At 53.3% G+C, this 57671-nt stretch carries 52 protein-coding genes and 5 tRNA genes (2 of these 57 only partly in view); 42 read left to right on the top strand and 15 right to left on the bottom strand.

Annotation, left to right across the window (positions count from 1 at the left end; genetic code table 11):
- Positions 1-1820, bottom strand: partial view of a methionine--tRNA ligase gene (gene metG / locus ETEE_RS14220; protein ID WP_034165013.1) — the 5' portion only. The gene continues 229 nt to the left of window position 1, outside the view; only the first 1820 of its 2049 coding nucleotides appear in the window; its start codon is at positions 1818-1820; its stop codon lies off the left edge, out of view.
- A 353-nt stretch (positions 1821-2173) separates the two neighbouring features.
- Between metG and apbC the strand changes: the two genes are divergently transcribed.
- Complete coding sequence (gene apbC / locus ETEE_RS14225; RefSeq protein WP_034165014.1) at positions 2174-3286, top strand: iron-sulfur cluster carrier protein ApbC; 1113 nt, start codon at positions 2174-2176, stop codon at positions 3284-3286.
- 187 nt (positions 3287-3473) lie between these two features.
- Positions 3474-4115, top strand: a complete 642-nt coding sequence (gene udk, locus ETEE_RS14230; protein ID WP_034165015.1) for a uridine kinase — start codon at positions 3474-3476, stop codon at positions 4113-4115.
- Positions 4116-4151: 36 nt separating this feature from the next.
- On the opposite strand, the gene ETEE_RS14235 is transcribed toward udk, so the two are convergent.
- Complete coding sequence (locus tag ETEE_RS14235) at positions 4152-5084, bottom strand: EamA family transporter (RefSeq protein WP_034165016.1); 933 nt, start codon at positions 5082-5084, stop codon at positions 4152-4154.
- A gap of 208 nt (positions 5085-5292) precedes the next feature.
- Here ETEE_RS14235 and dcd point away from each other — a divergent pair, with 208 nt between their 5' ends.
- The 23 genes from dcd (at position 5293) to ETEE_RS14335 (ending at position 31487) form a co-directional block, all read left to right on the top strand.
- Positions 5293-5874 carry a dCTP deaminase gene (gene dcd / locus ETEE_RS14240; protein WP_012848051.1) on the top strand — a complete coding sequence of 194 codons (582 nt, stop codon included), beginning with the start codon at positions 5293-5295 and terminating at the stop codon, positions 5872-5874.
- 38 nt (positions 5875-5912) lie between these two features.
- Complete coding sequence (asmA, locus tag ETEE_RS14245; protein ID WP_034165017.1) at positions 5913-7721, top strand: outer membrane assembly protein AsmA; 1809 nt, start codon at positions 5913-5915, stop codon at positions 7719-7721.
- 259 nt (positions 7722-7980) lie between these two features.
- Positions 7981-9339, top strand: coding sequence for an anaerobic C4-dicarboxylate transporter DcuC (dcuC, locus tag ETEE_RS14250; RefSeq protein WP_034165018.1), 1359 nt, complete (start codon positions 7981-7983; stop codon positions 9337-9339).
- A 534-nt stretch (positions 9340-9873) separates the two neighbouring features.
- Positions 9874-11121: an oligosaccharide flippase family protein gene (locus tag ETEE_RS14255; RefSeq protein WP_034165019.1), complete on the top strand. Its 1248-nt coding sequence runs from the start codon at positions 9874-9876 to the stop codon at positions 11119-11121.
- A complete protein-coding gene (locus tag ETEE_RS20315; protein WP_071844188.1) occupies positions 11118-12089 on the top strand; it encodes a glycosyltransferase family 2 protein in 972 nt (323 codons plus the stop codon). The genes ETEE_RS14255 and ETEE_RS20315 overlap by 4 nt, the downstream gene beginning before the upstream one ends.
- A 15-nt stretch (positions 12090-12104) precedes the next feature.
- Positions 12105-13466, top strand: a complete 1362-nt coding sequence (gene wzy, locus ETEE_RS14260) for an O-antigen polysaccharide polymerase Wzy (protein WP_034165020.1) — start codon at positions 12105-12107, stop codon at positions 13464-13466.
- Positions 13450-14295, top strand: coding sequence for a glycosyltransferase family A protein (locus tag ETEE_RS14265; protein WP_225865154.1), 846 nt, complete (start codon positions 13450-13452; stop codon positions 14293-14295). The genes wzy and ETEE_RS14265 overlap by 17 nt, the downstream gene beginning before the upstream one ends.
- A complete protein-coding gene (locus ETEE_RS14270) occupies positions 14292-15374 on the top strand; it encodes a glycosyltransferase family 4 protein (protein ID WP_071881923.1) in 1083 nt (360 codons plus the stop codon). The genes ETEE_RS14265 and ETEE_RS14270 overlap by 4 nt, the downstream gene beginning before the upstream one ends.
- Entirely contained in the window at positions 15367-16488 is a 1122-nt protein-coding gene (locus ETEE_RS20320) for a glycosyltransferase (RefSeq protein ID WP_071881924.1), read from the top strand. Before ETEE_RS14270 ends, ETEE_RS20320 begins: the two co-directional genes overlap by 8 nt.
- Before the next feature lie 43 nt (positions 16489-16531).
- Positions 16532-17650, top strand: a complete 1119-nt coding sequence (locus tag ETEE_RS14275) for a glycosyltransferase family 4 protein (protein ID WP_034165022.1) — start codon at positions 16532-16534, stop codon at positions 17648-17650.
- 11 nt (positions 17651-17661) lie between these two features.
- Positions 17662-18564: a sugar phosphate nucleotidyltransferase gene (locus ETEE_RS14280; protein ID WP_034165023.1), complete on the top strand. Its 903-nt coding sequence runs from the start codon at positions 17662-17664 to the stop codon at positions 18562-18564.
- Between the two features lie 15 nt (positions 18565-18579).
- A complete protein-coding gene (galE, locus tag ETEE_RS14285; RefSeq protein WP_034165024.1) occupies positions 18580-19596 on the top strand; it encodes a UDP-glucose 4-epimerase GalE in 1017 nt (338 codons plus the stop codon).
- Between the two features lie 23 nt (positions 19597-19619).
- Positions 19620-20786: a UDP-glucose 6-dehydrogenase gene (ugd, locus tag ETEE_RS14290; RefSeq protein WP_034165025.1), complete on the top strand. Its 1167-nt coding sequence runs from the start codon at positions 19620-19622 to the stop codon at positions 20784-20786.
- A gap of 147 nt (positions 20787-20933) precedes the next feature.
- Entirely contained in the window at positions 20934-21941 is a 1008-nt protein-coding gene (locus tag ETEE_RS14295; protein WP_034165026.1) for an NAD-dependent epimerase, read from the top strand.
- A gap of 109 nt (positions 21942-22050) precedes the next feature.
- Entirely contained in the window at positions 22051-22986 is a 936-nt protein-coding gene (locus ETEE_RS14300) for a glycosyltransferase family 52 (RefSeq protein ID WP_034165027.1), read from the top strand.
- A 21-nt stretch (positions 22987-23007) separates the two neighbouring features.
- Positions 23008-23634, top strand: coding sequence for a NeuD/PglB/VioB family sugar acetyltransferase (locus ETEE_RS14305; RefSeq protein WP_034165028.1), 627 nt, complete (start codon positions 23008-23010; stop codon positions 23632-23634).
- Positions 23627-24667 carry an N-acetylneuraminate synthase gene (gene neuB, locus ETEE_RS14310; RefSeq protein ID WP_034165029.1) on the top strand — a complete coding sequence of 347 codons (1041 nt, stop codon included), beginning with the start codon at positions 23627-23629 and terminating at the stop codon, positions 24665-24667. Before ETEE_RS14305 ends, neuB begins: the two co-directional genes overlap by 8 nt.
- Positions 24668-24672: 5 nt before the next feature.
- Positions 24673-25923, top strand: a complete 1251-nt coding sequence (locus ETEE_RS14315; protein WP_034165030.1) for a cytidylyltransferase domain-containing protein — start codon at positions 24673-24675, stop codon at positions 25921-25923.
- On the top strand, positions 25920-27086 hold the full coding sequence (gene neuC, locus ETEE_RS14320) for a UDP-N-acetylglucosamine 2-epimerase (RefSeq protein WP_034165031.1): 1167 nt from the start codon (positions 25920-25922) through the stop codon (positions 27084-27086). The genes ETEE_RS14315 and neuC overlap by 4 nt, the downstream gene beginning before the upstream one ends.
- 32 nt (positions 27087-27118) lie before the next feature.
- On the top strand, positions 27119-28384 hold the full coding sequence (locus ETEE_RS14325) for a lipopolysaccharide biosynthesis protein (protein WP_034165032.1): 1266 nt from the start codon (positions 27119-27121) through the stop codon (positions 28382-28384).
- Positions 28368-29363: a hypothetical protein gene (locus ETEE_RS20325; protein ID WP_071844184.1), complete on the top strand. Its 996-nt coding sequence runs from the start codon at positions 28368-28370 to the stop codon at positions 29361-29363. The genes ETEE_RS14325 and ETEE_RS20325 overlap by 17 nt, the downstream gene beginning before the upstream one ends.
- Before the next feature lie 136 nt (positions 29364-29499).
- Complete coding sequence (gene gndA / locus ETEE_RS14330) at positions 29500-30915, top strand: NADP-dependent phosphogluconate dehydrogenase (RefSeq protein ID WP_034165033.1); 1416 nt, start codon at positions 29500-29502, stop codon at positions 30913-30915.
- Positions 30916-31154: 239 nt separating this feature from the next.
- On the top strand, positions 31155-31487 hold the full coding sequence (locus tag ETEE_RS14335) for a DUF496 family protein (RefSeq protein WP_034165034.1): 333 nt from the start codon (positions 31155-31157) through the stop codon (positions 31485-31487).
- 122 nt (positions 31488-31609) lie between these two features.
- On the opposite strand, the gene ETEE_RS14340 is transcribed toward ETEE_RS14335, so the two are convergent.
- From ETEE_RS14340 to ETEE_RS14365, 6 genes are all read right to left on the bottom strand, one after another.
- Positions 31610-31685 (bottom strand) — tRNA-Asn (locus ETEE_RS14340).
- Positions 31686-31916: 231 nt separating this feature from the next.
- Positions 31917-31992 (bottom strand) — tRNA-Asn (locus ETEE_RS14345).
- A gap of 233 nt (positions 31993-32225) precedes the next feature.
- A tRNA-Asn gene (locus ETEE_RS14350) sits at positions 32226-32301 on the bottom strand.
- A gap of 207 nt (positions 32302-32508) precedes the next feature.
- A tRNA-Asn gene (locus ETEE_RS14355) sits at positions 32509-32584 on the bottom strand.
- A 278-nt stretch (positions 32585-32862) separates the two neighbouring features.
- On the bottom strand, positions 32863-34044 hold the full coding sequence (gene metC / locus ETEE_RS14360; protein WP_034164417.1) for a cystathionine beta-lyase: 1182 nt from the start codon (positions 34042-34044) through the stop codon (positions 32863-32865).
- Positions 34045-34055: 11 nt separating this feature from the next.
- Positions 34056-35336, bottom strand: coding sequence for an amino acid permease (locus tag ETEE_RS14365; protein ID WP_034164416.1), 1281 nt, complete (start codon positions 35334-35336; stop codon positions 34056-34058).
- A gap of 257 nt (positions 35337-35593) precedes the next feature.
- Here ETEE_RS14365 and ETEE_RS14370 point away from each other — a divergent pair, with 257 nt between their 5' ends.
- Positions 35594-36508 (top strand): LysR family transcriptional regulator, encoded by a 915-nt coding sequence (locus ETEE_RS14370; protein WP_034164415.1) that lies wholly within the window; start codon positions 35594-35596, stop codon positions 36506-36508.
- Positions 36509-36626: 118 nt separating this feature from the next.
- Here ETEE_RS14370 and ETEE_RS14375 read toward each other — a convergent pair.
- The 3 genes from ETEE_RS14375 to ETEE_RS14385 form a co-directional block, all read right to left on the bottom strand.
- A tRNA-Asn gene (locus tag ETEE_RS14375) sits at positions 36627-36702 on the bottom strand.
- 102 nt (positions 36703-36804) lie between these two features.
- The gene (mtfA, locus tag ETEE_RS14380) at positions 36805-37590 is read right to left on the bottom strand and encodes a DgsA anti-repressor MtfA (protein WP_034164414.1); all 786 of its coding nucleotides are present in this window, start codon (positions 37588-37590) and stop codon (positions 36805-36807) included.
- A 226-nt stretch (positions 37591-37816) separates the two neighbouring features.
- Entirely contained in the window at positions 37817-39442 is a 1626-nt protein-coding gene (locus tag ETEE_RS14385; protein ID WP_034164413.1) for a phosphoethanolamine transferase, read from the bottom strand.
- A gap of 243 nt (positions 39443-39685) precedes the next feature.
- Between ETEE_RS14385 and flhB the strand changes: the two genes are divergently transcribed.
- From flhB to ETEE_RS14400, 3 genes are read left to right on the top strand one after another with little or no spacing between them, the layout of a single operon-like run.
- Positions 39686-40852 carry a flagellar biosynthesis protein FlhB gene (gene flhB, locus ETEE_RS14390; protein WP_034164441.1) on the top strand — a complete coding sequence of 389 codons (1167 nt, stop codon included), beginning with the start codon at positions 39686-39688 and terminating at the stop codon, positions 40850-40852.
- Positions 40845-42926 carry a flagellar biosynthesis protein FlhA gene (flhA, locus tag ETEE_RS14395; RefSeq protein ID WP_034164412.1) on the top strand — a complete coding sequence of 694 codons (2082 nt, stop codon included), beginning with the start codon at positions 40845-40847 and terminating at the stop codon, positions 42924-42926. The genes flhB and flhA overlap by 8 nt, the downstream gene beginning before the upstream one ends.
- 12 nt (positions 42927-42938) lie before the next feature.
- Entirely contained in the window at positions 42939-43343 is a 405-nt protein-coding gene (locus tag ETEE_RS14400; RefSeq protein WP_034164411.1) for a flagellar protein FlhE, read from the top strand.
- A gap of 80 nt (positions 43344-43423) precedes the next feature.
- Here the strand turns inward: ETEE_RS14400 and ETEE_RS14405 are convergent, their stop codons facing one another.
- From ETEE_RS14405 to flgA, 3 genes are all read right to left on the bottom strand, one after another.
- On the bottom strand, positions 43424-43846 hold the full coding sequence (locus ETEE_RS14405) for a flagella synthesis protein FlgN (RefSeq protein ID WP_034164410.1): 423 nt from the start codon (positions 43844-43846) through the stop codon (positions 43424-43426).
- A gap of 5 nt (positions 43847-43851) precedes the next feature.
- On the bottom strand, positions 43852-44148 hold the full coding sequence (gene flgM, locus ETEE_RS14410) for a flagellar biosynthesis anti-sigma factor FlgM (protein ID WP_034164409.1): 297 nt from the start codon (positions 44146-44148) through the stop codon (positions 43852-43854).
- 166 nt (positions 44149-44314) lie between these two features.
- Positions 44315-44989, bottom strand: coding sequence for a flagellar basal body P-ring formation chaperone FlgA (gene flgA, locus ETEE_RS14415; protein WP_034164440.1), 675 nt, complete (start codon positions 44987-44989; stop codon positions 44315-44317).
- 287 nt (positions 44990-45276) lie between these two features.
- On the opposite strand from flgA, the gene flgB reads away from it, so the two are divergent.
- The 13 genes from flgB to ETEE_RS14480 all read left to right on the top strand — a co-directional run bounded on the left by flgB (position 45277) and on the right by ETEE_RS14480 (position 57478).
- Complete coding sequence (gene flgB / locus ETEE_RS14420; RefSeq protein ID WP_012848084.1) at positions 45277-45690, top strand: flagellar basal body rod protein FlgB; 414 nt, start codon at positions 45277-45279, stop codon at positions 45688-45690.
- A 3-nt stretch (positions 45691-45693) separates the two neighbouring features.
- Positions 45694-46098, top strand: coding sequence for a flagellar basal body rod protein FlgC (flgC, locus tag ETEE_RS14425; protein WP_012848085.1), 405 nt, complete (start codon positions 45694-45696; stop codon positions 46096-46098).
- A 14-nt stretch (positions 46099-46112) separates the two neighbouring features.
- Positions 46113-46811: a flagellar hook assembly protein FlgD gene (gene flgD / locus ETEE_RS14430; RefSeq protein ID WP_034164408.1), complete on the top strand. Its 699-nt coding sequence runs from the start codon at positions 46113-46115 to the stop codon at positions 46809-46811.
- Positions 46812-46862: 51 nt separating this feature from the next.
- On the top strand, positions 46863-48095 hold the full coding sequence (gene flgE, locus ETEE_RS14435; protein WP_034164407.1) for a flagellar hook protein FlgE: 1233 nt from the start codon (positions 46863-46865) through the stop codon (positions 48093-48095).
- Between the two features lie 50 nt (positions 48096-48145).
- Complete coding sequence (locus ETEE_RS14440) at positions 48146-48901, top strand: flagellar basal body rod protein FlgF (RefSeq protein ID WP_034164406.1); 756 nt, start codon at positions 48146-48148, stop codon at positions 48899-48901.
- A gap of 16 nt (positions 48902-48917) precedes the next feature.
- Entirely contained in the window at positions 48918-49700 is a 783-nt protein-coding gene (gene flgG, locus ETEE_RS14445; RefSeq protein ID WP_034164405.1) for a flagellar basal-body rod protein FlgG, read from the top strand.
- Positions 49701-49800: 100 nt separating this feature from the next.
- Entirely contained in the window at positions 49801-50487 is a 687-nt protein-coding gene (gene flgH, locus ETEE_RS14450) for a flagellar basal body L-ring protein FlgH (RefSeq protein WP_012848090.1), read from the top strand.
- Positions 50488-50557: 70 nt separating this feature from the next.
- Positions 50558-51640, top strand: a complete 1083-nt coding sequence (locus tag ETEE_RS14455) for a flagellar basal body P-ring protein FlgI (protein WP_034164439.1) — start codon at positions 50558-50560, stop codon at positions 51638-51640.
- Positions 51640-52602 (top strand): flagellar assembly peptidoglycan hydrolase FlgJ, encoded by a 963-nt coding sequence (gene flgJ / locus ETEE_RS14460; RefSeq protein WP_034164404.1) that lies wholly within the window; start codon positions 51640-51642, stop codon positions 52600-52602. Before ETEE_RS14455 ends, flgJ begins: the two co-directional genes overlap by 1 nt.
- Before the next feature lie 127 nt (positions 52603-52729).
- Positions 52730-54370 (top strand): flagellar hook-associated protein FlgK, encoded by a 1641-nt coding sequence (flgK, locus tag ETEE_RS14465; RefSeq protein WP_034164403.1) that lies wholly within the window; start codon positions 52730-52732, stop codon positions 54368-54370.
- Positions 54371-54384: 14 nt separating this feature from the next.
- The gene (gene flgL / locus ETEE_RS14470; RefSeq protein WP_034164402.1) at positions 54385-55320 is read left to right on the top strand and encodes a flagellar hook-associated protein FlgL; all 936 of its coding nucleotides are present in this window, start codon (positions 54385-54387) and stop codon (positions 55318-55320) included.
- 672 nt (positions 55321-55992) lie between these two features.
- The gene (gene rclC, locus ETEE_RS14475) at positions 55993-56580 is read left to right on the top strand and encodes a reactive chlorine resistance membrane protein RclC (protein ID WP_012848095.1); all 588 of its coding nucleotides are present in this window, start codon (positions 55993-55995) and stop codon (positions 56578-56580) included.
- A 49-nt stretch (positions 56581-56629) separates the two neighbouring features.
- Positions 56630-57478 (top strand): cysteine hydrolase family protein, encoded by an 849-nt coding sequence (locus ETEE_RS14480; RefSeq protein ID WP_034164401.1) that lies wholly within the window; start codon positions 56630-56632, stop codon positions 57476-57478.
- An 89-nt stretch (positions 57479-57567) separates the two neighbouring features.
- Here ETEE_RS14480 and ETEE_RS14485 read toward each other — a convergent pair whose 3' ends face one another.
- Positions 57568-57671 carry the final stretch of an amino acid aminotransferase gene (locus ETEE_RS14485; protein WP_034164400.1) on the bottom strand. 1090 nt of this gene lie beyond the right edge of the window, so 104 of the gene's 1194 nt are visible here — the last part of the coding sequence; its start codon lies beyond the right edge, outside the window — the gene reads right to left on this strand; its stop codon occupies positions 57568-57570.

The raw sequence follows: 57671 nt of genomic DNA on the forward strand, positions 1-57671 counted from the left end.
TGGAGCTTCAGCAGTTTATCTGAGCCTTCTACCAGGTCGGCACTGACGATCTGGGCGATGCGCATATCCACTTTGGCGAAGTCGTCGAAGGTGATGGTCTCCTGGATCGGATCGTCAGCCAGCGGGCCGCTGACGGCGGGTTTCGCCGCGGCCGCGGCGGCAAGTTTGCCTTCTTCAATCATGGCGTCAACTTTACTCATTTCAATGCGGTTAAACAGGGCCTTGAACGGATTGACCCGGTGGCCCAGCAGCGGCTCGGCGATAGTATCCCAGCGCAGCTCAGCGTTGAGGAAGGCCTCGGTGCGCGCGCTCAGCGCCGGCAGCACCGGCTTGAGGTAGGTCATCAGCACGCGGAACAGATTGAGGCCCATGGAGCAGATGGCCTGCAGATCGGCATCGCGCCCCTCTTGCTTGGCCACCACCCACGGCGCCTGCTCATCGACATAGCGGTTGGCCAGATCGGCCAGGGCCATGATTTCGCGGATCGCCTTGCCCGACTCGCGCGCCTCATAGGCTTGGGCGATCTCCGCCGCCGCGTCGACAAAGGTCTGGTACAGCGCCGGATCGGCCAGGGTATCGGAGAGCTGGCCGGCGAAGCGCTTGGTAATAAAGCCGGCGTTGCGCGAGGCCAGGTTGACCACCTTGTTGACGATATCGGCGTTGACGCGCTGAACAAAGTCCTCCAGGTTCAGGTCGATGTCGTCGATACGATCGGAGAGCTTGGCGGTATAGTAGTAGCGCAGGCAGTCCGGATCCAGGTGGTTCAGGTAGGTGCGGGCCTGAATGAAGGTGCCACGCGACTTGGACATCTTGGCGCCGTTGACGGTGACGTAGCCGTGTACAAAGACGTTGCTCGGCTTACGGAAACCGCTGCCTTCCAGCATCGCCGGCCAGAACAGGCTGTGGAAGTAGACGATGTCCTTACCGATAAAGTGATACAGCTCGGCGTCGCTCTCCGGGCCCCAGTAGTCGTCAAAGTTCAGATCGCCGCGCTTGTCGCACAGATTTTTGAATGATCCCATATAGCCGATGGGCGCATCCAGCCAGACGTAAAAGTATTTGCCCGGCGCATCGGGGATCTCAAAGCCAAAGTAAGGGGCATCGCGGGTGATGTCCCACTGCTGCAGGCCGGACTCAAACCACTCCTGCATCTTGTTGGCAACCTGCTCCTGCAGGGCGCCGGAGCGGGTCCACGCCTGCAGCATGGCGCCGAAGGACGGCAGATCGAAGAAGAAGTGCTCCGATTCGCGCAGGATAGGCGTGGCGCCGGAGACCACGGACTTCGGGTTGATAAGCTCAGTGGGGCTATAGGTGGCGCCGCACACTTCGCAGTTATCGCCGTACTGATCGGCGGACTGACACTTGGGACAAGTGCCCTTAACGAAGCGGTCCGGCAGGAACATGCCCTTTTCCGGATCGTAGAGCTGAGAGATGGTGCGGTTCTTAATGAAGCCGTTCTCTTTCAGACGGGTATAGATCAGGCTCGCCAGCTGACGGTTCTCTTCACTGTGGGTCGAGTGATAGTTGTCATAGCTTATCTGGAAGTCGGCAAAATCCTGCTGATGCTCTTTGCTGACCTCGGCGATCATCTGCTCCGGCGCGATCCCCATCTGCTGGGCTTTCAGCATGATCGGCGTCCCGTGCGCATCATCGGCGCAGATAAAGTGCACCTGATTGCCGCGCATTCGCTGGTAACGTACCCACACGTCCGCCTGAATATGCTCAAGCATGTGGCCGAGGTGGATGGAGCCGTTAGCGTAAGGGAGCGCACAGGTCACCAGAATTTTGCGTGATCCTGTTGTATCAGTGACTGAAGCCATAGTGGATTTTGTATCTCTCGGTTAAATAATGGAAGGTAACCTCTGATGTTACCCGATTGCGCCGTCGGTCGCTAGGGCACGTCCCGTAGGGTCGGGGTCATTTTCGCCCGGTGCCGCGTGACTCACGGTGCATGTGGGCCCGCGCAACCTCGTCGCTCGCGCCTTGTCCTGGGCCAATGACCGTCCGCGCCGCTCACGACCCGTTACGGGATACGCCCCAGGCCGCGTCCCGCGATTCTGGCGCCGGCGTTGGCGGGCGGCGCCTAAAATTCGGCGGCGGATCCACTGCGCGCTCGGCCATCAGTTCTGGTAGACTGAGCGGGCGGTTTATAATAACGAATGAAGGAGTCGGGATGAGCGATAAATCCCATGAGCAGTCCATGCCTGAAACGCTGCGCGCGCAGGTCGGCGCAATCCTTGATGGTTTTACCCACCCTACGCTGAATCATCCGCTGAGCGCGCTGAAAGCGCTGCATCACTGTGCCCTGCTGGATGGCGTCCTGCATATTGAACTGATGATGCCGTTTGCCTGGCAGAGCGGCTTTGATGCCCTGCAGACCGGTGTGACGCCCGCGCTGCAGCAGCTGCCGGGCGTGCAGCGCGTCACCTGGCGCCTGGCGCACAATATTGCCACCCTGAAGCGGGCCAATGACCAGCCGGGGGTAAAGGGCGTACGTAATATCATCGCCGTCAGCTCGGGCAAGGGTGGGGTCGGCAAGTCCAGCACCGCGGTGAACCTGGCGCTGGCGCTGGCCGCCGAGGGTGCCCGGGTCGGTATTCTGGATGCCGATGTGTATGGTCCGTCGATTCCGACCATGCTGGGCACCGCCCATGAGCGCCCGACGTCGCCGGACGGGCAGCATATGGCGCCGATCATGGCCCATGGCCTGGCCAGTAACTCTATCGGCTATCTGGTCACGGATGACAACGCCATGGTGTGGCGCGGCCCGATGGCCAGCAAGGCGCTGCTGCAGCTGCTGCAGGATACCCTGTGGCCGGATCTGGACTACCTGGTGCTGGATATGCCGCCGGGGACCGGTGACATTCAGCTGACGCTGGCGCAGAGCATCCCGGTGACCGGGGCGGTGGTGGTGACAACCCCGCAGGATATCGCGCTGCTGGATGCGATGAAGGGCATCGTGATGTTTGAGAAGGTGCACGTGCCGGTGCTGGGCGTCGTGGAGAACATGAGCATGCACATCTGCAGCCAGTGCGGCTTCCATGAGCCGATCTTCGGCACCGGCGGAGCGCAGAAGCTGGCGGAGAAGTACCATACCCGCCTGCTGGGGCAGCTGCCGCTGCATATTTCGCTGCGTGAGGATTTGGATCGCGGCGAGCCGACGGTCAGCAGCCGTCCTGACAGCGAGTTCAGCGCCATCTACCGCCGATTGGCCGCCGACGTGGCCGCTCAGCTGTACTGGGGCGGTGAATCCATTCCGACCGAAATCGCCTTCCGCGCCGTATAAGCGTCGGGATCGAGCGTATCATAGCGGGCGTCGCGGTGGACGCCCGTTATTTTTTACCGCCGCCGCGGCGCCGATTGGACTGGCGTCCGCCGGGCAGACTCCCTATAATTGCCGCGTCTCAGGCACCGGTCATCCCGATCCTTCCGTGCCTTGCCCCGTCGAACACTTATATACCAGGTCTTAACACATGACTGACAACACCCACCAGTGCGTCATTATTGGCATCACAGGCGCATCCGCCTCAGGCAAAAGCCTGATTGCCAGTACCCTCTATCGCGAGCTGCGCGAGCAGGTCGGTGAGGCGCATATCGGTGTCATCCCGGAAGATAGCTACTATAAAGACCAGAGTCACCTGACCATGGAGGAGCGCGTCAAGACCAACTATGACCATCCGAGCGCCATGGATCACAACCTGCTGTTTCAGCACCTGCAGATGCTGAAACAGGGGAACGCTATCGAGCTGCCGCAGTACAGCTACGTTGAGCATACCCGTATTCAGCAGACTATTCACCTGGAGCCGAAGAAGGTGATCATCCTGGAAGGGATCCTGCTGCTGACCGACGCTCGCCTGCGCAACGAGCTGAACTTCTCCATCTTTGTCGATACGCCGCTGGACATCTGCCTGATGCGCCGCATGAAGCGTGACGTGAACGAGCGCGGGCGCTCCATGGAGTCGGTGATGGCCCAGTACCAGAAGACCGTACGCCCGATGTTCCTGCAGTTTATCGAGCCCTCCAAGCAGTATGCCGATATCATCGTGCCGCGCGGCGGTAAAAACCGCATCGCCATCGATATCCTCAAGGCGAAGATCAGCCAGTTCTTCGAATAAGTCCGCCGATGGCGCACCCGCCGCGGCTTTTGGCCGTCAGCGTGCGCCGTCCTGCGGCGTCAGCGACTCCAGCTTTCCCTCCCGAGCGCGCGCATCGCGCGAGATCAGCACCACCGAGGCGATGATCAGCAGCGTCCCCAGCCAGTCCAGCGTGCCAAAGGTGATCCCCAGCAGCAGCAGCGACAGCAGTGCGCTGCACAGCGGCTCGGCGCAGCTGAGAATACCGGCCTTGGCACCGCCGATGATTTGCGCCCCCTTCAGATACAGGCTAAAGGTCAGCGCCGTACCGATGATGATCAGGTAGAAGGCGGCCAGCAGGGTGGCGTTGTCCATCCGTACCTGCGCGGTTTCGTCGGCGAAGAAGGGCATCAGCATCAGGCCACCCAGCAGCATGCTCCAGCCGACGATCGGCAGGGTGCCAAAGCGGGCGATCAGGCCGGCAGGGTAGGTGGTATAGAAGGCGGAGGCAAAGGCGGAGGCGATCCCCCAGAACAGCGCGGCACGCGAGATCGAGAGCGACGTCGGATCACCGTGGGTCACCAGTAAAAAGGTGCCCCCCAGCGAGGTGCCGATGGCCAGCATTACCGGTAGCCCCGGGCGCTGGCGCCTGACCGCGGCAAACCAGGCCACGATAATGGTCGGCGACAGAAACTGCAGAATGGTGGCGGTGGCGGCGTTGGAGCGCTCGATGGTCATCAGAAAGGTCAGCTGCACCATGATGGCGCCCAGCAGGGTGAACCAGAGCAGGCTGACAATCTCCCGGCGCCCTCGCAGCGGCGCGAACACCCGGTCGCCGTTTAGAAAAGAGACCACCAGCAGGATCACCCCGGAAAAGGTGAGGCGAAACATGGTCAGCCATTGGGCGGAAAGCCCGGTTTTTTGCAAAATATACTGTGCGCAGACGCCGGAGCTGCCCCACAGCGCGGCGGCGACCAGCACATATCCCATTCCCTGACGCAGACTTCCCATCGCACGCTCCCTGTATGCGTTGCCATATCCGCCATGATGTTAATGGTTTATCCCACGACGGCAAAGCCCATAGCGCGATTTTTTACGTCGCATCCCCGGGCGTAAAGAGGGGCAATGTCTCTGAATCATTTCGGAAAAAGAGGGGGATCGGGTAAGATATTCGCATCTGCAGCCGTGCTGCGTGGCGATGAGACGGAGAAGAACTACCATGAGACTGTGTGACCGCGATATAGAGGCATGGCTGGATGACGGCAGGCTGAGCATTACCCCGCGTCCGCCTCAGGAACGCATTAGCGGCGCCACCGTGGACGTGCGTCTGGGGAACCGGTTTCGCGTCTTTCAGGGGCACACGGCGGCCTATATCGATCTGAGCGGCCCCAAGCAAGAAGTTGCCGAGGCCCTGGAGCGGGTGATGAGCGATGAGATCCAGCTGGGGGAGGATGAGGCCTTTTTCCTGCACCCGGGCGAGCTGGCGCTGGCCGTCACCTATGAATCCGTCACGCTGCCGGACGATCTGGTCGGCTGGCTGGACGGCCGCTCCTCGCTGGCGCGCCTGGGGCTGATGGTTCACGTCACGGCCCATCGCATCGATCCCGGCTGGCAGGGCTGCATCGTGCTGGAGTTTTTTAACTCCGGCAAGCTGCCGCTGGCGCTGCGCCCGGGGATGTTGATTGGTGCACTGAGCTTTGAACCGCTTTCCGCTCCGGCGGCGCGTCCCTATAATCGCCGGGAGGATGCCAAGTACAAAGGGCAACAGGGCGCGGTAGCCAGCCGGATCGATAAAGACTGAGCCGCCGACCGTAACGGACGGCCAAGACGGAGGATGGCATGAGACGACTTCTCACCACATTAATGATCCTGCTGGTGGTGGTGACGGCGGGCATCAGCGCGCTGCTGCTGTTGATCAATCCCAATGACTTTCGGGCCTATATGATCAAGCAGGTACAGCAGCGTACCGGCTACGCGCTGACGCTGGACGGCGATCTGCGCTGGCGCGTCTGGCCGCAGCTGAGCATCCTCTCCGATCGTATGTCGCTGCGCGCAGACGGGGCCGCCCAGCCGGTGATCGCGGCTGACAACATGCGTCTCGACGTGCGTCTGTGGCCGCTGCTCTCGCATCAGCTGGAGGTGCGCCGGGTGATGCTGAAGGGGGCGGTGATCCGCCTAACGCCGGACAGCGAGCCGGCGCCGCTGCCGAATGCGCCCCGTTCGCCGGCGGTGCGCAGCGAACCCATCAGCGATATGGCATGGCGTTTGAACATTCATCAGGTGAAGGTCGAGGATAGCCTGGTGATCTGGCAGGCGCCCGACGGAGAGCCGATCAACCTGCGCGATATTGAGCTGAATATCCAGCAGGATGAGACCCGTCATGCCAGCGTCGACTTTTCCAGCCGTATCAACCGCGATCAGCGCGATCTGCAGCTTAGCCTGCAGGCGGACGTCGATCTGAGCCGCTATCCCCAGCAGTATCGGGCACGGATTGACCATCTGGAGTACCGCTACAGCGGCGCAGGACTACCGTCGGCGGGGATTGCCGGGCAGGGCAGCATGATCCTGGGCTACAGCGCATCGCCGGCCGCCGTTACCCTGAGCGATCTGAGGCTGAGCGCTAATGACAGCCAGCTGCGCGGCGAAATCCAGGGGACGCTGGCCGCCATCCCCGAGTACCGGGTAACGCTGCAGGCGGATAACCTGGACTGGGACAGCCTAAGCGGCTGGCAGGCGCAAAGCGCGGATACCGCCCACGCCGATGCCGGCAATACGCCGCCGCCGCCGCCGGTGGTGTCGCAGGTGGCGCCGCCGGAGAGCAGCGACGAGATGGCATTTCTGCGTGATTTTAGCGCCTGGCTGAATATCCAGGCTATGCATGCGACCTACCACGGCATGGCCATAGAGGCGTTTTCCCTGCAGGCCAACAACCGTCAGGGGATGGGAACGCTGGAGAGCCTGAGCGGTCGCCTGGGAGCGGGGGACTTCGCCATCAGCGGCACGCTGCAAAGCCGGCCGAACCAGGCGGTACAGGTTACGCTTGACCCCCGGCTGCGTCAGCTGAGCCTGGAGCCGCTGCTCAAGTCGCTGGCGCTGCCGCCGTTTATCGACGGCTCACTGTCGCTCAGCGGTCATCTGCAGGGCGAGGGGCTTTCCATTTCCAGCCTGCAGCGGCGCTGGCAGGGCTCTCTCTCCTTGGCGATAGATAATGCCCGGCTGGAGGGAATGAACATCGCCCAGATGATCCAGCAGGCCGTGGTGCGCGATCGGCGCGATGTACAGGCTGGGGAGAGCGTGGACACCTTTACCACCTTCCAGAGCCTGAAGGCGGAGGCGGCGCTGCGCAGCGGTCTTCTCACCCTGAATACGCTGAATGGACACTCACCGCTGCTGGATCTCGGTGGTAGCGGCAGCGTCGATCTGGCGGCCCAACGCTGTGATATTAATCTGGGCGTCCGGGTATTGCAGGGCTGGCGCGGTCACGGCACCCTGATCGATACGCTGCAGAAGACTTCCATTCCACTGCATATCTACGGCGACTGGCAGCAGCTTAACTATCAGATGGATGTCGATAAGGCGCTGCGCGGCTCGCTGGAGCAGCAGGCGCGCGATGCGCTTAAGCAGTGGCTGCAGAAGCGCCACGAATAGCGCCGTCTCCTCGCCGCACCTCCGCATCGCCCGACGACGCGGAGGTGCGGCGGGATAAAAATATACCTGCATCACACTCTCCCCGTACTCCACGCCGTCACATCGGGAAAACTTGACAAATATCAGTAAAATAATCTTATCATTTGGGCACAGTGCGGTAGTTTTGACCGTGTTGAAAGGAATTGACAATTAATAAAGGCAGAAACAATGCCTGTCTGGGGTGTGGCTGAGCCCGCCTGTCTATTTGTTGAGGAAGAATATGCTTGAGCTACTGATTGGGGTCGTGGTCGCCGTTGGCGTCGGGCGTTACATTATTAAAGGATATTCCCCCACCGGGGTACTGATGACCGGCGGCCTGCTGCTGCTGATCATCAGCGCGCTGATGGGGCACGATGTCCTGCCCGCTAGCGCGAAGTCGACCGGCTGGCGCGCGACCGATATCGTTGAGTATGTAAAAGTGCTGCTGATGAGTCGCGGCGGCGACCTCGGCATGATGATCATGATGCTGTGCGGCTTTGCTGCCTATATGACCCATATCGGCGCTAACGATGTGGTGGTCAAGCTGGCCTCACGCCCGCTGCGCTACATCAACTCGCCTTATCTCCTGATGATTGCGGCCTATTTTGTCGCCTGCCTGATGTCGCTGGCCGTTTCGTCGGCCACCGGGCTGGGGGTACTGCTAATGGCGACCCTGTTCCCGGTGATGGTCAACGTAGGGATTAGTCGGGGAGCGGCGGCGGCTATCTGCGCCTCGCCTGCGGCGATCATTCTGGCGCCGACCTCCGGCGACGTGGTGCTGGCTGCCAAGGCGTCTGAAATGCCGCTGATCGACTTTGCCTTTAAAACAACCCTGCCCATCTCCATCATCGCCATCGTTTGCATGGCGATTGCCCACTATTTCTGGCAGCGCTACCTGGACAACAAGGAGCAGGCGCAGCACGAGATGCTGGATGTCAACGAGATCACCACCACGGCGCCGTCGTTTTACGCCATTCTGCCCTTTACGCCGATCATCGGCGTGCTGGTGTTTGACGGCAAGTGGGGGCCGCATCTGCACATCATCAGCGTCCTGGTTATCTGCATGCTACTGGCATCGGTGACGGAGTTTCTGCGCAGCTTCGACGCCAAAAAGGTCTATAGCGGGCTGGAGGTGGCCTACCGCGGGATGGCGGATGCCTTTGCCAGCGTGGTGATGCTGTTGGTGGCGGCCGGGGTCTTTGCCCAGGGGCTGAGCACCGTCGGCTTTATCAGCAGTCTGATCGAGCTGGCGCAGTCCTTTGGTACCGGCGGCATCATCATGATGCTGGTGCTGGTGGTGATCACCATGCTGGCGGCGATGACCACCGGCTCCGGCAACGCGCCGTTTTACGCCTTTGTCGAGCTGATCCCCAAGCTGTCCGGCCAGATGGGTATCAACCCGGCCTACCTGACCATTCCGATGCTGCAGGCTTCCAACTTGGGTCGCACCCTGTCGCCGGTCTCCGGCGTGGTGGTCGCCGTCTCCGGGATGGCCAAGATCTCCCCCTTCGAGGTGGTTAAACGCACCTCTGTGCCGGTGCTGGTTGGCCTGGTGGTGGTGATCGTCGCCACCGAATTTATGGTGCCGCTGCATCGCTAAGGACATAGCCGCAGTGAGAGGGCAGGCCGAGTGGCCTGCCTTTTTTTATCTTTAGAATTCCCATATGGGGCAGGGGATAGCGCGGGGCACACATTAAGGATGTGAAGGGGGCGCGGTTAAAAACTCATTCCGATGCAATCCCGCGGTACCGCGTCGGGGTGTGCGATTGGCATCGCGGAAATAATTGTATGATAAAACATCAACCGGCCTTAAAAATAGAAATCAGATATATTTTGACTTGTTTCGATAGCCGTTACGTATAAAAATTGGTACGGCATAGCACCGTTGGTGAGGTGCCATGACAGAGAAGAGAGAGTGCATAGGTGTTGTAAATGAGTGTTTTCTTATAACTTGTTGTTTTGTAAATAATTACTACAGTAAGGTATGAGTGTAAACGCAGCAGAAGCGTCGGTACAGAGTAGTCAGTGCATTGGTAGCTGTAGAGCCAAGGGCGGTAGCGTAGATATATGTTTATTTCTTTAGTAATTAAAATTACGTTTCCATAACAAAATATCCAATTTAAGCGATTCAATTATGTCTCTTTTAAGGAAAAATATAGTATATTTACTTATTTTACAAGGAAGTAGTTATGTAGTTCCGCTGCTCACAATACCATATCTAACAAGAACACTAGGCTTGTATGAGTTTGGCATATATGGGCTGGTATTGAATGTTTCACAGTATTGTGTTTTGTTCGTCGATTTTGGATTTAATTTTACATCAACAAAAAAAATAGCACAAAACCAAGGTGACACTAAGTATATATCTCATGTTTTTTGGACTACAATATATACAAAAGCAATGCTTTGTGGCTTGATTAGTGCTGTCATACTCTTTCTTGTTTATTTTCATTTTAATGGAATATTTAAGCCTCAGTTGGTTTATATTTTAATTATGCTTGTTGGCACTGTTATCATGCCAGTGTGGTACTTTCAAGGGATTGAAGAGTTATCCTCAGTGACGAAAGTAACCTTGTTCGCGAGATTAATTACGTTACCCTTGTTTTTTATATTCGTCCAGGGGGAAGAGGATGTCTCTGCGGCCGTTATTATTCAATCGGCAACCGGTTTTATCGGTGGGGTTATGGCATGCTTGATTATCTATAAATCAAAAAAAATAAAGCTCGTCTCTGTAAGCCTTAATGATATTATTCTAACCATAAGAGATAGCTATAGTGTTTTTGTGGCTATGATATCAATAAATCTTTATACAATAAGTAGTGGTATTATCATCGCCGCAGTTAGTACTATCGATCAAGTGAGTATATATACTGCAGCAGATAGAATTAAAGGGGCCGTATTAGGCGTTTTCCTTATATTGGGGAATGCATTCTATCCTAGATTGAGTAATTTATTTATTACGAGCAGACGTGATGCTTTCTTATTAGTTAAGAGGATCTTGGCTTTTCAGGGAGGGGCTGCATTATTTATTGGTGTTGTAATGGCTGTTTTTTCTGGACCACTCGCAACATTAATTTATGGTGATAAATATGAGATGGTGTCAACATTATTTGTAATATATTCGCCGATATATTTGTTGGTTTTAACGGCAACGGTCTTTGGTAACTATATTTTGTTGCCCTGTGGGTATAAGAAAGAATATACGGTCATGCCAATTGTTTGTGTAATTATCCATTTGCCATTATGTTATTTCTTGGCTAAAACATATGGAGCAATAGGCGCCTCACTATCAGTCGTTTTTGTCGAAATTATTGCTTTGTTTCTACTCTCTTTTGTTTTGTATAAAAAGGGATTGATGAGAGAGATAATCGGTAAAGTATGAAGTTACTGTCTATAATTATTCCTGTGTACAATACTAGCATGTATTTGCATGCTTGTCTCAATTCGGTATTCAAGCAATATGATGAGTCTCTTGAGGTAATTATTGTTAATGATGGCTCAACAGATAATTCTCTTGATATTATAAATGGCTATGAAGGTAAATATTCATTTATAAATATCAATAAAGTTAATGGAGGATTATCTAGTGCAAGAAATAGTGGATTGTCAGCCGCTACCGGTAAATATATTGCATTTTTAGATTCAGACGATATGTGGACTGATGGTATTTATGAAGTCATTAAAGGAAAACTATTAAAGCATAATCCAGATTGTTTATCGTTTCCATATATATCGGTTGATGCCGATGGTGATCCTATTCCCGTTAAGGAGGGAATAGGAGACATATCAGCACAAGAAGATGATTTTATTTTAAATGATCCTATTAATATCTTTAAAAAATCAGACTGGTTCGCCTGGCGTTTTATTTATAAAAAAACATTATTTTCCCATATTCGCTTTGATGAAGGCCGTCGATTTGAAGATCAACTGATTATCCCAATATTAGTAGCTCGGTCAAAAAAAATAATTGATACTCAGATGCCTATAGTTAAATATAGGAAAAACAGTTCAGGGATAACCTCTAATTTAAAATTAAGTGATCTAAATGATAGCGAGTTTGGTATCCTAAGATATATTCGGATATATTATCTTGCTAAGAGTAAGAAACAATGGGCAATATTATTGTCTAACTTATATATTTCACATATATCCAAATGTGCAAGGCTATATCATGAAGATGCTATCTTGGCTAAAGAGTCTTGCTTTTATATTAACAGGATCATTCCATCGCGAGTTTTTGCTGCTGGAAAAATAAAACCTCTCTTATATTATGCTTTCAGGAAAACTCTCTTTGCTAGATTAACTAAGGCTGTAGAAAAAGAAGTTTTCAAAACAAACAAAATCATATAATGGGATAACTTGCTAATGGTCAACAATGATAATAAGAGATTTGCTTTTTTTCAGCTTATTATTTATGTATTAATGATTCCAGTTTTGTTTTTTCTGTTTTTTCAACACGATGGCAGTGAGTTAAGGTTATTAGAGCTTGCTTTGCCATTATTTATTATTTGTATATTTATATCTAATTTTATCTGTAAAATATATATTAATTCAACTTATTGCTTGTTTTTGATTGCATTCTCATTATTTATCTGTGGTAGGTTCTTTATTGCCTTCATCGGCGGCGATGTCAATGTATTTAGCATGAACTTCTTTGTTAATTATACGTTAAATGATTATGACGCAGTAACGTTAACTTTATATATATTTGTTTTTTTATGCTCTATGGATTTTGGCTACAAAATAGCGTTTTTTAGTAATTTATCTTTTAAACCTGTTGCATTAGATGAACAATGGATGCGACGCTTTTGCAATGTTGCACTCTTATTAAGTCCGTTATTTCTCATCGAACTCATGTCGACAGTTCTAGATGCTATTAGAGGCGGGTATCTAGCATCTAAACTCTGGCAAGATAAGGCATACAGTCTTCCATTAAGCAGTCTAGCCCAAACTATTTTTGCGATTGGATTTTCCTATGCGATAGTTGTTGGATATAGGAAAAAATGGTTTGTTGGAATATATATAACAACTATTATTTGCTCTACCGTTATCGGTGCTCGTGGACCATTGTTAGTTAGTCTTCTCCTTTTGATCTGGTTGATTGGACGAAATGGTGCTAAAAATTTAGGCGTGTTTAGGTTTTTAACCATTTCATTAATCAGTGTGATTTTACTATCTGCCTTTATACAAATAATGTCATATCGAGGCAGTGGGAGTTTTTCTGATTTTTCATTAGTGAAGTTTTTATCTACCTTCCTTTTTAATCAGGGGGTATCACTAATGGTATTTGATCTATCAACTAAGGTTAGTAATTACCCTATATTAAGCTATTTTCAGACGATTTTCCCTGGTGCTAGTGCTATAGCCTCTATCTTTATACCAGTTGAATATTATATGACTGGTTTTCAACACTATATGGCTAAGACGCTAGATGAAAGTCTGTTTGCTAGAGGGTTTGGATTAGATTGGACATTGATGAGTGATTTCTATGTTTTTGGTGGTAGAAATATTTTAGGTTTTTCATTCTTGGCCTTTAGCTTTGGGCTTTTGCTCTCTACTTTGCAAAATGCTTCTAAGAATCTATTTTGGCTTGTTTTATTGACTGCGATCTTTACGCGCCTAGTATTTTTACCAAGATCCTCATTGGTTATAATATCGCCGTTCTGTTTTTATTTTTTGTTTTTTGTTTTTTTAATGCCAAAGATTAAGATTGGCATTAAAAAATAATCAGATGGAACTTTCTACTCTTATGTTTACAGTATTCACGCCAACGTTTAATCGAGCAAAAACCCTGCATCGTTGCTATGAAAGCATTCTTCATCAAGGATATGATGATATAGAATGGATTATTATTGATGATGGTTCAACTGATAATACAAAAGATATTGTGAATAATTTTATTAAGGATGGAAAAATTCACATTAACTATATTTATCAAAATAACGCTGGAAAGCAGTCAGCATGGAATAGAGCAATAAAAGAGGCGCGAGGGGAGTTTTTTATCGGTTTGGATTCTGATGATGAGTTAGTATCTTCTGCACTGTTCAAATTAAAACCATATGTTAAATTGCTAGATGAAAGAAAAGATTTAATAGGACTGCGTTGTTTGGCTATTAGAAAGTCAACAGGTAAGCCTGATAGTTTATTTCAGGTTGGCGGCGGTGGCATTGCCAGCTGGTATGATGAATTTGCCAGTGCTATTTTTGGTGAAAGGATTGATGTATTTAAAACAAAAATTATTTCGGAATTTCCATATCCAGTTGTTGATGGAGTAAAATTTATTCCAGAAATTTGGTTCTACTCGATTGTGTCAAAAAAATATAAATTCATATATTTAGATGAGCCTTTGAGTATTTTTCATGATCAGGAGGTGGTAGGACGCCTTAGCAAAAGTTCTTTTTCTATGAATGCTCGAGGCCATTTGATTTCAAGATCTGCGATGCTAAAAAATATCCCTATAAGATGCTTTATGAAAAACCCAATAGGTTTTATAAAAACTGTTATTCGGTATTTTCAGGCTGTTTTATACTGTATCTTAAAGAGATATAAAATATGAGAAGCATATGCTTTTTTGTTGGGGATATTAGTCGGTCAGGTGGCACTGAACGGGTGACTAGCGTCCTGGCTAATTTTTTGGCAGGAAATGGGTACCAGGTATCTATCCTTAGTTTACAGTGTGGTCAGAAGAGTTTTTTTCCTTTAAATAGTAATGTATCTGTTTGTAATATATTCGATGAAGTTGCTCGAGGAATTACTCGCTTGCCTTCGGTTGTCTTATTTTTGCGCTCTTTTGTAAAGAAAAAAAACATAGATATATTTATTAATGTTGAATCTATGCTCTCTATTTATTCTATTCCTGCTTTTATTAATTTACGTATTAGAAATATTTGCTGGGAACATTTTAATTATAAAATTGATCTTGGGAAGAAGGTTAGACGAGTTGCTAGAGTATTAGCCGCCTGTTTTGCAGATGATATAATAACATTGACGGAGAGAGATAAAAAATTCTGGCTTGATAAATGTTTCTGCAAAGCAAAAGTGAACAGAATTTATAACCCAGTCCCCTTCAGTCTCACAAGCAATATTGACATAAGAAAAAAGAAAATCATGTTGGCCGTCGGTCGGCTAACTTATCAAAAAGGTTTCGATTTACTACTCAAGTCTTGGTCTATATTCTGTTTGAAACGACAAGATTGGGTGTTACGTATTGTCGGTAGCGGTGAGGATGAGGAAGAATTAAAAAAGCTATGTGATTCCTTAGGGATCTCTAATTTTGTCGAGTTTTATTCAAACACAAATAATGTTATTGAGCATTATTCAGTTAGCGCATTTTATGTAATGACTTCTAGATTTGAAGGTTTCCCTATGGTCTTGCTAGAGGCGCAAGAAACTGGCTTGCCAATTATTGCATTTGACTGCGATACAGGGCCTAGTGAAATTGTTATTGAAAATAAGAACGGCTGGTTAATAGACAATAATGATATTTTAGGGTTTGCCGATAAAGTTGAATATGCTGCAATTGTCTATGATGACGAGAAAATATATAATGAAATGGTGACTTGCTCCATTAATAATGCAAGGAAGTATCATTTGGATAATATTGGTAGACAATGGATGAGATTGTTAAATGATTGAGCTCAATCAGAATAATGTTCATAGAGTTTGTTTTGTTATCACAGGACTTGGTATGGGAGGGGCTGAAAAACAAGTTTGTGATTTGGCTGATAAACTCTCTTTGCGTGGAGTAAATGTTATTGTTATTAGTCTTGCCGATGGAGTGGTGGTGCAACCTTTATTGAAAGATGTAAAAGTCTATTCAATAAACATGAAAAAGAATATCTTTGGTTTTATTCGTGCGCTATGGCGTGTCAGGAGGATAATTAAAGGATTTAATCCTCAGGTCGTTCATAGTCATATGTATCATGCCAATTTATTCTCTCGTTTTCTTCGTGTGCTAGATCCATCCTTTAAATTGATTTGTACCGCTCATAATACCAATGAGGGGGGGCGCTGGCGAATGTTATCCTATCGTTTAACGGATTGGCTTGCTTCAATATCCACTAATGTTAGCCAAGAGGCTGTAACATCTTTTGAGCAGGCGAATGCGGTAAAAAAAGGGAGGATGATACTTATGTATAATGGGGTTAATACTGATAAATATAAATATTCAGCGAATGAAAGAGTAAATAAAAGACGTGAGTTGTCTCTGTCTAATGACGACGTATTAATACTTGCCGTGGGCCGGTTGACTGAAGCTAAAAATTATAAAAATTTGCTGTCGGCTTTTTCAAAAATTAAATGTGAAGGCCGTTCCTTAGTGTTAGCTATTGCAGGTATTGGGGAGGATAAGGCGTCATTAGCGCAGTTAGCCATCGACTTAGGCATTGAGAGTAGCGTCCGTTGGCTCGGATTAAGATATGATGTGGCAGAGTTGATGTCTGCAATGGACATATATGTAATGTCGTCTTCATGGGAGGGGATGCCTTTAGTTTTGTGTGAAGCGATGAGTTGTGGTGGTGTAGTGGTCTCTACGGATTGTGGTGGGACAAAAGAAATTGTTGGTGATGCTGGGTTTCTTGTTCCAAAAGCTGATTCTATGCTTTTAGCTAGCGCATTAAAATCAGCAATAGATCTGACGCCAGAGCAGAGAGAAATAATTTCAGATAAGGCCAGAGATCGTATTTTAACACGGTATTCATTATGTGCAGTGTCCGATGAGTGGATGCAGTTATATAATAAGGTAGTATGATTGCATTCATAATGTTATGTTGTTTTGATTTGGTGACCTATTTGTGAATATACTGTTAATAACAAACACTGCCGCATCTATATTTAACTTTAGGCTGAGGTTGATTGAGCGGCTGATTCATGATGGGCATGTTGTTTACTTATTGCTGCCAAAAACAGATGCATCTAGAGTATCAGAACTTAACCAGTTGGGTATTCATGTTGTCTTTTATGAATTGAATCGTAGTAGCGTTAATCCATTTCAAGCAGTGGTGACTATATGCTCTATGATTAAAAAAATAAAAGAAATAAACCCTGATATTACGTTTTCTTTTTTTCCCAAACCTGTCATTTTTGGTACATTGGCTGCGCATTATGCTGGGGTAAAATGCAATTACTCGATGTTAGAAGGCCTAGGGTATTGCTTTACTCGACGATTAGAACCCGACTCACTAAAGAAGAAAATATTACGGCGCTCGCAGGTTTTATTGTATAAATTAGCATTGCCGCACTCTCGCTGTGTTATTTTTTTAAATGATGATGATAGGCGAGAAATTACTATTGATAATCATGTTAGCGTTGAGCGTACCTATGTTATAGGCGGGATTGGTGTTGATTTGAATAAATTCTCGCATCAACCACTTCCTCGTGAAATTCGCTTTACAATGGTCTCTCGATTGTTAATCGATAAAGGTGTTAGAGAGTATGTTAAGGCGGCGAGTTATGTGCGTGGAATATACTCTAACGTAAAATTCGATTTTGTGGGTGGAATCGATGATAACCTTGGTGGTGTAAGTAAAATAGAATTAAAAAGTTGGATTGATGAAGGCCATGTTAACTTTAGAGGTGTGTCAAATAATATACATGAGGTTTTGACAGAAACGAGTGTTTTTGTATTACCTTCATATAGGGAAGGGGTTCCTCGAAGTACCCAGGAGGCTATGGCTATTGGTCGTCCAATTATTACTACGAATGTGCCAGGCTGTAAAGAGACGGTAATAGACGGCGTTAATGGTTTCCTCGTTCCGCCGTGGAATGCTCAGGCTTTGGCCGAAAAGATGATCTATTTTATAGAGAATCAGAGTGAAATTGAACGAATGGGAAAAGAAAGTCGTATTCTAGCAGAAAGAAAATTTGATGAAGATGCTTTCTGCGATAAGCTTATTAAGATACTTCTTGGTTAGGATTAATTCTAATGACCACACTTAAAGCCGTTATCCCCGTCGCCGGACTGGGAATGAAGATGCTACCGGCCACCAAGGCCATCCCGAAAGAGATGCTGCCCATCGTCGATAAGCCGTTGATTCAAAAAGTAGTGCATGAGTGCGTCCAGGCGGGGGTGAAAGAGATCATTCTGGTGACCCACTCCTCCAAGAATGCCATTGAGAACCACTTCGATACGTCGTTTGAGCTGGAAGCGCTGCTCGAGGCGCGCGTCAAACGTCAGCTGTTGGATGAGGTACGCTCCATCTGCCCGCCAGGGGTGACTATCAACAGCGTACGTCAGCATAAACCGCTGGGTCTGGGGCATGCCATTCTCTGCGCCCGCCCTCTGGTCGGGGAGCATCCCTTTATCGTCGCACTGCCGGATATCTGGTTAGACACCAGCACCTTCGATCCCGCCACTCAGAATCTGGCGGCGATGGTCACGCGTTTTGAGGAGAGCGGGCGTAGCCAGGTGCTGGTGCAGCCGATGCCGCTGGAGGTGCTGCCGGAGTATTCGGTGATCAACTGTGCCGATGCGGTGCTGGCGCCGGGGCAGAGTGCGCGCATGACCTCGATTGTGGAAAAACCCGAGAACGCAGAGAAATACCAGTCTGACCTGTCCGCGGTCGGGCGCTATGTCTTGTCTGCCGCCATCTGGCCGATCCTGGCCGCCACCGGCTTTGGCGCCTGGGAGCGCATCCAGCTCTCCGATGCCATTGCAACTCTGCTGCAGCACCGTCCGGTAGAGGCCTATCGCCAGGTGGGGCTCTCCTATGACTGCGGTGATAAATTGGGGTATGCTGAGGCCTTTGTCGCCGGTGGGTTAAGTCACTCTCAGCAGGGAGAGGCCTTTACCGCCTGGCTGCGGGATGTGCAGACGCGAATTGATTGATTCAGGGTATTTAGCATGGCAATTTTAGTGACCGGCGGCGCCGGCTATATCGGGTCTCATACGGTGCTGGCACTGCTGTCCCGCGGGGATGAGGTGGTGGTGCTGGATAACTTTGTCAACGCCTCTGCGCAGGCGTTGAACCGGGTGGCGCAGATTTGCGGCCGCCAGCCGCATCTGTACCGCGGCGATGTGCGCGATCGGGCGCTGCTGCGGCAGATTTTTGCACAGCACGCTATTAGCGATGTGATTCACTTCGCCGGTCTCAAGGCCGTGGGTGAATCGGTGGAAAAACCGCTGGAGTACTACGACAACAACGTCAGCGGTACGCTGGTATTGCTGGAAGAGATGCATTGCGCCGGTGTGCAGGGCTTTATCTTTAGCTCTTCTGCGACGGTGTATGGCGATCCCGAGTCAGTGCCGCTGACGGAGAACAGCCGTACCGGCGGGACGACCAACCCCTATGGCACCTCCAAGCTGATGGTTGAGCAGATCCTGCAGGACGTATCTCGCGCCAGACCCGAGATGCGGATTACCGCGCTGCGCTACTTTAACCCGGTGGGGGCACATCCGTCGGGGCTTATCGGCGAGGATCCCAACGGCATCCCCAACAATCTGGTCCCCTATGTCGCGCAGGTGGCGGTGGGGAAACTGGCCTGCCTGTCCATCTTCGGCGATGATTATCCCACCCACGATGGCACCGGGGTACGCGACTATATTCACGTGATGGATCTGGCCACGGGCCACCTGGCCGCGCTCGATCGTCGCGATGAGGGCGCCAGCTACAAAGTGTATAACCTGGGAACCGGAGTAGGATATTCCGTTTTGGATATCGTTGCCGCATTTGAGAGGTGCTCTGGGGTTACTATACCTTACCGCTTTGCGCCGCGTCGCGCGGGCGATATTGCCGAATGCTGGTCCGATCCGGCGCTGGCGGCGCGGGAGCTCGGCTGGCGCGCGCAGTACGATCTGGATCAGATGATGCGCGACACCTGGCGCTGGCAGCAGAGCAACCCGAATGGGTATCAAGATTAATTTTATTAATACAAAGGCATGTGATGAAGATTGCGATTAGCGGTACGGGCTACGTCGGCCTGTCCAACGGAATTTTGCTGGCTCAGCATCATGAGGTCGTCGCCCTGGATATCGTGGCGGAGAAGGTCGAGATGCTTAACCGGCGTCAGTCACCGATCGTGGATAAGGAGATCCAGGAGTACCTCACTCATCGCTCCCTGAATTTCCGTGCGACGCTGGACAAGGAAGAGGCGTACCGCGGCGCTGATTTTGTCATCATTGCGACGCCGACCGACTATGATCCCAAGAGCAACTACTTTAACACCGCCAGCGTAGAGGCGGTGATCCGCGATGTGCTGGCAATCAATCCGGCGGCGGTGATGATCATCAAGTCGACCATTCCCGTCGGATTTACCCAGCAGCTGCGTGAGCGCCTGGGTATCGATAACCTGATCTTTTCGCCGGAGTTTCTGCGCGAGGGGCGGGCGCTGTATGACAACCTGCACCCGTCGCGTATCGTGGTCGGCGAGCGCTCCGAGCGCGCGGAGCGCTTTGCTGCGCTGCTGCAGGAGGGGGCGATTAAGCAGAATATCCCGACCCTGCTGACCGATTCGACGGAGGCGGAGGCGATCAAGCTGTTTGCCAACACCTATCTGGCGATGCGGGTTGCCTATTTTAACGAGCTGGATAGCTATGCCGAGGCGCTGGGACTCAACAGCCGCCAGATCATTGAAGGGGTCAGCCTCGATCCGCGCATCGGTAACCACTATAACAATCCTTCGTTTGGCTACGGCGGCTACTGTCTGCCAAAAGATACCAAGCAGCTCTTGGCCAACTACTCCTCGGTGCCCAATAACCTGATCCAGGCGATTGTCGAGGCCAACCGTACGCGTAAAGATTTTATTGCTGACTCGATTATCGCGCGCAATCCGCAGGTGGTGGGTGTGTATCGGCTGATCATGAAGAGCGGTTCGGATAATTTCCGTGCCTCCTCGATCCAGGGGATCATGAAGCGCATCAAGGCCAAGGGGATTAAGGTCGTGATCTTTGAGCCGGTGATGAAAGAGGATAGCTTCTTCCACTCAGAGGTGATCCGTGACCTGGAGCAGTTTAAGGCGATGTCGGATGTGATCATCTCTAACCGTATGGCGCCGGAGCTGGATGACGTGGCGGATAAGGTCTACACCCGCGATATCTTCGGCAATGACTAACCATTACCGGCAAATTTTGTAAGACAATATTGGCTGGCGAGGTTAGCATAATGTCCATTGGATCGTACTGACTAACACCTGCCTCCAACGCGCGCCCTAGGGCGTGCGTGTCGTTTCAGCCGGGGGGAGATTTTTACAGGATAATTTATGCGTGTTTTAGTAACTGGCTGCGCCGGTTTTATCGGTGCCAATCTCTGTGGCCGTTTGTTGGCGGCGGGGCATCAGGTCGAGGGCATCGACAACCTGAACGACTATTACGATGTGTCGCTCAAGCAGGCGCGCCTGGCGCCGCTGCAGGCCGATGCCAACTTCACCTACCATCCGATCGATATCGCCGACAGCGCGGCCATGGCGGCGCTGTTTAGCGCCGCCCACTTTGACCGGGTGGTTCACCTGGCGGCGCAGGCGGGAGTGCGCTACTCCCTGACCAACCCGCTGAGCTATGCCCAGAGCAACCTGCTGGGACACGTCAACGTGCTGGAAGGCTGCCGTCACAGTAAGGTGGGGCATCTAATTTACGCCTCCTCCAGCTCCGTGTATGGGTTGAACAACAAGGTCCCGTTCTCGACCGCCGACCGCGTCGATCACCCGATTTCCCTGTATGCCGCCACCAAGAAGTCCAACGAGCTGATGGCGCACTCCTACTCTCATCTGTATGGGCTGCCGACCACCGGCCTGCGCTTCTTCACGGTCTATGGGCCGTGGGGGCGCCCGGATATGGCGCTGTTCAAGTTCACCAAGAGTATGCTGGAAGGCAAGCCCATCGATATCTACAACCATGGCGATATGCAGCGTGATTTTACCTATATCGACGATATCGTCGAAGGCGTGCTGCGTATTATGGAGGTCGTGCCGCAGCCGAACGCCGACTGGCGGGTCGAGCAGGGTTCACCGGCCGCCAGCTCCGCGCCATACTGTATCTATAATATCGGTCACGGTAGCCCGGTGCGCCTGATGGATTACATTACGGCGCTGGAGGAGGCCCTGGGGATCGAGGCGCAGAAGCACTTTATGCCGATGCAGCCGGGCGATGTCTACCAGACCTATGCCGATACCGAGGATCTGTTCGCGGTGACCGGCTACCGCCCGCAGGTAGGGGTGAAAGCGGGAGTGCTGGCTTTCGTAAATTGGTATCGTGACTATTATAACGCTTAAAACAGTTCACTTTTACAACAAAGTTTGTTACGTTTTAACCGTAGCTATGATAAATAGCTACGGTTTTTTTATATTTTCTTGTTTTAAAATTAATATGTGAGATGTCTCTGTGGATCTGTATATTTGTTTGACACCACTCCAAACGCTGATTGCGGAAAAAATAAAGCAAAAAAAAGATACTGATGCACAGCTATTTTATTTTTTCGCTAAAGATAATGAAGTGAATCGAAAATATTATGCTGACTTAGGTAAGCATATGGTAGAATCCCGGGCTTTCTTTGCACCGTTGAAAGTGAAAACTTTTATCGATATTTATCGATTTGTGAAAAATAAATCATTTGATACTATTTATTTTGCCAACATTGATCATCCTTTTATACATTATGTTCTCTCCTATGCTAATTTTAAAAGAATAGAGACGTTTGATGATGGGACTGTCAATATAAGCTATAGTGGAAGATATTATAATGACGTGGCGCAGAAACGATGGAAGTTAATCGTTCACACGCTATTAAGACGAAAGTTTGATAAGAATAGGATCTTGAATGAATCATGTTTGCATCATACGATTTATAAGGATCGTAAGAATATCATCCCAAATACCCAGCTGGTAAATTTGTTTAATATAGATGATGGTAATGATGCCGTTAGCAATGGTGAAATATCGCTCTTTCTTGGTGGAATATATAGTGAGATGCTCAATGGAAAAAAGCATGTCGCTAAGCTAGAAAAAAACATTCTTGCATTTTTAGAAAAAAACAATAACACTTATTATATCCCACACCCTAGAGAGAGTGAGAGATTATTTAATGGTTTTTTTCTTCCGGGTGTATATGACAATCTCATCGCCGAACATATCATAATTTCGTTATGCAAAAAATACGCAAAGATCAATGTGTATGGAATGGCGAGTAGTGTACAGTTTAATATGTTCGATATGCCAATGGTGAATTGTATCGCAGTGAAAGCAAAACATATCGATGCCGTTACCTCTGAAAATATAGCAAAGTTGATGGCAATGGGATCTCCATGTATCGAGATTTAGTGTAATAAAAAGGATTATGGCATGCAAAAATTGATAATTATAGGTGCCGGCGGGTTTTCTAAATCTATTATTAGTAGTATCGATATTAATCAGCTTGAATTGATTGGGTTTATCGATACGTATAAGCAAGGCGTTCATCAAGGATACCCAATTCTGGCTAATGCAATCGAAAAAATAGATAATTTTAACGATTATGTTTATTTTATCGGTATCGGAGAGCCAAAGCATCGTTGGTGGTTTTACCAACGATTAATGTCCAAGGGATTATCGTTGGTCAATATAATTGACTCATCAGCATTGATTGATCCCAATGTTACATTAGGCAATGGAATATATATTGGTAAAATGTGTATAGTCAATAGTGACACGATAATACATGATGCCGTTGTGATCAATACTAGAGCTTTAGTTGAGCATGGAAATACTCTTGGGTGTTGCTCTAATATATCAACTAACGCTGTTCTTAATGGTGATGTTCAGGTTGGCCAGAGAACATTTGTCGGGAGCTGTAGCGTGATTAATGGACAGCTAACTATTGGTAATGGCTCAATCATTGGTTCAGGCTCCGTAGTGATTAGAGATATTCCAGATAATGTTGTAGTTGCGGGCTCCCCGACGCGTTTAATCAGAGAGAATTATGATGAATAAAGTGTATATCGTTGCTGAAATTGGCTGTAACCATAATGGCGATCCTCTACTGGCTAAAAAAATGGTTGATCAGGCAAAAGCCGCTGGGGTGGATGCCGTTAAGTTTCAAACGTTTAAAGCGGATTTGCTGATTTCAAAATATGCACCAAAGGCGGAGTATCAGATAAAGCAAACTGGCTGTGAAGAGTCTCAGCTTGAGATGACGCGTAAATTGGAGCTTGCATATGATGACTTTATTGAACTGTCACAATATGCAAAAAATCTTGGTCTGGATGTTTTCTCTACGCCGTTTGATTTTGATTCAATCGATTTTCTTGCTTCATTAAAACAACGCGTATGGAAAATTCCATCTGGAGAGTTATTAAATCTTCCTTATCTTGAAAAAATAGCAAGACTAGATATTACTGATAAGAAAATCATCATATCGACTGGAATGGCAACGCTAGATGAAATTAATATGGCATTGCATGTATTGCATAACAATGGTGTCAAAGCAAGTGATATTACTATTCTACACTGTAACACAGAATATCCGACACCCTATTCTGATGTGAATCTTAATACGTTATCTAGCTTTAAGAGTATTTTCAAAGAATATCAGATTGGATTCTCCGATCACTCCCCTGGATATTTTTCAGGGATTGCAGCTGTGCCTTATGGCATTTGCTTCATAGAGAAGCATTTTACTTTAAATAAAGACTTTCCCGGCCCAGATCATAAAGCATCAGTGACGCCAGATGAATTGCGACTCTTATGTCAGGGGATTCGGGCTATTGAATTAGCATTAGGCAGCTATGATAAAATTGTGACTAATTCTGAACGCAAGAATAAAATAGTTGCTCGAAAATCGATCGTTGCCAAACGTAATATAAAGCAAGGTGAGATTTTTACTTTAGAGAATATTACAACTAAGCGTCCAGGTAATGGAATTAGTCCTATGCATTGGTATCAGGTTTTAGGCAGCATTGCAGAGCGAGATTTTTGTGAAGATGAGCTGATCTGCTGTTCTAACTTAAGCATGCAGGAGTTATAAGATATATGAAAGTTGCCATTATTCCAGCTCGTTCAGGCTCAAAGGGATTGCGTAATAAGAATATTCTAATGTTAATGGATAAGCCATTAATTGCGTATACTATTGAGGCTGCTATAAACTCTGGTGTGTTTGATAGAGTTATTGTTTCTACTGACTCAGATGAGTATAAAAGCATTGCAGAGTCATTTGGCGCAGAGGTTTTTATTAGAGATGCGGCGCTAGCCTCTGACTCAGCAACATCCTATATGGTGGTTGAGGATGTTTTGAGTAAAATCAGTGATATACAGTATTTTGCATTGTTGCAGCCAACATCACCTTTCCGTACTGCGGAGCATATTAAGTCTGCTGCTGCTTTGTTTTATTCATCAGAGTATAGCTTTTTAGTCTCAATGGTACAAAGTGATAAACCATCTTCTCTTATTAAGCCGTTGGCGGAAGATCTGACTTTAAAATATTTTGATATTGATTTTAGCTTATATCGTCGGCAGGACAGTAAAGAATATTTTCCAAACGGTGCTATATTTATGGCCAAGCCAGATGCTTATCTGAAGAGGCAGCATTTTTTTGGTAGTGATAGTATGGCTTTTATCATGAATAAAGAGGATTCTCTTGATATTGATGATCGATATGACTTTGAAGTTGCTATAAATATACAGACGCGTCGGCGTAAAAAAGAAATTTTGCGAGAGAGTATTATAAATAGAATTGCAGAAAAGAAAGATCTAATGTGCCTAAACACTTCGATAACATTGCTTGGCCATTCTATTTTTGATTATTGGCTGGTTGATAATATTAATGGTGAGAAAGTAAATAACCTGGGGATTGCTGGGATTAATACACGGGAGTATATTGATCTTATTTTGGACCGATCATTAATAAAAAACATTGGTGATACTGCTATTATTATGTTGGGTACTAATGATATGGTGCTCAATGACTGGGATATTGCATTTTCTGCTGAATGGGTCAGGGAATTTATTGATAAAGTTAGAATAATAAAAAACAATGTGGCTATTTATTTTATTGCAGTACCACCAGTGAGGGGGCGAGTTGATCGAAATAATGACATTGTAACTCAATTGAATATGGTCTTAAGGAAGGTTTGCGTGGATAAATCTATTCATTGGATCGGACTTTCAAGCGAGTTTTATGATGAATATGGGAATTTACCTGCATCATATACCTATGACGGATTGCATTTTTCACAGCTTGCCTATACGAAATTGAAAGAAAGCATTGAGAGTGCATTGTCATGAAACATTTACTATGTGTTACCGGTTCACGCGCTGAATATGGAATTTTACGCCGATTATTAATGTTGCTATCTCGTACGGAGGGGGTCAAGTTAAGTATCATCGCGACAGGAATGCATTGCGACCCTAAATATGGGAGCACATATAAAAATATCCTGAATGATGGACTTGATTTAAGTAAAGTTATAGATATTAATTTAGATTCATCAAACAATGAAAAAATAATAAATTCAATGTCGCTTTGTCAAAATGCGTTTGCCTCAATTTTCGCTAATCAGGATTATGATGCTGTCATGATCTTAGGTGATCGTTATGAGATTTTTTCTGTTGCCACTGCGGCAGCTATGAATAATATTCCTCTGATTCATCTTCACGGTGGCGAGAAAACGTTAGGGAATTATGATGAATTTATTCGACATGCGATCTCTAAAATGAGTAGCCTTCACCTTGTTTCGACAGAAGAATACCGCAAGCGAGTCATTCAATTAGGAGAGCATCCTAGTTCAGTTATTAATATTGGTGCATTAGGGGCTGAAAATTGTCTTAGCCTTGTATTGCCTGATAAACAGGAGTTGGAGTCTCGTTTTGGTTCTTTGGTTAAGCCGTATTTTGTAGTAGTGTTTCACCCGGAAACGCTGACTAAAGTCTCATTGACGGAGCAAACATTAGCCCTGATTACGGCGTTAACAGTATTTTCTGAAGAGTATGATTTTATATTTATCGGCTCTAATGCTGATACAGGATCAGAAAAGATTATTGATATTATTAAGTCATTCTGTCTGCGGAGTGCGTCTCGCTATATGGTCTCAGTGAGCCCTGAAGAATATCTGGGCTTATTGAAGTATTCTTGTGGTTTGATAGGTAATTCATCTTCAGGAATTATTGAAGCGCCTTCGTTGAATATTGCAACGATTAATATTGGGGATCGGCAGAAGGGACGTGTTCATGGTGATAGCGTGATTGATGCTGCCTGTACAAAAGCTGCGATCATCGCGGCGATTGAGCTAAGTCAGTCGGTTAATTTTCATCAAAAAATAACCAGAATTAATAATCCTTATTATAAAAAAGATTCGTTAAAAAATGCAGGAGATGCTATTGTCCGTTTTTTATACTCAGAAAAAGATGCGGATTATAAGGATTTTTATGATGTCGATTTTAATATATAATTATTTGTTTTTCTTTTTTCTTAGGAGGGGGTGTGAATTTACTTAAAGGAATCGGTGTGTATCTTACATCGAATATATTAAATGCACTGATCCCGTTCTTACTCTTACCAATATTAACCCGTAATCTATCGGTTGCAGACTATGGGCAGGTTGTGATGTTTCAGACATTTCTATCAGCAATTTCAGCAATCGTTGGATTAAATACAATAGGTGCAGCAAATCGTAAGTACTATGATGGGAATGTCGATCAGTTAGTCCTGATGAGGTTTAATGGAAGCTGCTTTCAGATCCTGTTGGTTAGCTTTTTGTTTCTTTCTCTCGTTGGGATATCGTTTAAAACACAGTTGGCAAAATTATTGTCCATACCCGATGGATGGGTATTATATGCGATACTGGTTGCCTCATTTTTATTTATAACAAATATGAGATTAGGGCAGTGGCAGATCAGGAATAAAGCAAAATCATTTGGTTTGTTACAAGTTGGCGGTGGTATTGTCAATATGTTGTTGTCAGTTATTTTTGTGGTTTTTCTGCAGCAGAGCGGAGAAGGGCGCATAGATGCCATTATAATGAGTGCGGCCTTAAGTGCTGTATTAAGCATGGGGCTTCTGTGTCGTGATAAATTAATTGATGTTTTCTCCTTTCGATTGAAGTATCTAAAGGAAGCATTGCTTTTTGGGGTGCCTCTCCTACCTCATTCATTGGGCATGTTGCTGCTAACTATGAGTGATAGGTTTATCATTAATCATAAACTTGGCGTTGCTGATGTCGGCATCTATATGGTTGCTCTTCAGTTAAGTTCTGCATTAGCAGTCATATTTGATGCTATCAACAAAGCGTTTGTCCCATGGTTATTTGATAGATTAAAAAGCGACTGTTTTATTGAAAGACTAAAAATAGTAAAGATGACATATTGTTATATGCTGTCTTTGCTTTTTATTGCGCTACTGGCATTCTTTATTGCTCCATATATTGTTGTAATGATTGCCGGTGATAAATATACTGAGGCAGGTAGGATTATTGGATGGGTCTGCCTTGGGCAAATTTTTTCTGGTATGTATCTGATGGTTACTAACTATATTTTTTATGCCAAAAAGACGCAGTACCTGTCGCTGACGACAATGATCTCTGGCGCGCTAGGTGTGGTTCTATTATTTGTTGGGGTAATCTATTTCTCTTTGCTTGGGGCTGCAATAGCTTTTGCATTAGCGAAGTTTATCCATTTCGCATTTACGTTCTATATGTCTAATAAGGTCTATCCGATGCCTTGGAGATTAAGGAATGATTCAGAGAGTTGAACGTCCAGTTGTTGATTTTTCATTGCTGAATGGTAATCAGCGGGAATATGGGGTAAGTGGATTTATTCGGGCTAAAAATGAAGGAGAGTATATTTATGCTGTTATTGAGTCATGGCTGGATTTAGTTGATGAAGTCGTTATCATTTTTAATGACTGTACTGATAATACTGAGTCTGAAATATCCCGAGCAATTTTAGCCTTTGGCGATAGAGTTCGCGCTTATCACTATATTCCGAAAGTGTATCCGCCAGGTTCTAAAGAGCATATATCTTTACCGCCGGATAGTGTTAATAGCTTAGTCAACTATTATAATTATGCCTTGTCAATGACGACTAGGAAATATGCTGTAAAAATTGATGGTGACATTATATTTGATTCATCAGTTAGTGATTTAATAAAGAAATACCTAAAGGATGAATGTGATGATAAGTATTTTAGTTTATATGGCGTTAATCTGATTGATAATAAAGGCGAGTTGTTCTTGCCTTCTAATAGTACTTTTTGTGGCATGAATAATGACTTGTGTATTTTTCCTGTTTCGCCAAAAAATATATTTTTACATAGCCCTGCCTTTGAAGTGATGAATTTAACCAATATGACAAAGTATGGTGGGTGTTTTGCTTTTTATCATATGAAATTCATGAAGGAGGATATGGGGATAGGCAATTATTTACTAAGAGATAATCCTGATAGTCGATATGTTAAAATAAGCAAGGATTTTATTATTGGTTTAAATTTTCTGAAATTGCAGGATGTATTCTCTCGATATAGTATTAAACTTAGAGGACCTGCCGAGTTAAATATTGTTGTGGTGAAATGTCGAGATTATAAAGTACAATATATAAATAAATTAAGTGAATTAGGCATAAATATATCATTATATGATTTGATATCATGCCATTTTACTCGGTTTAAGATGAAAATATTCCAATCAATAAGATTTTTATTGAAACCTATAGTTAGGTTTATTAAAAAATAAAAGGCTACACAATCCGTGCCATCCAGCGGGCGATGGCAGCAATCGGTATCCCTGAAGCGCAAAGATGAGTTAACATATTACCTACAATTATGCTGCGCAACTGGCGCAGCCGGAATGTGTTACACAGGAGTTTGTCATGTCCAAACAACAGATCGGCGTAGTGGGAATGGCGGTGATGGGGCGTAACCTGGCGCTGAACATCGAAAGCCGCGGTTATACGGTGTCGATTTTTAACCGTTCGCCCGAGAAAACCGATGAGGTGATGGCGCAAAACCCGGGGCGGAAGCTGGTGCCATACCATTCCGTGCAGGCGTTTGTGGCATCGCTGGAGACGCCGCGCCGCATTCTGCTGATGGTGAAGGCGGGTGAGGGGACAGACAAGACCATCGCGTCTCTGACGCCCTATCTGGAGCCGGGGGACATTCTGATCGACGGTGGGAACACCTTCTTCCAGGATACCATCCGCCGTAACCGTGAGCTGTCGGCGCAGGGCTTTAACTTTATCGGCACCGGTGTTTCCGGTGGTGAGGAGGGGGCGCTGAAGGGGCCGTCTATTATGCCCGGCGGACAGAAGGCGGCCTATGAGCTGGTCGCGCCGATCCTGACGAAGATTGCTGCCGTAGCCGAAGACGGTGAGGCCTGTGTGACCTATATCGGGCCGGACGGTGCCGGGCACTATGTGAAGATGGTGCACAACGGCATCGAATACGGTGACATGCAGCTGATCGCCGAGGCCTACGCCCTGTTGAAGCACGCCGTCGGGATGCGCAACGACGAGCTGGCCACCACCTTTGCCGAATGGAATCAGGGTGAGCTGAGCAGCTACCTGATCGAGATCACCGCCGATATCTTCGCCAAGAAAGATGACGAAGGGAATGACCTGGTCGACGTGATCCTGGACGAGGCGGCCAATAAAGGCACCGGCAAGTGGACCAGCCAGAGCGCGCTGGATCTGGGAATCCCGTTGACGCTGATCACCGAATCCGTCTTTGCCCGTTACCTTTCCTCGCTGAAGGCGCAGCGCGTGGCGGCCTCCCGGGTGCTGAGCGGCCCGCAGGCGCAGACGCTGCCGGCGGCAGAGCGCGCTGCCTTTGCCGAGAAGGTGCGTCGCGCCCTGTATCTGGGCAAGATCGTCTCCTATGCCCAGGGATTCCAGCAGCTGAAGGCCGCCTCTGACGAATATGACTGGTCGCTGAACTTTGGCGAGATCGCGCGTATCTTCCGCGCCGGATGCATCATTCGCGCCCAGTTCCTGCAGAAGATCACTGATGCCTATGCCGAAAATCCGGCGTTGGCCAATCTGTTGCTGGCGCCGTATTTCAAGGCGATTGCAGATGAGTACCAGCAGGCGCTGCGCGACGTGGTCTCCTACGCCGTACAGCAGGGGATCCCGGTACCGACCCTCTCCGCGGCCATTACCTATTACGACAGCTACCGCGCCGCGGTGCTGCCGGCTAACCTGATTCAGGCCCAGCGCGATTACTTTGGCGCCCACACCTACAAACGCACCGATCGGGAAGGGGTGTTCCATACCGAATGGCTGGCGGAGTAAGCCGACGGTCGTGCGTGATATCATTACGCTAATCCGGGCCCGTGCCCGGATTTTTACTTTGTGGGGGAATTACCAAGTAACGCCGCATCTTGTTGCATAAAAACTCGGCGGTCATTCCATTTTCTTGTGATAATGGGCTGTTTTTGTGCGCCCGTCGATGGTACAAACAGCAGTAGAGCGATTAACGCCAGTCCATGGGCTGCCAGGTTTGGTTTTTTAACTTAAGCAAAGGTGTTGATATGGAAAATGTAAACAAGCCGACGTTCCAGAACGTGCTGGAATTCGTGCGTACCTTCCGCCGCAAGAATAAGCTGCAGCGCGAAATCGCGGATGTTGAGAAGAAGATCCGTGATAACCAGAAGCGCGTTCTGCTGCTGGACAACCTGAGCGACTACATCAAGCCGGGCATGAGTGTTGAAGCGATTCAGGCAATCATTGCCGATATGCGCGGTAACTACGAGGATCGCGTGGATGAGTACATCATCAAGAACGCCGATCTGTCCAAAGAGCGCCGCGAGCTCTCCAAGAAGCTGAAGGCGCTGGGCGAAGGCGAGTATAAAGAAGAGAAGTAATTCGCCGCGTATAAGGCAACGGGCGGGATCTTCGGATCTCGCTTTTTTTATGCCCCATAGCCGGGCAAGCCTGCAACGATAAAAAGCCCGCTTAAGGAAACTTAAGCGGGCTTTTCTGAATCTGGCTCCTCTGACTGGACTCGAACCAGTGACATACGGATTAACAGTCCGCCGTTCTACCGACTGAACTACAGAGGAATTGTGACAACGGGGCGCATCATAGCGAAGGGACGCGGGGCTGTAAAGCGTTAAATCATCGCTTGCAATCGTTCGCCCAGAATAACGGCAATTCGATGATTTTCAGTCCATTAATTCGAGAAGTCTGCGCCGAGCGTAGGAAAAGAGCCGCCTTGGGAGTAAGGGGAGAGGCCTCGATGAGAAACAGCAAAAAGCCCGCTTAAGTTTCCTTAAGCGGGCTTCTCTAAATTCTGGCTCCTCTGACTGGACTCGAACCAGTGACATACGGATTAACAGTCCGCCGTTCTACCGACTGAACTACAGAGGAATCGTAACAACGGGGCGCATGATAGCGAAGGTGTGTGAGGCTGTAAAGGGCTAAATCGTACGGCGCGCGCGTTCGGCTAGAATAACAACAAAACGTCGGTTTTCAGTACATTAATGGTAAAGCGTCGGGCTAATGCCATGCCTTGCGGGCGGAGACACAGCGAAGAGAGCCTGCTTCAATCGCCAAACAGCAAAAAGCCCGTCTACGTTTCCGAAGACAGGCTCTTCTAAATTTGGCTCCTCTGACTGGACTCGAACCAGTGACATACGGATTAACAGTCCGCCGTTCTACCGACTGAACTACAGAGGAATTGTGACAACGGGGCGCATCATAGCGAAGCGTGCTCATGCTGTAAAGTAGGAAATGCGTGAGCGAACGCGTTTGCTGAATCGGGCAGCAATCGGCGTAATATTTCTGCATATCGCTGGGCGATCGGTCAGGGAGAGGCGGGGCGCTAGACAGTGTGAATAGAGCAAAAAGCCCGCTTAAGTTTCCTTAAGCGGGCTTCTCTAAATTTGGCTCCTCTGACTGGACTCGAACCAGTGACATACGGATTAACAGTCCGCCGTTCTACCGACTGAACTACAGAGGAATTGTGACAACGAGGCGCATCATAGCGAAGCCGCTGGGGGGTGTAAATAGGGAAATCGATTATTATCATCCGGTTGCTGAATATGACAGCAGTGGATTGCATTTTAGTCGGTTATTGGCTGTATTTTTCGCAGAGAAGCAGAGAAGCAGAGAAGCCGAGAAGCCGAGAAGCCGAGCCGCGGCTCGGTGGTGCGCGCTCTATCGGCAGCGGCGCGTGTTTCTCGTTAACCCGATAAGGCGAACCTGCCGGGAGAAGGGCGAATCCCCCGGCAGGGTGGCTTAGCCACGCGATAGGCGTTGGAATCCCTCGCGCAGATCATCCTGCAGGTCGGCGATATCTTCCAGGCCAACCTGGAGCCGCAGCGTCATGCCGCCGGGGGCCCAGGGGGCGACGCTGCGGTAGTCGCGACAGTCGAAAGGCACGATGAGGCTCTCGAAGCCCCCCCAGGAGAAGCCCAGGCTAAACACCTTCATGCCATCGAGCATTGCGTCGACATTATCTTGGTTGAAACGGCTGTCCAGCACGATGGAGAACAGGCCGGAGGACCCACAGAAATACTTCTGCCAGTTAGCGTGCCCCGGACAGTCGGCGAAGGCGGGATGCAAGACACGGCTGACCTCCGGTTGTGCCTGCAGCCATTCGGCCAGGGCGAGTCCACGCGTCTCCGCCGCCTTGACCCGCAGGTGCAGGGTGCGCAATCCGCGTAAGGCGAGGAAGCAGTCTTCGGCGCCAGGGAGCATCGCTAAGGCGTCGTAGGTGGCGCGCAGGGCGGGCCAGTGGCTCTCGTTGGCCGAAACCAACCCCATCAGCAGATCGGAGTGGCCGCCCAGGTATTTGGTGCCCGCCTCGACCGAGAGATCGATACCCTGAGCATGAGCCTGGAAGAAAATCGGCGTTGCCCAGGTGTTATCGATCACCGTGGTCACTTGGCGCCGTTTGGCGACGGCGACGATCGCACCGATGTCTTGTACTTCGAAGCTCTGTGAGCCGGGGCTTTCCAGCATGATCATCCGAGTATTGGGCAGGATCAGATCGTCAATCTCCTCCCCGATCAGCGGATCATAGTAGCTGACGCTGACGCCATACTTGGCCAGGAAGGTATCGCAGAAATTACGGGTCGGGCGATAGACCGAGTCGGTGACCAGAATATGGTCGCCCCGTTGGGTGACCGAGAGCAGCGCCAGCGCTAAGGCGCCCATCCCGGAAGGGGAGATCACCGTGCCCGCAGCGCCGCACAGGGATGACCAGGCCTTCTCTAGGCTCTCAATGGTCGGGGTGCCGAAAGTGCCATAGGCGAAGCGTGCCTTGACTTGCCGAATATCCTCACAGCTGTTGAAGATCACCGTCGAGCCACGGTATATCGGTGTGTTAACGAAGCCCCACTGTTCATCGGGATTGCGTCCGAGTAGAGAGAGGCGTGTATCCAGTTTAAATTCATTGATCTCTGAAGCGCTTTTCATAACCTTACCTTTTACTCGAAGAATTTAAAGAAAGGCGATAGACAAAGCAGTACACCTATCGCCGAGATAAAGATGACTCGCCAAGAGTAGTATTTCTTTAATGCGGTGACTTTAAACACCAGATAACAGGGGATAATACACGAGACAATGCCGGCAACAGGGGCTGCTATCTGAGATAATAAGAGAATAGGGAAATGTGTCAGTACCCAACCCCATAATAAAATAATAATAGAGAGGGTAATCCCTCGGCTGACGAGTTTCTCATTGATGGATTGCTCATCGATAAAACGTGAGAGAATATTTACGACAATGCCAGTCATGGCCTCCTGAAAACCGAGATAGTTACCAAAGAAGGCGGTAGCGATGGCGGAAATATTTAATGCTATCGACATTATCTTAATGATATTGCCGGGGATTACCTTGGCGACAATGGCCATCGCCGAAATATTATGCTGCGCCGCCTCGACCGCCTGATCATGGCTTAACGATAGGGTAAAGGAGAAGGCGAAGAACAGAACGGCGCAGACCAGGATGGCATAGGCGATACGACTGGCTCGCTGCGCACGGTAGGTAGCGATAATCGGATCGGCCTCGACCTTACGGAAGGCGACGTTCATCGGGCTGAGGATCTGGACGAACAGGATGGAGAATAGGGTGAAGGGAAGAGTCAGAATCGTACCGACGAGCAGCTCACCCAGGGGCGGAATATTGCCGATATAGCTGAAGTTCCAGTGGGGGATCACCACCACTCCGAGCAGCACGACCACACCCAGCTTCATTAACACCATCGGCCCAGACACCTTGAAGATGAGTCGCTCGCCCTGGGCGGCGATGCCGACCAGGAAGGCTAGGATCAGCAGCCCATACCACCAGCGATCCGACAGGGGATCCTGGGTTAGGCCGAAGGTTTGCAGGTAGGAGGCGCTGTCGAAGGTGGCAGAGAGTGAGTAGGTCAGCATGCCGATCAGTAACATGATGAAATAGGTAATGCCGAGGAAGAACCCCCAGTTTTTCCCCAGATAGTAGGTGATCACCCCGGAGTAATCTTTACATTCTGGGCTTTGAGATAGCGTCTTTAGATAAAGCGATTGCATCATATACAGGGCGGGGTAGGCGAATAATACCGATAGGGTAAAGACCCAGATCCCTTTTAATCCAATCTGAATCGGTAGAAAAATAATTCCGGCGCCGATGGCCATGCCGATACACAGAATGACCCAGCCCACATCATAACTGGTGAATGGGATTTTACCTTTAATCGCAGCTTGTGAAATATCATGGCTATTATCCATAATTTTACCATTATATTAGTGGGAGATGAGTGGGCAGCTCGCCACTTATAACCTCACTATTTGTTTGCCGCCTACTGGTAAAATCATAAACTGTGATCCTGTGAGAATAAAGTTTACTATTGGTGAAATATAATGAATTCATTGTCGAATGCTAGTGGATTACCCGGTGGGAAGTAGTCCTGTTATTTATTCGTTTCTCCATATAGTATTAATTTAATCAATTCCATTCCGTTCTCTTGATAAAAGAGGGAACATTAATGCTTAATGCGTATACTCTGCATCAACTCAGTGTCTTTGTGCGTATCATCGAGATGGGGAGCCTGAGTAAGGCGGCGCGAGAGTTGGGGCTATCTCGTTCGGCGGTGAGCAAAAGCCTGGCAACCTTAGAGCAGCAATTGGGCGTGCTGTTAATTAAGCGTAGTACGCGTCGCCTGTTCCTGACGGAGCAGGGCGCGGCGGTCTTTAACCGGGCGATTATGTTGCTCGATGCCTGCCAGGATCTCTTTACTCAACTGCATAGTGAGACGGAGCCAGAGGGGGTACTGCGTCTCTCCTGCTCGGTGGCCTATGGTTCGACCTGTTTGCCTGATGCGATCAGCGCCTATCAACGCCAGTTCCCGCGCGTCAGGATCCATGTCGATCTCAACGATGAGTTGATTAATCTGGCGGAAAGAAATTTTGATATGGTGCTCAGGATCACTCAGCGACAGTGGGAGCGCGCGAACGCCTTTCTGTTGGGCAAGGTGAATTGGATCTACTGTTGTTCCCCACACTACTTGCAGGGCAAGCCGGCGATCACTCAGCCGGCGGATCTTTCTCACCACCGTTGTCTTACCAATCCGGTGATGAGCTATCAGGATAAGTGGGTCTTCTGCGGTCGCGATGGGCAGCAGATGATCGCGGTGGACTCGCGTCTGACCTCCAACTCTAGCCTGACTCTGCTCAAGGTCTTGCTGAATCACAATGGCGTCTCCTGCCTGCCCGACTATCTGGCAGAGGCTTACATCGCGCGCGGTGAGCTGGTGCATCTGTTGCCGGATTATCATGCCGGGATTTTTCACTACCTGTACGCCATCGAAAAGACGTCCCGGGTGGTGAACCCATTAACCCGTTCCTTTATTGCACATCTTAAGGCGACGCTACCGGTCTATCACGAGGGCACTGGAGAATAGGGGGGCCCGGTGGGGATGGGGGGCTATGGTGCAGGGGGGGAATGGCGTGATGCGCGCCGTTGCATACGCTAACAGCGAAAAAACGAAAAGCCCGCACAAGGCGGGCTTTTCAGGAATCTGGCTCCTCTGACTGGACTCGAACCAGTGACATACGGATTAACAGTCCGCCGTTCTACCGACTGAACTACAGAGGAATCGTGACAACGGGGCGCATCATAGCGATCCCGTCGGGGCCTGTCAACAGCTAACCCCGGGCGGGCGTTTCAAGCGGTGTTTTTATCGCCGAATGCGGGGGTTCAGGGGGCCGGGGGCGCCAGTAGGCCGCTTTGGCGCAGGCGCTGCAGCGGGTCCTGACGGTAAAAGCCGACAAAGCGGCGGTAGACCGCAGGGAAGCGCTCTGCCAGCAGCTCCGGCGCGCTGAAGAAGTATTCGGAGAGGACGGCGAAGCACTCCGCCGGCTCGCTGGCGGCGTAGGCGTCCAGGCTGGCGCCCGCCTCGCCGAGCAGGTCGGCCTCTTCCTGAATGGCCTCCATGGCGGCGTGCAGCGCCTGTTCCCAGGCAGCGATCTCCCGCAGCGGGATCGGAGGGATCCCGTTGGCGATCCCGGCGCTGCGCATATCCAGCTTGTGCGCGGTCTCATGGATCACCAGGTTATAGCCGGAGCGATCGAAGGAGTCGCGCACATCCAGCCAGTTGAGCACGATCGGCCCCTGGACGCTGCACTGGCCGGCCTGTACCGAGGGGCCGCAGTGCACCAGGCCGATGTCGTCCTCCCACTCTTCGTGCAGAGCGTAGGGTTCTGGATACAGCAGGATTTCGTGAAAGCCATCGAGCCACTCGATGCCCAGCTCTAGCACCGGCAGGGCAAACAACAGGGCGATGCGCGCCTCCATCAGCGGGGTGACCCGAAGCTCCTGCAGCGGGACCAGGCGCTTCTGGCGGATCACCTGCCGTGCCAGGGCGATGAGCCGCCGCTGCTCGTCGTCGCTCAGCGCCGCCAGCAGCGGGATAGCGCAGGCCTCCGGCCAGGGATAACTGTCCTGCTGGGCAGGACGCTGTGTGCGCCAGGGCCACTTAATCATGACGGGTTACGTTCCTCTCTTTGCGGGCTGCGGGGGCCGCTCCAGTGTACCGGGATAGCCGACGGTTGCCGGGGCGCGCATGGTCCGCTGCCCAGAGGTCGGCGGGCCATTCACGTTGGGATATTATGCGTGACTTGTTGATATTAAAAAGGTTGTTCTGAGAGGATTGTGATATGTATCGCGCTGTGGGGATAACGCCGCCCCGATGGACGGGGCGGCGCGGCGATCAGTTACGGCAGCGTTGCAGGATATCCAACTGTGGATTTGCCGCGCTGGTAGTGACATGCATCATAGAAAGCAGGGTTGGGAAGAGATTGTCATGGGAGAAGCTGCCGTCACGGGCGGCCTCCTGCAGACACTGCAGATTGATGCGATTGGCCTTGGCATAGCCGTCCGATAGCCACAGCGACATCGGGACATGGGTCTGTTCTGCCGGGGCAAACTGATAAGGGGTGCCGTGCAGATACAGCCCTTTCTCACCCAGTGACTCGCCGTGGTCAGAGACATAGTACAGGGCTACGTTGTACTGCTTCTCGTAGGTTTTCAGCCGCTCAATAAACTGATTCACCACGTAGTCGGTATACACCAGGGTATTGTCATAGGTGTTGACCAGCTGCTGCTGGGTGCAATTTTCAATATCGCTGCGCTCGCAGTCGGGCATAAAGACGCGGAAGCGCGCGGGGTAGCGCAGGTAGTAGGTCGGGCCGTGGCTGCCGATCAGGTGGAACACCAGCAGCTTGCTTTTGCCGTCGTCCGGGATTTTTTGCTGCAGGTTATTCAACATGACTTCGTCATAGCAAGTCTTGCCGTTGCACAGCGGATTATCGGCCTTGGTCGACACCAGTTCGTTCGGCGTGCGATCGCATGCGCCTTTGCATCCCTCGTCGTTATCGCGCCAGAAGGTGGTGACGCCGGCCCGGTGCAGCACATCGATTACGCTGTCGCTGTTGCGCGCGATGTTGCCATCATAGTGCTCACGCGTCAGGTTGGAGAACATGCAGGGGACCGAAATCGCGGTCGCCGTGCCGCAAGAGGTGACATTGCGGAAGTAGATAAGCCCGGGTTGTTTGGCGCTGTAGGGGTTGGTTTCCCGCGGGTAGCCGCCCAGAGACTGGTTTTGGGCCCGGGCGGTTTCGCCCAGGATCACGAACACCAGCGTCGGTTTCTCACCCGCCGGCTCAACCAGCTTCGCGTCTTCCCCCACCTTACGAAACGGCATTGGCGTCGTGAGATAGCGGCGGTTGATATATTGCCCGGTGCTGTACAGGTAGCTGGCGGGCTGGATCTCCAGGTTCAGGCTGCGGTTGTTGCGTCCGACGGAGGCGTAATCCTGGTAGTACAGACAGGCGACCAGCGCGATGATCAGCAGTGAGATCAGCATCGCCAGCAGCCGGATTCCCAGCCGCAGCAGGACGTTATGGCCATAGATGATGCGGGTGCGCAGCAGCAGCAGGGCGGGCAACACCCCGGCGAGCAGCACCCAGGCGATAACATAGATATTCAGGTAGGAGCCCGCCTCGGCGCTGTTGGTTTCAAAGATGTTTTCGATCATCGAGCGGTCGAAAATCACCTGATACTTGTACTGGGCATAGCTGGCCAGCGCGGTGATCACCAGCAGCAGAATAAAAAAGGGCTTCAGGATCGGGCGGAAGCTGAACGGCATAAACACGCAGGTTAACGCCGCGAACAGCACCACCGGGATCGACAGGGCGAAGCCAAGGCGATACTCCCCCAGCGCGTGCAGGATACGGTAAAAATGCAGCAGGATGGGGATATTGAGTATCAGCGTAAAATAACCGGCCAATAGCAGTATGACCGTCAGAAAGCTGGCGGAAAGACCTTTATGCGACAAAGCGGACTCCAGGCGTCTGGCAATAGCCCCGCGGGGCAAATTCAAAAATGGCCTAAGGCTAAGCAGAGAAACTTAAAATAGCCTTAAGCCGGTCGTTTTTGTGCGACCAGCCGCCGAGGGAGGCGCCCCGCCGGGCGATCGGCCAATAAAACCTGCTTCACGGCGCCTATTCGCGCCATCGCTTCATTTTTACTCTGGCATGCTATGCACTGCGTAATTTTAGGTATTGCAGTCGGGGACGCCGTGTCAGAAGAGAGCGATCTGGAAAAAACCGAAGACCCCACACCCCACCGAATAGAAAAGGCCCGGGAGAAGGGGCAGATCCCGCGTTCGCGTGAGCTGACCTCGATACTGATGCTGGCGACGGGGCTGGCTATCCTGCTGCTGGGCGGCGAGTATCTGGCGCGGGCGCTGGCGGTGATGATAGCCCAGGGGCTGCACTTCGATCACCTACTGTTGAGTAACGATCGCCAGATGCTGATCCAGCTGGGCATGCTGCTGCAGCAGGCGGTCGCGGCGCTGATGCCGGTGTTGCTCGGCCTGATGCTGGTCGGCTGGTGTGCGCCGATGCTGATCGGTGGCTTTTTGTTCAGTCCCAGCTCCATCAAATGCGACTTGAATCGCTTAAACCCGCTGAGCGGGTTTAAGCGCATGTTCTCCAGCCAGGTGTTGGCCGAGCTGCTGAAGGGGATCCTGAAGGCCACGCTGGTCGGCTGGGTATGCGGATGGTTTCTGCTGCACTACTGGCCGCGGATGCTGCGCCTGATCACTGAGCCCACGCTGGATGCGATGGGCGATGCCCTACATCTGGTGGGCGTGTGCGGTCTGCTGGTGGTGCTGGGCCTGCTGCCGATGGTGGGGTTTGACGTGTTTTATCAGGTGTGGAGCAATCTGAGCAAGCTGCGAATGACCAAGCAGGAGATTAAGGATGAGTTCAAGGAACAGGAAGGGGACCCGCACGTTAAGGGGCGGATCCGCCAGCAGCAGCGCGCCGCGGCGCGCCGTCGCATGATGAGCGATGTCCCCAGAGCCGATGTGATCGTGACCAACCCGACCCACTACGCCGTGGCGCTGCAGTACCAGGAAAACAAGATGAGTGCGCCTAAGGTATTGGCCAAGGGCGCGGGGGAGATAGCCCAGCGCATTAAGGCGCTGGGCGCGGAGCACCGCATTCCCCAGCTAGAGGCGCCGCCGCTGGCGCGTGCGCTTTACCGTCACAGCGAAATTGGCCAGGCCATTCCCGCTACCCTGTACGCCGCCGTGGCCGAGGTGCTGGCCTGGGTATACCAACTCAAGCGCTGGCGGCTCGAGGGGGGGCAGGCCCCGAAAAAACCCGCAAACTTACCGGTGCCGCCCGCACTGGATTTTGGCGTTACTGACTCCGAAGAAGGAACACCGATAGATGGCTAATCTGGCCGCGCTACTGCGCCTCCCCGGCAATATGAAAGACTCTCAATGGCAGGTTTTGGCCGGGCCTATCCTTATTTTGATGATCCTCTCCATGATGGTGCTGCCGCTGCCGCCCTTCGTGCTGGATTTACTGTTCACCTTTAACATCGCCCTGTCGATCATGGTGCTGTTGGTGGCCATGTTCACCCAGAAGACGCTGGAGTTTGCGGCTTTCCCGACCATCCTGCTGTTTTCGACGCTGCTGCGCCTTTCGCTCAACGTCGCTTCGACCCGCGTGATCCTGATGAACGGCTATACCGGCGGGGCTGCGGCGGGGCAGGTGATCGAAGCGTTCGGCCACTTTTTGGTGGGCGGCAACTTCGCCATCGGCATCGTCGTGTTTATTATCCTGGTGCTGATCAACTTTATGGTTATCACCAAGGGGGCCGGGCGTATCGCCGAGGTCGGCGCACGCTTTGTGCTGGACGGGATGCCGGGCAAACAGATGGCCATCGACGCCGATCTCAACGCCGGGCTGATCGGCGAAGAGGAGGCCAAGAAGCGCCGCTCTGAGGTCACCCAAGAGGCTGACTTCTATGGTTCGATGGACGGCGCCAGTAAGTTTGTGCGCGGCGATGCCATCGCCGGCCTGATGATCATGGCGCTGAACGTCATCGGTGGCCTGCTGATCGGCGTTATCCAGCACGGCATGCCGGTTAGCCAGGCGGCGGAAACCTATACCCTGCTGACCATCGGTGACGGTCTGGTTGCCCAGATCCCGGCGCTGGTGATCTCGACCGCGGCGGGCGTGATCGTGACCCGCGTCAGCACCGATCAGGACGTGGGCGAACAGATGGTGACCCAGCTGTTCAATAACCCGCGGGTGCTGATCTTGAGCGGCGCGGTGCTCGGACTGTTAGGCCTGGTGCCCGGGATGCCGAACCTGGTATTTCTGCTGTTCACCGCTGCGCTGCTGGGCACCGCCTGGTGGATGAGCAAGCGGGCGGCGAAGGCCGAGGCTCAGCAGGAGCAGATGCCGCTGCAGGAGAGCCAGCCGGTGATGGAGGCCAGCTGGGAGGATGTGCAGCTGGAGGATCCGCTGGGTCTGGAGGTGGGCTACCGCCTGATTCCGCTGGTGGATTTCCAGCAAAATGGCGAGCTGCTCGGGCGTATCCGCAGTATTCGCAAGAAGTTCGCCCAGACCATGGGCTTTCTGCCGCCGGTGGTCCATATTCGCGATAACCTGGAGCTGCAGCCCTCCGGCTACCGCATCCTGCTGAAGGGGATCGAGGCCGGGCGCGGTGAGGCGCACCCGGGACGCTGGCTGGCGATCAACCCCGGCAGCGCCGCCGGAACCTTGGAGGGGCAGGTCACCACCGATCCGGCCTTCGGTCTGCCGGCGATCTGGATCGACAGCGCGCTGCGTGAACAGGCACAGATCCAGGGCTATACCGTGGTCGAGGCCAGCACCGTGGTGGCGACCCATCTGAACCATATCATCAGCCAGCACGCCAGCGATCTGTTTGGTCGCCAGGAGGCGCAGCAGCTGATGGATCGGGTCTCCCAGGAGATGCCGAAGCTGACGGAAGACTTTATCCCCGGCGTCGTGTCGCTGACGATCCTGCACAAGGTGCTGCAGAACCTGCTGGCCGAGAAGGTCTCGATCCGCGATATGCGCACCATTATTGAAACCCTGGCCGAACACGCGCCGATACAGAAAGATCCCTATGAGCTGACCGCGCTGGTGCGCGTGGCCCTGGGACGGGCCATCAGCCAGCAGTGGTTCCCGGGCGAGGGGGAGATTCAGGTGATTGGGCTGGATACGCCGCTGGAGCGCCTGCTGCTGCAGGCTCTGCAGGGCGGTGGCGGGCTGGAGCCGGGGCTGGCGGATCGCCTGCTGGATCAGGCCCGTCAGGCGCTGCAGCGCCAGGAGTTGCTCGGCGCACCGCCGGTGCTGCTGGTGAATCATGCTCTGCGGCCGCTGCTGGCGCGCTTCCTGCACCGTTCGCTGCCGCAGCTGGTGGTGCTGTCCAACCTGGAGATCAGCGACAACCGCCAGATCCGCATGACCTCGACGATCGGCGGCGTGGAGTAAGGAGCGTAATAAATGAAGCGATTACTCTGCCTGGCTATCCTGCTGGCGCCGTGGGCGGCGCAGGCCGGCGACGGCAGCTGGTCTGCGGACGGTAATGGCCGGATCCTGAGTCAGAAGGGGATGGCCAGTAACCAGCCCCCGCTGGCGCCGCCGGCGGGGAGCGTGCCGGCGGCGGCGGCGATCGATGATGTGGTGTGGCAGATAACCCTGCTGAGCCCGGCGCCGGACGGGCTGAATCTACAGCTGTGCAGCGCGCGGCGCTGTATGGCGCTGGATGGCCTGTCCGGTCGTTCTGCCGGATTAAACGGGGAAAGCGCCGCCGTGCCGCTGCGACTGGTGATGTGGGTGGCGGGGAAGGGAACGATTTACCCGCCGATCAACGTCGTCAGTCAGCAGGTTATCGTTAATTATCATTAATTTTATTATTGAGAGTGCGCCGACAGCGGGCGCTCTGTGCCCCAACGGGCACAGCCTGGCGTTGGCCAAAAGGGCCAGCGTTAAACACGCAGTTTTCGGGCGTTGAGCAGGCCGCTCTGGGTCTGTCCATCGGGGCCATACAGGGTTTGACCGTGACGGCTCTTCAGCGTACCCAGCGCCTGTTGATTATGGGATAAATGGCGGTTGAGCAGGTCACCGTTGTGCTGATTCATATCATGCAGTTGGCGGGTCAGCGTCAGGATCGTTTGCCATAGCGCGGCCTGCTGCGGATCGGCGTAGGGCGGCTGGGCCGCATCGTCGCGGCGGCGTTGATCGAGGTGACGCAGATCGGCCAGCAGATTCTCTTTTTCCAGCGTCACCGTCTGTAGACGCACCGCGTCTACTTGTCCGGCGCACAGCAGCTGTTGCTCCTGGGCCAGGGTGGCGTTGAGGGCCTGCAGGTTTTCAACCATCTGCTGCAGGTGAACGAGTGTGTCTGCCATGGAGATTACTTATCCTTTAAATAGGCGAACGTATCCTGCAGTAAGGCATCGGCGATTTTGCCGGTATCCATCTTCAGTTCACCGCTGCGAATAGCCTGCTTCAGCGCCTCAACACGGGTGGTGTTGATGTCGCGGCTGTTGGGCTGCATCAGGCGTGCCTGTGCATCGCTCAGCTTGACCTGGGTACCGACAACGCTCTCTTGGCTGGCCGCGATCTTGCGGGTCTGCTGCGCCGCATCCTGTGGCTCCCGGGCCTGAAGGTGGCTGATGGCACTCAGTGCGGAGGTACGATCTATGCTCATCGTTATGGTCTCTCTGGTTGACCTGTCCACCTGGCGTTGCGGGTGGTTATACGGTCTTTCTCTTCTTTAGCTATACCATCGGCAAATTAATCAATAACTTTAGAAAAATGTACCGATAATTTCGCCAATCGCTGAATCTGGCCGGCTCCCGCGCGCGTGCGGCGGACTAGAGAGCCAGCGTCAGGGTGCCCGGGCCGCTGGCCTTGCCGCTGATCACCTGGCCGGAGGCGGTACGCGCCCGCACCACATCGGCCAGCGCGGCGTTGTTCATCGCGCGCCCCTCGCTGCTGACGTTGAAGCCATCGCCCTGCGCCAGGATCTGCACCTGTTGTCCGGCGCGGATCACCCAGGTGCGCCGCAGCATGGTGGCGGCGATTGGCTGCCCGGCGCCGATGCTGCGTAGCATGGTGGCGCCGGACAGTCGCGCAATATCCAGAATTGTACCGGGAGGCAGGCTGTCGAGTCGACCCCGGGTCAGACGCAGCTGCGCCGGCGTCAGGTTTTGCCCGCGCGATAGCGCGTGAAGGGCGACCGGATAGCTGCCCGTTACCTGAACCTCGGTTTGCAGGTAGCGTTTCTCCTGTGGACACTGTACCAGCACGCTAAGACGACCCCAGCGGCGGGGCGATGATAGCTGGCTGACCCGCGGCTGCAGGCAGCTGGGCCACTGATCGGATGCCGACAGAATATTGACCTTGACCTGGTAGTCACCGCCGGGAAACTGCTGCTGAAAATAGCCCTGCACCGCCTCCTGGAGCGGCGTCGCCGCCTGACAGGCAGGTGTCGCCAGCCACAGCGCGGCGGTAAGGGGGGCCATCCGGCCCAACGTGGATCGCAGCATGGTGTTCTCCCGGTCAATAAACGGGCGTCGACAGGCGATGGCCTGCGTCCGCCGAATGCGGCTGTACTCTGTCTCGGGGCGGCGCATCGGCGTCGCGGACAGTGTCGAGACGCGCCCTAGTTTACCCGCGCAGCGCAAAAGTAAAGGCGATAAATAGCGCGCCATTTACGCCTTATTCCCGCCATCGGCTTTACCGCACCGGTCCTATCCTATGCACTCCAAATTGTCATTGACACAGGGTGGGGGGAGCTTTTCCGCCATCCCAGCTAACCGATAGCGGAGACGGTATGCTCGATAAACTGGATGCCGCGTTTCGTTTCCAACAGGAGGCCCTGAACCTGCGTGCGCAGCGTCAGGAAATCCTTGCGGCGAACATCGCCAACGCGGATACCCCCGGCTACCAGGCCCGGGACATTGACTTTGCCTCGCAGCTGTCGCGGGTCCTTGAACAGGGGCGCCCTGACGGCAGCGGCATTGCGCTTTCACTCACCTCATCGCGCCATATTCCGGCGCAGACGCTGCAGCCGCCGTCGCTGGATTTGCTGTTCCGCGTACCGGATCAGCCGTCATTGGATGGCAACACCGTCGATATGGATCGCGAACGTACGCAGTTTGCCGACAACAGCCTGCGTTACCAGACCGACCTCACCGTACTCAGCGGCCAGATCAAAAGCATGATGTCCGTGCTGCAACAGGGGTAATCCATGTCTCTTTTATCCATTTTTGATATTTCCGGCTCGGCGCTGACCGCGCAGTCCAAGCGTATGAACGTGGCGGCCAGTAACCTGGCCAACGCCGATAGCGTCACCGGCCCCGACGGCGAACCCTACCGCGCCAAGCAGGTGGTGTTTCAGGTTAAGCCGGGCGCCGGCGAAGAGATCGGCGGCGTACAGGTTTCTCAGGTGGTCGACGATCCGGCGCCGGATCGTCTGGTGTACCAGCCGGGCAACCCGCTGGCGGATGCCAAAGGCTATGTGCGCATGCCCAACGTGGATGTGGTGGGTGAGATGGTGAACTCGATCGCCGCCTCACGTAGCTATCAGGCCAACGTTGAGGTGCTGAACACCACCAAGTCACTGATGATGAAAACCTTAACCCTTGGACAATAATCGCGGGAGGCGTGATGGCCATTTCGGTATCGCTTAACGATCCGGTAGATACCAGCTCACCGGTCAATGCCAGCAGCAAAAGCGGGCTGGTGGCGGATAACGGTCAGGACCTACAGAACAGCTTCCTGACCCTGTTGGTGGCGCAGCTGCGCAACCAGGATCCGACCAACCCGCTGCAGAACAACGAGCTGACCACTCAGCTGGCGCAGATCAGCACCGTCAGCGGTATTGAAAAACTGAATACCACCTTGGGCAGCATCTCCGGGCAGATCAACAGCAATCAGTCGATCCAGGCCTCCAGCCTGATCGGCCACGGCGTCATGATCCCGGGGAAAACCATTTTGACCGGCAAAGGGGAGGGCGGTGAGAAGGTCAGCACCACCCCCTTTGGCTTTGAGCTGGAGAGCGGCGCCCAGAGCGTGGTGGTGACCATCAGCGACAATACCGGGAAAGTGGTCAAGCAGATCGATATGGGTAGCCATAACGCCGGGGTGTTCAGCTACACCTGGGACGGTAAGGGCGATGACGGCGTAGAGGTGCCCGACGGCGCGTATAACTTTAGCGTCAGCGCCACCAATCAGGGCCAGCAGGCGGTGGTACAGCCGCTGCATTTTGCCATGGTCAATGGGGTAACCCAAAGCAACAAAGGTGCGTTGCTGGAGCTGGGACTGGCCGGAACAGCCACACTGGCCGACGTACGCCAGATCTTATAATGGCGGCCGGGGTGCCGGCCTTTATCCGAACTCTAGATACAGGATTTTAAAATGGGATTTTCTCAGGCAATCAGCGGCATGAACGCCGCTTCCAGCCAGCTGGACGTTATCGGCAACAACATTGCCAACTCGCAGACCGTGGGCTTTAAATCAGGCTCCGTCACCTTTGCCGACATGTTCGCCGGCTCCAAGGTGGGTCTGGGGGTAACGGTCGCCAGCGTTAACCAGGATTTTAAAGACGGGACCACCACCACCACTAACCGTGGGCTGGACGTGGCCATCAGCGGTCAGGGCTTCTTCCGTATGCAGGATCCCAACGGCAGCGTCTATTACACCCGTAACGGGCAGTTTTCCAAGGATGCCAAAGGCTTCCTGACCAACGCCCAGGGCATGTACCTTACCGGCTATCCGGCAGCGGGGACGCCGCCGACCATCCAGCAGGGCGCCGATCCGGTACCGATCCAGATCCCGACCGGGCTGATGCCGGCCAAGGCCAGCACCCAGGGCACCATGGTGCTGAACCTGAACTCGGCGAACAAGGCCGTCGATCCAGCCGTCGCCTTCGATCCCAGCAAGGTCGACAGCTACACCTACGCCACCTCGATGACCACCTACGATTCGCTGGGCAACGTCCACAATATGAATCTGTACTTTGTCAAAGGGGCGTCAACGACGACGGCGCCGATCACCACCACCTGGAAGGTCTACTCCATCGACAGCGCCGATCCGGCCGGGAAGCCGCAGGACGCCGGGAATCTGACCTTTGACAGCAACGGTGAGCTGGCGAAGGGAACCGCGCCGCTGACCCTGAATATGGCCGCCAGCAACGGCGCCCCGGCGCAGACCTTCAAACTGGACTTTACCGGTACCCGCCAGCAGAACACCGGCAAGGACGGCGTGACCTCCAAGACGCAGGATGGCTACAAGGCTGGCGAGCTGACCGGTTACCAGATCAACGACGATGGCACCATCACCGGCAGCTATACCAACCAGCAGAAACAGCTGCTGGGGCAGATCGTGATGGCCAACTTCGCCGCGCCGGAGGGACTGGTCTCCGAAGGCAACAACGTGTGGAGCGAAAGCGCCAAGTCTGGCCAGCCGATCGTCGGCACCTCCGGCACCAGCGGCCTCGGCTCGCTGACCAGCGGGGCGGTAGAGGCCTCTAACGTCGACCTGAGCAAGCAGCTGGTCGATATGATCGTCGCCCAGCGTAACTACCAGTCCAACGCCCAGACCATCAAGACGCAGGATCAGATCCTGCAGACCCTGGTCAACCTGCGTTAATTTTGGATGACAGCCGCCCGTTCAGCGGGCGGCATAGCGAGGCGAGTTAAATGGATCATGCGATTTATACCGCGATGGGGGCTGCCAGTCAGACCCTGAACCAGCAGGCCATCGCGGCCAACAATATGGCCAACTCCACCACGCCGGGATTTCGTGCCCAGCTGGCGGCGCTGCGCGCCGTGCCGGTCGACGGTGAGTCGGTGGAGACCCGTACGCTGGTAACCGCATCGACGCCGATGCACGACCTGAGCATGGGCAAGCTGGACTATACCGAGCGCCCGCTGGACGTGGCGCTGCAGCAGGATGGCTGGCTGGCGGTACAGATGCCCGATGGCACCGAGGCCTATACCCGTAACGGCAACCTGCAGATTAACCCGCAGGGGATGCTGACCTCGCAGGGGCACCTGGTGATGGGCGACAACGGCCCGATCGCCATTCCCGATCGTGCGCAGCTGACCATCGCCGCCGACGGTACCATCACCGCGCTGGGGGCGGGCGACCAGCCCAATGCCACCACCCAGGTCGGCCGTCTGAAGCTGGTCAAGGCCAGCGCCCAAGAGGTGGTACACGGCGATGACGGGGTGTTTCACCTGACGCCGGAGGCCGAGCAGAAGCGCGGCGCCCAGCTGCCGCTGGACCCGACGGTGAAGGTGATGCCGGGGGTGCTGGAGGGCAGCAACGTACAGCCGGTCGAGGCGATGGTGAACATGATCACCAACGCCCGCCGTTTTGAGATGCAGATGAAAGTCATCCGCAGCGTGGATGACAACGAACAGAAAGCCAATCAGCTGTTATCGCTGAGCTAACAGCGCAGGAGTAATCATGATCCGATCACTATACATCGCTAAAACCGGGCTGGAAGCCCAGCAGACCAACATGGACGTGATCGCCAACAACCTGGCCAACGTCAGCACCAATGGGTTTAAGCGTCAGCGTGCGGTGTTTGAGGACCTGCTGTACCAAACCCTGCGTCAGCCGGGCGCCCAATCGTCGGAGCAGACCACCCTGCCGTCCGGCCTGCAGCTGGGGACCGGCGTGCGCCCGGTCGCCACAGAGCGTCTGCACAGCCAGGGCAACCTGTCGCAGACCAACAACAGCAAGGACGTGGCGATCAAGGGTCAGGGTTTCTTTCAGGTGACCCTGCCGGACGGCAGCCAGGCCTATACCCGCGACGGTTCGTTCCAGGTGGATCAGAACGGCCAGCTGGTGACCGCTAGCGGTTTTCAGGTAACGCCGGCCATCACCGTTCCGGCCAACGCGACCAGCATGACCATCGGTCGTGACGGAATCGTCAGCGTCACCCTGCAGGGGCAGGCGGCGGCGCAGCAGGTCGGCCAGCTGACCCTGAGTACCTTTATCAACGACGCCGGTCTGGAGAGCGTGGGGGAGAACCTGTACCAGGAGACCGAAAGCTCCGGTGCACCGACGGAGAGCACCCCGGGCCTGAACGGCGCCGGTCTGCTGTACCAGGGGTATGTGGAGACCTCCAACGTGAACGTGGCCGAAGAGCTGGTCAACATGATCCAGACTCAGCGCGCCTATGAAATCAACAGCAAGGCGATCAGTACCTCTGATCAGATGCTGCAGCGTCTGACGCAGCTGTAATCAGGTGACAGGCCCGGACGCAGGTATGCGCCGGGCCTGTCGCGCCGGTACCCCCGGGGTACCGTACATCGACGGTAATGGCAGAAAAGGCAGAAAAACGATGCAAAAACATTCGGGAGTGGCGCTGTTATGCGCGCTGGCGCTGTCGGGATGTGCCTACATTCCCCACGATCGGGTGGTGACCGGGCCGACGACTGCCACGCCGGCGCCGGCGACTCCGCCGCGCCCCAACGGCTCCATTTTCCAGGGCGTCCAGCCGATGAACTATGGCTATCAGCCGCTGTTTGAGGATCGCCGCCCGCGTAATATCGGCGATATCCTGACCATCGTGCTGCAGGAAAACGTCAGCGCCAGCAAGAGTTCGTCGGCCAACGCCAGCCGTAACGGGACATCGAAGTTCGACTTCGCCACCGTGCCCCGCTACCTGGAAGGGCTGTTCGGCAACGCGCGTGCCAACATGGAGGCCAACGGTGATAACCAGTTCAACGGTAAAGGGGGCGCCAACGCCAACAACACCTTTAGCGGCACCATTACCGTCACCGTGGACGATGTGCTGTCCAACGGGAACCTGAAGGTGGTCGGTGAGAAACAGATCGCCATCAACCAGGGCACCGAATATATCCGCTTCTCCGGCGTCGTCAATCCGCGCACCATCAGCGGCAATAATTCCGTGCCCTCCACGCAGGTGGCGGACGCACGCATCGAATATGTGGGCAGCGGCTATATCAATGAAGCGCAGAATATGGGCTGGATGCAGCGCTTCTTCCTCAATCTCTCCCCCTATTGATAGGTATTTGGCTATGGGTAATTTTGGACTAGACACCCGCTGGCGTCGCGCCGGCGCCTGGCTGACCGGCATGCTGCTGGCGCTGGGGCTGCTGAGCCAGGGGGCGCAGGCCGAGCGTATCCGCGATCTCACCTCCATCCAGGGCGTACGTAACAACGCCCTGATCGGCTATGGCCTGGTGGTGGGACTGGACGGCACCGGCGATCAGACCATGCAGACGCCGTTTACCACGCAGAGTCTGAACAACATGCTGTCCCAGCTGGGGATCACCGTTCCCCCCGGAACCAACATGCAGCTGAAAAACGTGGCGGCGGTGATGGTGACGGCCAACCTGCCGCCGTTCTCCCGTCCGGGCCAGACCATCGACGTGGTGGTCTCCTCGATGGGTAACGCCAAGAGCCTGCGCGGCGGCACCCTGCTGATGACGCCGCTGAAGGGCGTGGATAATCAGGTCTATGCGCTGGCGCAGGGCAACGTGCTGGTCGGCGGTGCCGGCGCGTCGGCGGGCGGCAGCAGCGTACAGGTAAACCAGCTGTCCGGCGGCCGTATCAGCGGCGGTGCCACCATTGAGCGGGCAGTGCCGACCACCTTCGGCAACAGCAACGTGATTAATCTGGAGCTGAATAACGAAGACTTCACCCTGGCGCAGCACATCAGCGATGCCATCAACCGCGCCAACGGCCTGGGTGCCGCGACGCCGCTGGACGCCCGTACCGTGCAGGTGCTGGTGCCGCAGGGGGGCAGCAATCAGGTGCGCGCGCTGGCCAACATTCAGAATATCGAGGTGAACGTCGGCACCTTCGACGCCAAGGTGATCCTCAACTCACGCACCGGCTCGGTGGTGATGAACCGCAACGTTGAACTGGATTCGTGCGCGGTGGCGCAGGGCAACCTGTCAGTGGTCGTCGATCGCCAGCTGAACGTCAGCCAGCCGAATACGCCGTTTGGCGGCGGGCAGACGGTGGTGACGCCGAATACCCAGATCTCGGTCAATCAGAGCGGCGGTGCCCTGCATCAGGTGCGGGCCGGCGCCAACCTGAACAGCGTGGTGCGCGCGCTGAACGCGCTGGGCGCGACGCCGAACGATCTGATGTCGATCCTGCAGGCGATGCAAAGCGCAGGCTGCCTGCGCGCCAAGCTGGAGATCATCTGATGGCCGACGATAGCCTGGCGTTTAGCAGCGCGGCCTATGATGCGCAGGCGCTCAACTCGCTGAAATACAGTGCGGCCGGCGGCTCCGATAAGGCGCTGCGGGAAACCGCGCGCCAGATGGAGGGGATGTTCGTCCAGATGATGCTGAAAAGCATGCGTCAGGCGACGCCGCAGGAGGGGATCCTCGACAGCGAACAGAGCCGCCTGTACACCTCGCTCTACGATCAGCAGGTAGCGCAGGAGATGTCAGCCGGTAAGGGGATGGGGATCGCGGATATGCTGTATAAGCAGATGCGCGGCGTCCATCAGGCCCAGGCGCATATCCCCGATAGCGTCGGGGTGGCGCCGATGGCGCTGGATGGCGAAACCATTAACAGCATGCCGATTCATGCCCTGGAACAGGTGATGCGTCGCGCGATGCCGCGCATCCCCCACGGTGGGGCGGCGCTGCCGCTGCCGAACAGCAACGGTGAGTTTGTCTCCCAGCTGAGCCTGCCGGCCCAGCTGGCCAGCCGCCAGAGCGGGATCCCCCATCAGCTGATTATGGCGCAGGCCGCGCTGGAGTCGGGTTGGGGGCAGCGGGAGATCCCGGGGGCCCACGGCGGGCGCAGCTATAACCTGTTCGGTATTAAGGCCGGGAAAAACTGGGACGGTCCGACGACCGAGGTCACCACCACCGAGTATGAGAACGGCGTGGCGGTGAAAACCCGCGCCCGCTTCCGGGTCTACGGCTCCTACTTTGAGGCGATCAATGACTATATCGGCATGCTGACCAACAACCCGCGCTACGCGGCGGTGGTCAATGCCGATACCCCGGAGCAGGCGGCGCATGCCTTGCAGCGCGCCGGCTACGCCACGGATCCGAACTACGCCAGCAAGCTGGTGCAGCTGATCGGCCAGATCAAGCAGGCTGGCCACCGGGTGGTGCAGGCCTATACCCACGATTTGGCGAATCTGTTTTAGTCCCCCGCAGCGCCGCGACGGGCGGCGAAAAATATTTAAGTTTTGAGCCGCCCGGCCGATAAACAGAGTAACAGTAAGAGCCCGTAGATCTCCCGGCAGCGGGCTTTTTTAGTGCAAAGGAAACCGCATGGCTAACTTAATCAACAACGCAATGAGCGGTCTGAGCGCCGCGCAGACGGCGCTTGCTGTCACCAGCAATAACATCAATAACGTGTATACCGCAGGTTATAACCGCCAAACCGTCAGCTTTGCCGAAAACAACGGCACCAGCACGCCGGCCGGTTTTATCGGTAACGGGGTGGTGGTCAGCGGGATCAACCGCGAATACAACCAGTTCATCGTTAATCAGCTGCGCCAGGGACAGAGCGATTTAGCGACGACGTCGACCTATCACAAGCAGATTTCCCAGATTGACAACCTGCTGGCCGACAGCACCAACAGCCTGTCCGCCAATATGCAGAACTTCTTTAAGAACCTGCAAAACCTGGTGAGCTACCCGAGCGACTCCGCCGCGCGTCAGACGGTGATTTCCAATGCCAATGGCCTGACGGCCCAGTTTAAAACCACCGATGCGTATCTGCGTAATTTGGAAAGCAGCACCAACGTGACGGTGAGCAATAACGCCGAACAGATTAACGACTATGCCAAGCAGATCGCCAATCTGAACAACCGCATCTCCGAGCTGACCGGCGCTAGCGGCGGCACCGCGCCCAACGATCTGCTGGATCTGCGCGACAAAATGGCCAGCGAGCTGAATCAGATCGTCAATGTCGATATCAGCATGCAGGACGGGGCGATGAATGTTTCGTTTGCCGGCGGCCTGTCGCTGGTGCAGGGGGGCGATGCCTACAGCGTGAAGGCGGTGCCATCCAGCAGCGATCCGTCGCGGACCACGCTGGCCTACGATCGCGGCAACGGCCTGAGCGAAGTGCCCGAAGCGCGCATCAGCGGCGGCAGCATGGCCGGTATCTTCCGCTTCCGCAATGAGGCGCTGGATAATACCCGTAATCAGCTGGGGCAGATTGCGCTGAGCATGGCTAACGCGTTTAACCAGGTTCAGTCGGAAGGGGTTGACCTCAACGGCGACAAGGGCGGCGATCTGTTTGGATTTGGTCAGCCGGAGAGCCTGGCTAATACTAATAACACCTCGAAGACGTCGCTGTCGGCCAGCTATGACGATATCTCCAAGGTGCAGGCCACCGACTATCGCATCGATTTTAAAGACGGTAAGTGGAACGTCACCCGTCTGGCGGATGGAACCCATCAGACGATAACGCCGGAGGCCGACGGTGGTGATACGGTGCTGAAGTTTGACGGGCTGAAGGTGAAGATTAACGATACGCCGGCGGAGAACGATAGCTTTAAGCTGCGCACCACCTCCACCGCCATCAGCGGTTTTGACGTCAAGATCAGCGATCCGGCGAAGATTGCCGCCGGGAGCGCCAAAGGCGAGGTGGGCGACAACACCAACGCACAGAAGATGCTGGATCTGCAGAATCAGAAGATCGTCGGCGGCAAGGCTACCCTGAGCGGCGCCTACGCCGGGCTGGTGGGCACCATCGGTAACCAGACCAACGGCGCCAAGGTGGACAGCACGGCCCAGGGCAACGTGGTGAAGCAGCTGACCAAAGAGCAGCAGTCCGTTTCCGGGGTAAACCTGGACGAAGAGTACGGCGACCTGGTGCGTTTTCAACAGTATTACATGGCGAATGCGCAGGTGATCCAGACTGCCACGTCGATGTTTAATGCTCTGCTTGACATTCGATAAGGGGATACACCGCCATGCGCTTAAGCACTAGCATGATATATCAGCAGAATATGAACGGCGTTCTCGATGCCCAGTCGGAGTGGCAGCGCATCGGGGCGCAGCTGGACAGCGGTAAGAAAGTGATCAATCCCTCGGACGATCCGCTGGGCTCCTCCCAGCTGGTGGGGCTGAACCAGGCCAAGTCCATGAACGAACAGTACGGCATGGCCCGTGGCTATGCGCGTCAGAGCACCTCCATGGAGGAGAGCGTGCTGCAGCAGGTAACTAACGTGTTGCAGAACGCCACGCCGGTGTTGGTCGACGGGATGTCCTCCGGGACCAAGAGCGACGACGATCGCGCGGCGATCGCGACCCAGCTGGAGAGTATGCGCGATCAGCTGCTTAACCTGGCCAACAGCACCGACGGCAACGGACGCTATATCTTTGCCGGCTATAAGAGCGATGCGGCGCCGTTCACCAAGGGGGCGGCCAGCGAGGTCACCTATGGTGGGGGCAACAAGGCGCTGACCCAGCAGGTGGATGCGGCGCGTACCATGACCGTGAGCCATACGGGCAACCAGGTGTTCCAACCCGGCACGGGCGAGCAGGATATCTTTGCCTCGCTGCAGCAGTCGATCGATGCGCTGAAGACGCCGCTGGAAGGCACCGACGATGCCGCGAAGAAAGCGGTTGCAGACAAGCTCGACTCGGCCAACCGCGGGCTGCGTAATTCGCTGAATAACGTCTCCCGGGTACGCGCCGAACTGGGGACCCAACTGAACGAGCTGGACTCGCTGGACGCCATCGGCGATGAAAATGCGATCACCTATAAGACGCGTATCAGCAGCGTACAGGATGTGGACTGGAATCAGGCCATCACCGACTACACGTTCCGCCAGGTTTCGCTGCAGGCCTCCTATAAGGTCTTCTCGGATATGCAGGGGATGTCGCTGTTTCAGATGATGCGTTAAACGCCTTCTGCGTCGGATCAGAATAGGGACGCGGCCTTCGGGCCGCGTTTTTTTTGCTCTGCCTTCTGCGCCAGGCCTGGGGGAATTGCCCGCCATGCGTCAGTGTGCAAGCCCCCTGACCATGCTGTTAACGCGCCTTACGCCAAGGGGCGAGCAAGCCATCGCCATGCGGCTAGGGCGTCCCCCGAAGAGGGGGCGGGCTTTATGGGGGATCGGCAGGTCAGGCGTAGCCTGACGTTTGGCGGTTTGGCGCAGAGGTCCGGAGAGCGAGGAATGGGGCGGAGGGCTCTACGCTGAGACGATGGATACGCCGCGCCGCGGAGGAGCACATCCCGCCCGAGGGAAGCGATGCGCTGAGGGCGCCGTTATCGCCCGCGTATTCCGCTAGCCCGTTGACGGACAGGCGCGAACCCATCAGCGGCGAACGTCCGGTGGCGCGGCGCCGGATGCGCCGGCAAGAACATGCGCTCGGCGCAGGTAGCCTCTTCGGCCGGGGCGGCGGAGAGGGATGGCCTGCCTGTCGTTCTGGGCGAAGGTGAAAGCGCAGGAGGGATCACAGGGAATCTGCACTGAGACGGGAGCACAATAGGCTGAGACGTTGCCACATGTTGTTACATCGGCGCCTTGGGTATAACGGGTGAGGTTTATTTATCCCCTAAAGGAGCTCCTCTCATGTCGACACTTTACCAGCGCCTCGCGCAGCAGCAGGCGCTCGCCGCCACGCTCTGTCGCTTGGCCATCGCCTTGGTCTTTCTCTGGATCGGCCTGCTGAAGTTTATCCCCTATGAGGCCGACAGCATCGTGCCCTTTGTCGCCAATAGTCCGTTCATGTCCTTCTTCTATAACGATCCGGCTAACTATGCCTCGTTTATAAATCACGAAGGGGAATTGATCGAGGCGCACCGAGCCTGGCATCAGGCCAACAATACCTACGGCTACTCCACGGGCCTCGGCGTGATCGAGGTGGTGTTCAGCCTGTTGATCCTGGCGCACTACGTTTCGCCGCGCATCGGCTTCTGGGGGGCGACGCTCGCCTTCCTGACCCCTTTCGTCACCCTGACATTCTTGATCTTTACCCCGGAGACCTGGGTGCATGGCGCTGACGCCCATACCGGATTTCCCTACCTCTCCGGAGCCGGGCGACTGGTATTGAAGGATGTGATTATGCTGGCGGCGGCCTTTGTGGCCATGGTGCACTCGGCCAACTGCATCGTCGCCTCATCCCGCACCTGCCAGGCGCGGCTGCGTGCGCCGGCCTGAGTGACGGGGCACGTTAGCAGCGCGTGACTTATCACAGCGAGGAAATCATATGAAGCAGAAAGCAGAGCCGCAGTTGGAACAGCCGATGGTTCGGCGTGAAGCGATCGGTAAAGGGGTCAGGCTGGCCGTCGCCGGCGTCGGGTTGGTCGCCATGGGATCGACGCTGGCGCACGCCGCCAGCGGTGATAAGGCTAATGACGATCCCTACGCGGAGCCGAAGGCGTATGGCTTGCCGCGCCTCGGCGTCAATTTACAGAAGCCACGGGTGGCGCTGGTGGTGGTCGATCCGCAGATCGACTTCCTCAGCCCGAAGGGGGCCGGCTGGTCGGTGCTCGGGGAGAGCGTGACGGAGAATAACACCGTCGCGCACCTGGAGGCGCTGTTTCGCCAGGCTAAGCGCCAGGGGATGCTGGTGGCGGTCTCCCCCCACTACTATTATCCCTACGATCATCAATGGCTATTCGGCGGGCCGGGTGAGCACTTTATGCATAATACCCCTATGTTCGACCGGAAGGGGCCGTTGACGCTGGAGGGGTTCAACGATTCGGGTGCGGATTTCATGCCGCAGTTTAAGCCCTATATCCTGGACGGTGAAACCATCATCGCCTCACCGCATAAGATCTTCGGCCCGGAGAGTAACGATCTGGCGCTTCAGCTGCGCAAGCGGGGGATCTCGCAGATCCTGCTGGCTGGCATGGCGGCCAACCTGTGCATCGAATCGCATCTGCGTGAGCTGGTGGAGCAGGGCTTCGAGGTGGTGGTGGTGAAAGATGCCACCGCCGGGCCACGCGCGCCGGAGGGGGACGGTTATCAGGCGGCGCTGATCAACTACCGCTTCATCGCCAACGATCTGTGGACGACGGCGGAAACCCTCAAGCGCATGGCCGCCCTGAGCTAATGACGCACGGCGCGCATAGGCAACCTCAGGGATATAAAAAACGGCGGGCCCCCGGAGAAGGGTGGCCCGCCGTATGCGCTATCCCACGGTTATTTCAGTACGGCGGCGATGGCTTCGCACAGCGGCGCCATATTGTCCGGCGTCATCCCCGCCACGTTGATGCGCCCAGAGCTGACGGCGTAGACGCCGAACT

It is taken from the genome of Edwardsiella anguillarum ET080813, assembly GCF_000264765.2.
In the GTDB taxonomy this organism is placed as follows: domain Bacteria; phylum Pseudomonadota; class Gammaproteobacteria; order Enterobacterales; family Enterobacteriaceae; genus Edwardsiella; species Edwardsiella anguillarum.

Bases quoted from the DNA above. Each gene is read 5' to 3' on its own strand.
- gndA (WP_034165033.1), top strand. From the start codon at position 29,500: ATGTCCAAACAACAGATCGGCGTAGTGGGAATGGCGGTGATGGGGCGT.
- flgM (WP_034164409.1), bottom strand. From the start codon at position 44,148: ATGAGCATAGATCGTACCTCCGCACTGAGTGCCATCAGCCACCTTCAG.
- ETEE_RS14480 (WP_034164401.1), top strand. From the start codon at position 56,630: ATGAAGCAGAAAGCAGAGCCGCAGTTGGAACAGCCGATGGTTCGGCGT.
- flhA (WP_034164412.1), top strand. From the start codon at position 40,845: ATGGCTAATCTGGCCGCGCTACTGCGCCTCCCCGGCAATATGAAAGAC.
- ETEE_RS14305 (WP_034165028.1), top strand. From the start codon at position 23,008: ATGCAAAAATTGATAATTATAGGTGCCGGCGGGTTTTCTAAATCTATT.
- flgE (WP_034164407.1), top strand. From the start codon at position 46,863: ATGGGATTTTCTCAGGCAATCAGCGGCATGAACGCCGCTTCCAGCCAG.
- asmA (WP_034165017.1), top strand. From the start codon at position 5,913: ATGAGACGACTTCTCACCACATTAATGATCCTGCTGGTGGTGGTGACG.
- ETEE_RS14270 (WP_071881923.1), top strand. From the start codon at position 14,292: ATGAGAAGCATATGCTTTTTTGTTGGGGATATTAGTCGGTCAGGTGGC.
- ugd (WP_034165025.1), top strand. From the start codon at position 19,620: ATGAAGATTGCGATTAGCGGTACGGGCTACGTCGGCCTGTCCAACGGA.
- flgH (WP_012848090.1), top strand. From the start codon at position 49,801: ATGCAAAAACATTCGGGAGTGGCGCTGTTATGCGCGCTGGCGCTGTCG.
- wzy (WP_034165020.1), top strand. From the start codon at position 12,105: ATGGTCAACAATGATAATAAGAGATTTGCTTTTTTTCAGCTTATTATT.
- ETEE_RS20315 (WP_071844188.1), top strand. From the start codon at position 11,118: ATGAAGTTACTGTCTATAATTATTCCTGTGTACAATACTAGCATGTAT.
- flgC (WP_012848085.1), top strand. From the start codon at position 45,694: ATGTCTCTTTTATCCATTTTTGATATTTCCGGCTCGGCGCTGACCGCG.
- ETEE_RS14400 (WP_034164411.1), top strand. From the start codon at position 42,939: ATGAAGCGATTACTCTGCCTGGCTATCCTGCTGGCGCCGTGGGCGGCG.
- udk (WP_034165015.1), top strand. From the start codon at position 3,474: ATGACTGACAACACCCACCAGTGCGTCATTATTGGCATCACAGGCGCA.
- flgD (WP_034164408.1), top strand. From the start codon at position 46,113: ATGGCCATTTCGGTATCGCTTAACGATCCGGTAGATACCAGCTCACCG.
- ETEE_RS20325 (WP_071844184.1), top strand. From the start codon at position 28,368: ATGATTCAGAGAGTTGAACGTCCAGTTGTTGATTTTTCATTGCTGAAT.
- ETEE_RS14255 (WP_034165019.1), top strand. From the start codon at position 9,874: ATGTCTCTTTTAAGGAAAAATATAGTATATTTACTTATTTTACAAGGA.
- flgK (WP_034164403.1), top strand. From the start codon at position 52,730: ATGGCTAACTTAATCAACAACGCAATGAGCGGTCTGAGCGCCGCGCAG.
- flgA (WP_034164440.1), bottom strand. From the start codon at position 44,989: ATGCTGCGATCCACGTTGGGCCGGATGGCCCCCCTTACCGCCGCGCTG.
- ETEE_RS14405 (WP_034164410.1), bottom strand. From the start codon at position 43,846: ATGGCAGACACACTCGTTCACCTGCAGCAGATGGTTGAAAACCTGCAG.
- dcuC (WP_034165018.1), top strand. From the start codon at position 7,981: ATGCTTGAGCTACTGATTGGGGTCGTGGTCGCCGTTGGCGTCGGGCGT.
- rclC (WP_012848095.1), top strand. From the start codon at position 55,993: ATGTCGACACTTTACCAGCGCCTCGCGCAGCAGCAGGCGCTCGCCGCC.
- galE (WP_034165024.1), top strand. From the start codon at position 18,580: ATGGCAATTTTAGTGACCGGCGGCGCCGGCTATATCGGGTCTCATACG.
- ETEE_RS14335 (WP_034165034.1), top strand. From the start codon at position 31,155: ATGGAAAATGTAAACAAGCCGACGTTCCAGAACGTGCTGGAATTCGTG.
- neuB (WP_034165029.1), top strand. From the start codon at position 23,627: ATGAATAAAGTGTATATCGTTGCTGAAATTGGCTGTAACCATAATGGC.
- ETEE_RS14455 (WP_034164439.1), top strand. From the start codon at position 50,558: ATGCTGCTGGCGCTGGGGCTGCTGAGCCAGGGGGCGCAGGCCGAGCGT.
- flgG (WP_034164405.1), top strand. From the start codon at position 48,918: ATGATCCGATCACTATACATCGCTAAAACCGGGCTGGAAGCCCAGCAG.
- ETEE_RS20320 (WP_071881924.1), top strand. From the start codon at position 15,367: ATGATTGAGCTCAATCAGAATAATGTTCATAGAGTTTGTTTTGTTATC.
- ETEE_RS14365 (WP_034164416.1), bottom strand. From the start codon at position 35,336: ATGGATAATAGCCATGATATTTCACAAGCTGCGATTAAAGGTAAAATC.
- ETEE_RS14440 (WP_034164406.1), top strand. From the start codon at position 48,146: ATGGATCATGCGATTTATACCGCGATGGGGGCTGCCAGTCAGACCCTG.
- ETEE_RS14295 (WP_034165026.1), top strand. From the start codon at position 20,934: ATGCGTGTTTTAGTAACTGGCTGCGCCGGTTTTATCGGTGCCAATCTC.
- dcd (WP_012848051.1), top strand. From the start codon at position 5,293: ATGAGACTGTGTGACCGCGATATAGAGGCATGGCTGGATGACGGCAGG.
- flgB (WP_012848084.1), top strand. From the start codon at position 45,277: ATGCTCGATAAACTGGATGCCGCGTTTCGTTTCCAACAGGAGGCCCTG.
- mtfA (WP_034164414.1), bottom strand. From the start codon at position 37,590: ATGATTAAGTGGCCCTGGCGCACACAGCGTCCTGCCCAGCAGGACAGT.
- apbC (WP_034165014.1), top strand. From the start codon at position 2,174: ATGAGCGATAAATCCCATGAGCAGTCCATGCCTGAAACGCTGCGCGCG.
- ETEE_RS14235 (WP_034165016.1), bottom strand. From the start codon at position 5,084: ATGGGAAGTCTGCGTCAGGGAATGGGATATGTGCTGGTCGCCGCCGCG.
- metC (WP_034164417.1), bottom strand. From the start codon at position 34,044: ATGAAAAGCGCTTCAGAGATCAATGAATTTAAACTGGATACACGCCTC.
- ETEE_RS14280 (WP_034165023.1), top strand. From the start codon at position 17,662: ATGACCACACTTAAAGCCGTTATCCCCGTCGCCGGACTGGGAATGAAG.
- ETEE_RS14315 (WP_034165030.1), top strand. From the start codon at position 24,673: ATGAAAGTTGCCATTATTCCAGCTCGTTCAGGCTCAAAGGGATTGCGT.
- neuC (WP_034165031.1), top strand. From the start codon at position 25,920: ATGAAACATTTACTATGTGTTACCGGTTCACGCGCTGAATATGGAATT.
- flgJ (WP_034164404.1), top strand. From the start codon at position 51,640: ATGGCCGACGATAGCCTGGCGTTTAGCAGCGCGGCCTATGATGCGCAG.
- flgL (WP_034164402.1), top strand. From the start codon at position 54,385: ATGCGCTTAAGCACTAGCATGATATATCAGCAGAATATGAACGGCGTT.
- ETEE_RS14370 (WP_034164415.1), top strand. From the start codon at position 35,594: ATGCTTAATGCGTATACTCTGCATCAACTCAGTGTCTTTGTGCGTATC.